We start from the raw sequence: 57,671 nt of genomic DNA on the forward strand, positions 1-57,671 counted from the left end.
CCTGCACCCCTTTTTGTCTGGCCACAGGGGGGTGTGGTGCGGTTGTTTGAATCAGAGTTTCATCGTGTTTCGGTGGTCATAGCGTGAGGGAAACGCCCGGTTACATTCCGAACCCGGAAGCTAAGCCTTACAGCGCCGATGGTACTGCAGGGGGGACCCTGTGGGAGAGTAGGACGCCGCCGAACAAATTTTAATGGGAAAGCCCCCGCACTTCGGTGCGGGGGCTTTTTCGCGTTCACGTCCCAGAGAGTTGTGGGCGGGCCGTTTCCGGCCCTGTTCCTGTATTCGGTGTAGATCAGAGTCGGCCGGCTGCCTTGAGGGCCAGGTATGCGTCCGCCAAGGCCGGCGGCAGGTTGTCCGGGGTCGCGTCGACGACCGTGACACCGTGACGAGTCAGTTGCTCCGCCGTGCGATGGCGCTCCGCCTGGGCCTGCGCTGCCGCGGCGGCCTCGTACACGGCCTCTGTGTTTCCCCGTGCCGTGGCCATGCGCTCGATGTGGGGGTCGGAGACCGAGGCGACGAGGACCGTGTGGCGCTGGGTGAGGCGGGAGAGTACGGGAAGCAGGCCCTCCTCGATGGGGGCCGCGTCCAAGGTGGTCAGGAGCACGATCAGTGAGCGGCGTGGGGCCGTGCGGAGCGCGGTGGAGGTGAGGCCGCGGGCATCCGTCTCGACGAGTTCCGGTTCCAGGTGTGCCATGGCGTTGACCAGCGAAGGAAGGACGTCGCCTGCGGCACGTCCCTGTACCAGGGCGCGTACCCGGCGGTCGTAGGCGAGGAGGTCCACCCGGTCGCCGGCGCGGGACGCGAGGGCCGCCAGAAGGAGGGCCGCGTCCATGGAGGCGTCGAGGCGGGGGGCGTCTCCGACGCGGCCCGCGGCTGTGCGGCCCGTGTCGAGGATCAGGAGGATGTGCCTGTCCCGTTCGGGGCGCCAGGTGCGTACGGCGACCCTCGACTGGCGGGCCGTGGCGCGCCAGTCGATCGAGCGGGTGTCGTCGCCCGGCACGTAGTCGCGGAGGCTGTCGAACTCGGTTCCCTCACCGCGCGTCAGCACGCTGGTGCGGCCGTCGAGTTCGCGCAGCCGGGCCAGCTTCGAGGGGAGGTGCTTGCGGCTGGTGAAGGGGGGCAGGACGCGTACCGTCCAGGGGATCTTGTGGTTTCCCTGGCGGGCGAAGAGGCCCAGGGGGCCATATGAGCGGATGGTGACGCGGTCGGACCGGCGGTCGCCGCGGCGGGTGGGGCGCAGACGGGTCGTGACGCGTCGGCGTTCGCCCGGAGGGACGGTCAGACGGTGGCGGGACGCCGCGACTTCCGTGCCGGCCTGCCAGCTGCTCGGGGGCCAGGCGTCGCGGATGCGGGCGCGCAGCGGGCGGCTCGACGGGTTCGTGACCGTGAGGGTGACGTCGGCGGTGTCGCCGAGGCGTACGGAGGTGTCGCCGGAGCGCGTCAGGCCGAGGTGGCGTACCGGGGCCGCCAGGGCGAAGTCGCAGGCGCAGGCGAGGGCCAGGGGAGCGTTGACGGCGAGGATGCCCGTCCAGCTGGGCTCCCAGATGCCTACGGGGAGGGTGCCGAGGGCCGCGAGGAGGGCGGTGCGGCCGGTGAGGGCCATCAGCGGGGGACGGGGACGTGGGAGAGGATCGCGTTGATGACCGAGTCGGCCGTCACACCCTCCATCTCGGCTTCCGGGCGGAGCTGTACGCGGTGGCGGAGGGTCGGCAGTGCGAGGGCCTTCACGTCGTCGGGGATGACGTAGTCACGGCCTGTCAGCCAGGCCCAGGCGCGGGCCGTGGCCAGGAGCGCCGTCGCGCCGCGGGGGGAGACGCCGAGGGTGAGGGACGGCGATTCGCGGGTGGCGCGGCAGATGTCCACTACGTAGCCGGTGATTTCGGGGGAGACCGCGGTCTTGGCGACGGCCGCGCGGGCGGCTTCGAGGTCGGCCGGGCCCGCTACGGGGCGTATGCCGGCGGCGCGCAGGTCACGGGGGTTGAAGCCCTCGGCGTGGCGGGTGAGGACGTTGATCTCGTCCTGGCGGGACGGGAGCGGGATCGTCAGCTTGAGGAGGAAGCGGTCCAGCTGTGCTTCCGGGAGGGGGTACGTGCCCTCGTACTCGACCGGGTTCTGGGTCGCGGCCACCAGGAACGGCTCGGGGAGGGGGCGCGGGGTGCCGTCGACCGTGACCTGGCGTTCCTCCATGGCCTCCAGGAGGGACGACTGGGTCTTCGGAGGGGTGCGGTTGATCTCATCCGCGAGGAGGAGGTTCGTGAAGACCGGGCCGGGCTGGAAGGAGAACTCCGCGGTGCGGGCGTCGTAGACGAGGGAGCCCGTGATGTCGCTCGGCATCAGGTCCGGGGTGAACTGGACGCGCTTGGTGTCGAGTTCCAGCGCGGAGGCGAGAGCGCGGACGAGGAGGGTCTTGGCCACTCCGGGGACACCCTCCAGCAGGACGTGTCCGCGGCACAGGAGAGCGACGACGAGGCCGGTCACTGCGGGGTCCTGGCCGACCACGGCTTTGGCGATCTCGGCGCGCAGGGTTTCGAGGGAGGCGCGGGCGGTGTCTGCGTCCCTGGTGGTCCCGGTGTTCCCGGCGTTGTCAGTGGTCGGGGCCATCATGGACGGCGTACCTCTCTTTCGAGGGCGTCGAGTTGGTCGGCGAGTGCGATGAGGGCCGCGTCGTCGCGGGGCGGCGGCCCGAAGAGCAGGGAGTGCAGGGCCTGTCCTTCCTGGTGGAGCTGGGCGGACAGGGCGGGGAGCAGGGCTTCGGGCGCGTGCGCCTGAGCGGGGGATACGCCGACGAGGGGGGCGAGGCGGGTGCGGGTGGTGGAGCGCAGAGCTCCCGCGGCACGGTCGCGGGCGTTGAACTTGCGGTAGAGGCGGGCGCGGCCTTCGACGGTCTCGGAGGCGCGGATCGCGACGGGGAGCCGTTCGGGGACGAGGGGGCCGAGGCGGCGGGCGCGCCAGAGGGCGGCGAGCACCGCGGCGATGAAGAGCTGCAGCGTGCCCCAGAGCCAGCCGGAGGGGACCAGGTCGAGGAAGCTGCGGTCGCCGGCGTCGGTGGCCGAGTCGTCGGAGAGGGAGGGGAGGTACCAGACCACGTGGGTGCGGGAGCCGAGGAGTTGAAGGGCGAGGGAGGCGTTGCCCTGCTGGTCGAGGTGCTCGTTCTCAAGGATGTCGGGCGCGCCGAGTACGACGGTGTCGCCGTCCCCTTCGGACGCGGGGAGGCGCAGCAGGGTGGGCAGGCCGTCGCTGGGGTAGCAGGCGTCGGCGCCGGGTGCGTCCGTCGAGTACCGGATGCCGCCCGTGTCGGCGGTGCCCGCGCGTCGGGCGGCGGGCAGGGCGCAGGCGGGGGAGAGCGTGGAGTCGTAGCTGGGCGTGGGGTCCGCGTCGACTCCGGGGGCGAGGGTGCCGACGGAGGGGGTGCCTGGGGCGACGAGGACGGTGCGGCCGCCGGAGTTCCTGTACGCGGAGTGGAGAAGGTCCTGTTGACGGTCGGTCAGCAGGTCGGGGCGGGCGACCAGGAGTGTCGTGTCGGGGCCGGCCGCCGTGCCGGCCTGGTCCAGGTTGGTGACCACGCGCGTGGACACGCCCTGGTCGGCGAGGAGTTCGGCGACGGCGCGGCTGCCGGCGGCGTCGGCGGAGCGCGGGTCGAGGCTGCCGTGCTGGGCGCCGGAGCGTACTACGGCGATGGCGACGGCCGCGACCAGGAGGATCACGAGGGCGAGCAGGAGGCCGCGCGAGCGGGTCCACACCTGGCGGACGGTGGGCGAGGCCGAGGTGGAGGGCTGGGCGGGCGGAGCCAGGGTTGCCGCAGGGGCCTCGGGTGTCATGGGGCGGCCCCCCGGCCGGCGCTGCTCGTGAGGACCGGTCTGGTGCGGTCCAGGTCCTGGTCGAGCTGCGCGAGGCGGTGGTACGTCTCCGGGGCGGCGGTTCGTCCGCCGTACGTCACGTCGTCGAAGTCCCGTGCCGCGGCGCGCAGTCGGTTCGTGTGGGCAGGCAGGGTGCGGCCCGCTTCGGCGGCGGCCTCGTCGGCGGTGCGGCCGGGGCGGGGGTCGAGCAGGGCGCGTTCCTCCAGGGAGCGGACGACGGCGCGCATGCGTTCCTGGACGGCCTGGTTCCAGTGGCCCTTGGCCGCGTGGGCCTCGGCGGAGGCGCGGTGTTCGGCGGCGCTGCGCGGCCGGTCGTCGAAGAGCGGGGCCGCCGAGGCGGGGCCCCGGCGGGGGGAGCCGAGGCGCCACCAGAGGGCACCGATGAGTGCCACGACCGCCAGGACGACGACCAGGAGGCCGAGTCCGCCTCCCGGGGTCGCCGAGGAGGCCGCGTCGAGCAGTTCGCCGACCCACTTCCAGAAGGCGTCGAGGGCCCGGCGGAGGAGGCTGGGGTCGTTCTCGTGGTACATCCGCTTCGACAGTTCACGCCGGGCGGCCTCCCGCGCGGGATCGCGCGGGACGGTCACCGGTGGTTCGCCGTCGGCACGTGGCAGCGCCGGTACCGCAGTGAGAACTCCCCCCGCCAGGCTCACTCCGTCAGCTCCCCGGGGTCGCGCCCGGGGCGCCGGAGCCGTGGTCCTGGATGCCGGCCGCGCGGGCCAGGTCAAGGTCGAGGGCCTCGCGGCGGATGCGCTGGTCGATGTAGAGCAGCACGGTGACACCTGCGGTGATCGGGAAGGTGAGCATGGAGCCGATCACCGAGCCGATGCCGCTCACGATCAGGAACGTCCAGCCGAGGTCGCCGGTGCCGCTGTCGAGCAGGCTGCCGATGCCGTCGCCGCTGAGCGCGGAGGCGAGGAAGGCGAACGGGATCACGATGATCGACGCGACGATGTTCGCGATGATCGTGGCGAGGAGCTGGATGCCGAAGACCCGCCACCAGGCGCCGCGGACCAGCTTGGCGGAGCGGTTCAGGGACTTCCAGACGCTCTGCTTCTCCAGCATCAGGGCCGGCGAGGCCAGGGAGAATCGGATCATCAGCCAGAGCACGACGACGGACGCGGCCAGGCCTCCGAGGGCGCCGAGTGCTACGGCGCCGTCGCCGCCGCCCGCGAGGCCGACGAGGACTCCGGGCAGGATGCCGACAGCGACGATCACGGCCGCGATGAGCGGCAGCAGGAAGGTCAGCCCGAAGAGCTTGAGCAGCTGGGGCCGGGCGTCGCGCCAGGCCTCGGCGGTGGTCACCGACTTGCCGAGGACGGCGCGGCTGGTCACGGTCGTGAGCAGGGCCGTCGCGACGATCGTGCCCAGCAGGGTGATCAGCAGGACGACGCCGGAGTTCAGCAGGGTGTCGCCCATGGCGCGGGACAGTTCGCCCGCGGTGGCGCTGGGGTCGTTCAGGACGTCCGTGCTGGCGCTGTCGTCCAGGACGAGGCCCTGGAGCAGGATCACCAGGATCTGGGTGAAGACCGCGACGGCGAGCGAGATTCCGAGGACCGTGCGCCAGTGCGTACGCATGGTCGACACCGCGCCGTCGAGGATCTCACCGACGCCGAGCGGGCGGAGCGGGATCACGCCGGGCTTGGCCGCGGGCGGGGGGCCGCCCCAGCCGCCGCCCCAGCCGGGGTGGCCGCCCGGGCCCGGTCCGTAGCCGCCGGGGGCTCCGTAACCTCCGGGGCCGCCGTAGCCGCCGGGGCCTGTGGGAGGTTGGCCGCCCCAGCCGGGGCCGGGCGGTGGTGGGGGCGGGGCCTGGGGCGGGGCGCCCTGCGGGGCGCCGCCGGGCGAGGGCCACTGTGCGGGCGGGGGCTGCTCCTTGGACCACTTCGGGCCCGGGCCGGACGGGGCGGGGCCGGGCTGACCGGGTTCGCCCGCGGGATCCGGGGACGCGGGCCGGTCCCCGGGCCGGGCAGGGTCGGAAGGCGTCGGCTCCTGTCCGTTCTGCCCGTCGGAGGGGGCAGATCCGGGCGATGCCCAGCCCGGAGTGTCGTTCATCGTCGCTCCTTCACGGTGCCCGCCCGCGGTCGCGGCGGCAGGTTGGCTGCCATCGTGCCACGGTGTGGCCGGGAAGTGACCGGCCGCCGTATGGGCTGCACACCTTCAATTGTCTGCCCCGTACGGGGCAGACTGAGCAGATGGCTGATCAGTACGCGCAAATCCGCGAGGACAACCGGCCCATCGAGATACCTGCGATCCGGTGGGACGAGCCGCCGGAGGGACCCGTGCTGGTCCTCCTCGACCAGACGAGGCTGCCCGCCGAGGAGGTCGAGCTGGTGTGCACGGACGCTTCCGCGCTGGTGGAGGCGATCCGCTCGCTCGCCGTGCGCGGGGCACCGCTCCTCGGGATCGCGGGGGCGTACGGAGTCGCGCTCGCTGCCGCCCGGGGGTTCGACGTGGACGGCGCCGCGGCCTCGCTCGCCAGTGCGCGGCCCACCGCGGTGAACCTCTCGTACGGAGTCCGCCGGGCTCAGGAGGCCCATCTCGCGGTGCTGCGGGCCGGGGGCGGCGAGGAGGCGGCAGCGGCTGCCGCGCTGGCCGCCGCGCGGGCGCTGCACACGGAAGACGCCGAGGCCAGCGGGCGTATGGCCGTGCACGGGTTGGCGCTGCTCGACGAGCTGCTGCCCGGGGGCAGCCACCGGATTCTCACGCACTGCAACACCGGCGCGCTGGTCTCGGGCGGTGAGGGCACGGCGTTCGCGGTGGCGCTCGCGGCGCACCGGGTGGGGCGGTTGCGCAGGCTCTGGGTGGACGAGACGCGTCCGTTGCTGCAGGGTGCTCGCCTGACCTCGTATGAGGCGGCGCGGGCCGGAATGGCGTACACCTTGCTCACGGACAACGCTGCCGGGTCATTGTTCTCGGCGGGAGAGGTGGATGCGGTGCTCATCGGAGCGGACCGGATCGCCGCCGACGGTTCGGTGGCGAACAAGGTGGGGAGCTATCCGCTCGCGGTGCTGGCCAGGTACCACCATGTGCCGTTCATCGTGGTGGCGCCGTTGACGACGGTGGACCCGGACACTCCGAACGGAGCATCGATCGAGGTCGAGCAGCGTGCCGGTCATGAAGTGACAGAGATCACAGCACCTCTGGTGCCCGTGGCGGGAGTCGAAGCGGGAGGCGGGATACCGGTGGCACCCCTGGGGACCCAGGCGTACAACCCGGCATTCGACGTGACGCCGCCCGAGTTGGTGACGGCGATCGTCACCGAGGAGGGCGTCGTGTCGCCCGTGACGGCTGAGGCGCTCGCGGAGCTGTGTGACAGGTCACGCCAGGTAACGATTTAGTTAATGGGATGATGTCGTTTATGAAGGGACGAGTCCTTGTCGTCGATGACGACACCGCACTGGCCGAGATGCTCGGCATTGTGTTGCGTGGTGAAGGTTTTGAGCCGTCTTTCGTAGCCGACGGCGACAAGGCGCTGGCCGCTTTTCGTGAGAGCAAGCCCGACCTGGTGCTCCTGGACCTGATGCTTCCCGGCCGGGACGGCATCGAGGTGTGCCGCCTGATCAGGGCGGAGTCCGGGGTACCGATCGTGATGCTCACCGCGAAGAGCGACACCGTCGATGTCGTGGTCGGCCTGGAGTCGGGTGCCGATGACTACATCGTGAAGCCGTTCAAGCCAAAGGAGCTGGTGGCCCGGATCCGGGCCAGGCTGCGCAGGTCCGAGGAGCCGGCGCCCGAACAGCTCGCGATCGGCGATCTGGTCATCGACGTGGCCGGTCACTCTGTGAAGCGGGACGGCGCCTCGATCGCGCTCACTCCGCTGGAGTTCGACCTGCTGGTGGCGCTGGCCCGCAAGCCGTGGCAGGTGTTCACGCGTGAGGTGCTCCTGGAGCAGGTGTGGGGCTACCGGCACGCGGCGGACACCCGTCTGGTGAACGTCCATGTGCAGCGGCTGCGCTCCAAGGTCGAGAAGGACCCGGAGCGGCCGGAGATCGTGGTGACCGTCCGTGGCGTCGGTTACAAGGCCGGACCGAGCTGACGTGTCCCGGGACAGTGCCGCTTCGGCGCCCGGTGAGCCGGGGGTCCGCTCGGGGCGGCCTGTCGGCCGGAAGATGACGGGCTCCCGCTGGGGCCGGTTCGTCGAGGGCGGGCTGCTCCAGGGCGGAGTCCAGGGCAGCCCGGTCCTTCGGCTGTTCATGCGCTGGGTGCGCCGTCCGCTGCTGCCGGTCATGCGGCTGTGGCGGCGCAACATCCAGCTCAAGGTCGTCGCCACGACCCTGCTGATGTCGCTGGGCGTCGTCCTGCTGCTGGGTTTCGTCGTGATCGGGCAGGTGCGCAACGGCCTGCTGGACGCCAAGGTGAAGGCTTCGCAGAGCCAGGCCACGGGCGGGTTCACGGTCGCCAAGCAGGAGGCCGACAGCGCGGCGGGCGCGGGCGGCGACGACCGCTCCGGGCCGAACGACAACCCCGTACAGAACGTCAGCGGCTGGATGAGCTCCCTCGTCGAGTCGCTCTCCAGCGGCGGCCAGGGCGCGTTCAGCGTCGTCACGCTCAGCACCACCTCCGCGGACAGCAGCAGCCGGGGCCTGGGCCCCCGTGCGTCGGGCTTCGTGGACTGGAGCCTCAGCGTGCCCCAGGACCTGCGCGAGCGGGTGGACGGCGGCACGGGCGCGGCCCAGAGCTACACCCGCATCGTCTACACCAACGGCCAGGACTCCCAGCCGGCGCTGATCATCGGCACGCAGCTCAACGACCCCAAGAGCGACCCGTACCAGCTGTACTACCTCTTCCCTCTCACCCAGGAGGAGAAGTCGCTCAGCCTGGTCAAGGGGACGCTCGCGACGGCGGGGCTGTTCGTCGTGGTGCTGCTCGGGGCGATCGCCTGGCTCGTGGTGCGCCAGGTCGTCACCCCCGTACGGATGGCCGCCGGGATCGCCGAGAGGCTGTCCGCCGGGCGCCTCCAGGAACGTATGAAGGTCACCGGTGAGGACGACATCGCGCGCCTCGGTGAGGCCTTCAACAAGATGGCGCAGAACCTCCAGCTGAAGATCCAGCAGCTGGAGGACCTGTCGCGGATGCAGCGGCGGTTCGTGTCCGACGTGTCGCACGAGCTGCGTACGCCGCTGACGACCGTGCGGATGGCGGCCGACGTCATCCACGACGCGCGCGTGGACTTCGATCCGATGACCGCCCGGTCGGCGGAACTGCTCGCCGACCAGCTGGACCGCTTCGAGACGCTGCTGGCGGATCTCCTGGAGATCAGCCGCTTCGACGCCGGAGCGGCGGCCCTGGAGGCCGAGCCGATAGACCTGCGGGAGGTCGTCCGCAGGGTCATCAGCGGGGCCGAGCCGCTCGCCGAGCGCAAGGGCACGCGGATACGGGTCGTCGGCGACCAGCAGCCCGTGGTCGCCGAGGCGGACGCCCGACGGGTGGAACGGGTGCTGCGCAACCTCGTGGTCAACGCCGTGGAGCACGGCGAGGGCAAGGACGTCGTGGTCAAGCTCGCGTCCGCGGGCGGAGCTGTCGCGGTCGCGGTGCGCGACTACGGAGTGGGGCTCAAGCCCGGGGAGGCGACCCGGGTGTTCAGCCGCTTCTGGCGGGCCGACCCGGCACGCGCGCGTACCACCGGCGGTACGGGCCTGGGCCTGTCCATCGCCCTGGAGGACGCACGGCTGCACGGCGGCTGGCTGCAGGCGTGGGGGGAACCGGGCGGCGGCTCGCAGTTCCGGCTGACGGTGCCGCGAACGGCGGACGAGCCGCTGCGGGGCTCGCCGATACCGCTGGAGCCCAAGGACTCGCGGCGCAACCGCGGTCTGAACGACGCGGGGCTGCCCCTCGGCGGTACGCAGAAGCTGGCGACGGTGCCGGCGCAGCCCGCCGAGCGTGCCGTGCCGCCGATGCCGTCGCGCGATCCCCGGGTGGCGGGCGCGGTGGATCCGGCGGCGCTGCCCGGCAGCGGGGCGCGCGTGGTGCCGCGGCCCGCCGCGGAGACCAGGGGCCCGGTCGCGGCACCGGAAGAGGCGTCGAAGGAGACGTCGGTGGAGGCGCCGTCCGAGGACGGCCCGGGAGCCGGCGGGCAGTCGGAACAGCTGAAGCATGGGGAGGGGTCTCGTGGGCGCTGACCGCGATCGGGGCGGCCGTCGGCGTCCGGCACGTGTGGTGGTGTACGCCGCCTGCGGGACCGTACTGCTGGCCGGGTGCGCGTCGATGCCGGACGAAGGGGACCTGCGCGATGTCGAGGCCTCCCAGCGGCCGGACGCGCAGGTCAGGGTCTTCGCGATGCCGCCGCGGGAGAACGCGCAGCCCGAGGAGATCGTCCAGGGTTTCCTCGAAGCGCTGACCAGCGACGACCCGAGCTTCGAGACGGCCCGCAAGTACCTGACGGAAGGCGCTTCGAAGAAGTGGCGTCCGAACGCGTCGACGACGGTGCTGGCGGACGGACCGAACACCGTGGCGGAGCACAGCGGCAGCAGGGAGGCGACCGGTGACTACGCGTACTCGCTGATCGGCACCAAGGTCGCCACCGTGGACTCGCAGTTCGCCTACAAGCCCGCCAAGGGGGCGTACGACGAGATCGTGCACCTCTCGGAGCAGAAGACGGCGGACGGCGCCAAGGAGTGGCGCATCGACGCCCTGCCGGCGGGCCTGGTGATGGGGATGTCGGACTTCCAGCGCAACTACGAGTCCGTCAACAAGTACTACTTCGCCTCGAACACGCAGGGCAGGACCGGCGATCAGCTCGGCGCGGTCGCCGACCCCGTCTACGTACGGGAGCAGGTGGACCCGGTGACACAGATGGTCCGCTCGGTCCTCAAAGGGCCCACGAGCTGGCTCAAGCCGGTGGTCAGGTCGAGTTTCCCCACCGGAACGGCGCTGAAGAAGGGCGTCAAGTCACTGACGCCCGACGACCAGAACCGACTGACGGTGCCGCTGAACTCCAAGGCCGACCGGGTCGGGCAGTCCAAGTGCACGGAGATGGCCGCCCAGATCCTGTTCACTCTCCAGGACCTGACGCCCACGGGCATCGACGAGGTGGAGCTGCAGCGTTCGGACGGCACGCAGTCGTGCGCGGTCAACGACAACCAAGCGGAGATCTATGTAGTCCACGGTCCGGCCAAGCGCGCCGAGTACGAGTACTTCATCGACGGGGAGAAGCGGCTGGTCCGGATACCGGGGGCGGGCAGCGAGCAGGAGCCCGAGCCGGTGCCCGGCGCACTCGGCGACGGGGGCAAGGAACTGCGGGCGGCCGCCGTCTCGCGGGACGAGGACACCGCCGCCGGGGTGTCGCTCGACGGGCTCTCGATGTACGTCGGGTCGCTCGCGTCGGGGGGCTCGCTCGGGGAAGCCGTGCTGCGCAGCAAGGCCACGTCGCTGGACGACGGGCTGACGACCCCCAGCTGGGACGCGAGCGGTGACCTGTGGGTGGCCGACCGCGGACCGAAGGACTCCCGGCTGCTCCTGCTGCCGAAGGGAGCGGGCGACCCCCTGGTGGTCTCGACACCCGGTCTGGAAGGGCGGATCGAGGCCGTGCGGGTGGCCGCGGACGGGGTACGGATCGCGCTCATGGTGAGCGCCGACAAGCGGACGACCCTGTTCATGGGGCGGATCGAACGGGGCCACTCCGAGGGCGCGAACGGGAAGGACGCCGTCGCGATCCATGAACTGCGCTCCGTGGCACCGCAGCTGGAGGAGGTCACGGCCATGTCCTGGGCCGGTGACAGCCGTCTGGTCGTGGTCGGGCGCGAGGCCCGCGGCGTGCAGCAGATCCAGTACGTCCAGGTCGACGGCTCCACGCCGGTCGGCCCCGCGCCCTCCGCGCTCACCGGGGTGAAGGAGATCGCCGCCTCCGAGGACGAACGGCTGCCGCTGGTGGCGCACTCGGAGGACGGGATCGTACGGCTGTCGACCGGTTCGCAGTGGCAGACGGTGGTCAAGACGGGGATGGCGCCGGTCTATCCGGGCTGAGCCCTGCGGGGCCGTTCCGGTACGGGGCGTCCCTCGTCCCTCGTGTGGGGGACAACGTGCCGACGCGTACGAGGAGTTGTCCACAGGTAGTTGTCCACAGGGCTGGCCCGGGCGCTTCGGGATTTGGCAGAGTGGTGGGCATGCGGGGGTGGTGGCAGGACCTCACCGACCTGGTGCTTCCGGCCGAGTGCGGAGGCTGTGGACGGCCTCGCACGGTGCTCTGCCCAAGGTGCCGTGCCGCACTGATGGGGGACGCACCGAGCCGTGTACGACCGGACCCGGAGCCGCCGGGGCTGCCGGTGGTGCACGCCGCGGCTCCGTACGAGGACCAGGTGCGGGCGGCGCTCCTCGCCCACAAGGAACGAGGGGCGCTGATGCTCGCCGGACCGCTGGGAGCGGCGCTGGCGGGTGCTGTACGGGCCGGACTCGGGCCCGGTGGACGGGCGGACGGGGCGGTGGACTCCGATACGCCGGTGCTGCTCGTGCCGGTGCCGTCGGCGCGGTGGGCGGTGCGGGCGCGCGGGCACGACCCGGCGCGGCGGATCGCGCTCGCCGCGGCGGCCGGGCTGCGGCGGTCCGGGACGTCGGCCCGAGTGGTGGCCGTGCTGCGCCAGCGGCGTGCCGTGGCCGACCAGGCGGGGCTCAACTCCCGGCAGCGGCTGGACAATCTCGCCGGCGCTCTGGAGGTGGCCCCGGGTGGCGGACGGCTGCTGGCCGGCGCCGGACGGGTCGTTCTCGTCGACGACCTGATGACGACGGGCGCGTCCCTGGCCGAGGCGGCGCGGGCCCTGAGGGCCGTTCTCCCGGAAAAAGACGGATTCTACGGACGGGTAACACCGGGAACGACGGGAGAAGGAGTGAGACAGGCGCAGATGGCAGGTGTAGGCCGAGCAGAAGCGGTCAGGGAAAAGAGAGGCGCACACAGCGCGGATGACAGGGTTGGCGCGGCAGTGGTCGCGGCATCTCCAGCTTCTTTCGAAATAAACCGGAACTGACAGAGAAGTTACGTCGTTGCAGGTAGTGAGAGGTTCCATTCACCTGAATGGAGGTACGCCGCAGTAGAGGGTGACGACATCCGTCCAGGCGAGATATGTTCGGTTGTGAGGGAATGGCGGACGCCGTCCCTTGCATATCGGAATGCCGCGCCGTGGGTTTTCTCATTCACCCGGGACAGTGGGGTGGAGATCTTGCCCGCGGGGGAGGAGGAGGTGGAAGTCACCGAGTCCGAGGCTCCGGGACGCGCTGGAGCCTGGTGCAAAAGGGAGATGCTCCGCCGTCGATGCGGAGCGATCCGGGAACGGAGTTCTGCGTGGACATCGTCGTCAAGGGCCGCAAGACCGAGGTGCCTGAGCGGTTCCGCAAGCACGTGGCCGAGAAGCTGAAGCTGGAGAAGATCCAGAAGCTCGATGGCAAGGTGATCAGCCTCGACGTCGAGGTGTCCAAGGAGCTGAACCCTCGGCAGGCCGACCGCTCAGACCGAGTGGAGATCACGCTCCACTCCCGCGGTCCGGTGATCCGGGCGGAGGCAGCGGCAAGCGATCCGTACGCGGCGCTGGACCTGGCGGCGGACAAGCTGGAGGCGCGGCTGCGCAAGCAGCACGACAAGCGGTACACACGCCGCGGCGCCCGCAGGATCTCGGCCTCCGAGGTCGCCGACCACGTCCCGGACGCGGCGACGCTCGACGGGAACGGCAGCGTCGTCCACGACGAAGAGCCCGAGGCCGTGCCGACCAAGAAGATCGGCTCGCTCGAGGTGAAGGGTGACGGCCCCCTCGTCGTCCGCGAGAAGACCCACGTCGCGTCCCCGATGACGCTCGACCAGGCGCTCTACGAGATGGAACTGGTCGGGCACGACTTCTACTTGTTCGTCGACTCCGAGACCAAGGAACCGAGTGTCGTCTACCGGCGGCACGCCTACGACTACGGCGTCATCCACCTCAACACGGACCCGATGGTCGCCGAGGGGCAGCAGGCCCCGCCCGGCGGGGCGCTGGGTGGCTGACCCCGTTCGGTGAGCTTCCCCGGCCTCCGGCTGGGGGAACGGCCCCGGCCGGTGCCCCTGGAGCGCTCGCGCGCCCCCAGGGGCACCGGTGTGTGACCCCTCAGTGCCCCGCTCTGTCATCCCGTTGTCGTCCGGGCATGAAATCATGGCCGTACCGGCCTCAACCGGTGTGTCATCGCGTGGGGTTGGTGATGGCACAGGAAATCAGGCCACGGCCTTCAGGGGGAGGACCCATGGCGGACAGCTTCGGACCGATGCGTGACGAAGATGCCGACGACGGCGTCGTCGGCATGGGCCCGGACGCGGGCTCGCCGGGCAAGGAGCCCATCCGGGTCCTTGTCGTGGACGACCATGCGCTCTTCCGCCGCGGCCTGGAGATCGTGCTCGCCGCCGAGGAGGACATCCAGGTCGTCGGGGAGGCCGGGGACGGGGCGGAGGCGGTCGACAAGGCCGCGGATCTGCTGCCCGACATCGTGCTGATGGATGTGCGGATGCCGAAGCGCGGCGGGATCGAGGCGTGCACCTCCATCAAGGAGGTCGCTCCCAGCGCGAAGATCATCATGCTGACGATCAGTGATGAGGAAGCGGACCTCTATGACGCGATCAAGGCGGGGGCCACGGGTTATCTCCTGAAGGAGATCTCCACGGACGAAGTGGCCACGGCGATTCGCGCGGTGGCCGATGGGCAGTCGCAGATCAGTCCTTCGATGGCGTCGAAGCTGCTGACCGAGTTCAAGTCGATGATCCAGCGCACGGATGAGCGGCGGCTCGTGCCGGCGCCTCGGCTCACCGATCGTGAGCTGGAGGTTCTGAAGCTGGTGGCCACCGGGATGAACAACCGGGATATCGCCAAGGAGTTGTTCATCTCCGAGAACACCGTGAAGAACCATGTGCGGAACATCTTGGAGAAGTTGCAGTTGCACTCGCGGATGGAAGCGGTTGTGTACGCGATGCGGGAGAAGATTCTTGAGATTCGTTAGCGGTGGGGCGGGCGGCTAGGGCTGGAGCGCGGGGTGGTGGGGGCTGGGTGCGCCGTTCCCCGCGCCCCTGAGAAGCCCCTGCGGGGCTTCTGCGCAGTTCCCCGCGCCCCTAAAAGAGTCCCTGCCGGGCTTGGCGCCGTTCCCCGCGCCCCTGGAAGGGACCTGAGCCTTGGGGCTAGTTCAGGGTTTGGGATAGTTCTGTTGTCAGGGCTTCTCTTAGTTGGGGTGTGTTTGCTCGTTCCACTCGGACGTTCGTGCAGTCCACCCAGGTGGCCGCCTCCAGAAGGGCCTGGGCCACTGCCGGGACGGATTTGGGGCTGTCCAGGGTGACCTGTTTGGCGACCAGGGTGGCGCCGTCGCGGGCCGGGTCCACGCGGCCGACCAGCCGGCCGCCGGCGAGTACCGGCATGGCGAAGTAGCCGTACACCCGCTTGGGCTTGGGGACGTAGGCCTCCAGGCGGTGGGTGAAGTCGAAGATCCGCTCCGTGCGCGCCCGGTCCCAGACCAACGAGTCGAACGGCGACAGGAGCGTGGTGCGATGACGGCCGCGCGGGGTCGTCTCCAGGGCCGCCGGATCCGCCCAGGCCGCCTTCGACCAGCCCCACACCGTCACCGGGACCAGGCCCGACTCCGCGATCACCGCGTCGACCTGCTCGCGCTTGAGGCGGTGGTAGTCGGCGATGTCCGCGACGGTGCCCACGCCCAGGGAGCGGCTCGCGAGCCGCACCAGACGGCGCAGGCACTCCATGTCGTCCAGATCGTCGTGCAGCAGCGCGTCCGGGATCGCCCGCTCGGCGAGGTCGTACACCCGCTTCCAGCCGCGGCGCTCCGTGCACACCACCTCGCCGTACATCAGCGCGCGCTCGACGGCGACCTTGGTGCCCGACCAGTCCCACCACTCGCTGGTCTTCTTCGCGCCGCCCAAGTCGGTGGCCGTGAGCGGCCCTTCGGCCTTCAGCTGCTTGATGACCTGCTCGTACGTGCCGTCCGGCAGGGCGTGGTTCCAGTGCGGGCGGGCGCGGTAGGCGCGGCGGCGGAAGGCGAAGTGCGGCCACTCCTCGACGGGCAGGATGCAGGCCGCGTGCGACCAGTACTCGAAGACGTGCGGCTGGGGCGGGGTCGTGCCGACGGGCGCCGGGGTCCAGTACGCCTCGTCGACCGTCCTGCGGCCGACGGCACCGAGCCGCGCGTACGGGATGAGTTCGTGGGAGCGGGCCAGGACCGAGATGGTGTCGAGCTGGACCGCGCCCAGGTGCCGCAGCACGCCCCGGACGCCGCCCCTGCGGTCGGGGGCGCCCAGGAAACCCTGCGCGCGCAGGGCGATCCGACGGGCCTCGTCGGCGGAGAGTTCGGCGGTCGGGCGCGGCAGACTCGTCATGGTCCGCACGATAGGCGGTGCCACTGACAATCGCGCCCGCCGGCCCGGGCGATCTCGTGCGGACGGGCGGGGAGTCAGGGGCGCGGGGGCGTGGGAAGGTACGGCGCCGTGGACGGCAGTCCGAGGTCCGACGGGAGCAGGGAACCCACCCAGCAGTCGCGGCGTACGCCCTTGTTGTTGACGCCCGCGCGAAGGGTGCCCTCCAGGACGAAACCGGCGCGTTCGGCGACCGCGAGGGAGCCCGTGTTGCCCACTTCGGCCCGCCACTCGACGCGGTCCATGGCCCGCTGGGTGAAGGCCCAGCGGCAGGCGGTGAGCGCGGCCTCGGTGATGTAGCCGTTGCCCCGGTGCTCCTTCGCCGCCCAGAAACCGATCTCCCCGACACCCAGGCCGCGCATCGTGACGGCGAGCATGCCGGCGAGTTCACCGCCGACCGGCAGGAAGACACCGAAGGTGAACATCGAGCAGTCCGCCCAGCCGTCGGGCACCATCTGCTCGGTGAAGGCCGTGGCGTGCTCGCGCAGATAGGGCGACGGGATCGTGGTCCAGCGCTGGATGTCGGGATCCTGGACGGCGTCGAACACGGCGTCGGTGTCGTGTGCTCCCACCGTGCGCAGCAGGAGTCGTTCGGAAGTCAGTGTGACGGGGTCCATCGGCCGATTCTGCTCGGGCTTCGGTAAGGAAGCCATCACTTTCGCACTGTGTGAGGTCGCCGTCACGTTTCGTGGCGTCAGTGCGGCACCTTCCGCATCCTCCGCCCGTTGTCTCTGTGGCTGTCACATGCAGACCTCCCGGCGCGGTGGGGTCCTCGCTTACGATGGCCGTTGCTCAAGCTGTGATTTGAATCTGTCATTTGAATCTGCCATTGAAACCGACAGTCCCAGGCCCGACCGGCAAGGAGACAAACCCTCGTGTCCGTCCTCTCGAAGATCATGCGTGCAGGCGAAGGAAAGATCCTGCGCAAGCTGCACCGCATCGCGGACCAGGTCAAGTCCATCGAAGAGGACTTCGTCGACCTCTCCGACGCCGAGCTGCGCGCCCTGACCGATGAGTACAAGCAGCGGTACGCGGACGGCGAGAGCCTCGACGACCTGCTGCCCGAGGCGTTCGCGACCGTGCGCGAGGCCGCCAAGCGCGCCCTCGGCCAGCGCCCCTACGACGTACAGATCATGGGCGGCGCCGCGCTGCACCTCGGCTACGTCGCCGAGATGAAGACCGGTGAGGGCAAGACCCTGGTCGGCACGCTGCCCGCGTATCTGAACGCCCTCTCCGGAGAAGGCGTCCACCTCATCACGGTCAACGACTACCTGGCCGAGCGCGACTCCGAGATGATGGGCCGCGTCCATAAGTTCCTGGGCCTGACCGTCGGCTGCATCCTCGCCAACATGACACCGGCCCAGCGCCGTGAGCAGTACGCCTGCGACATCACGTACGGGACGAACAACGAATTCGGCTTCGACTACCTGCGCGACAACATGGCGTGGTCGCAGGACGAACTGGTGCAGCGCGGCCACAACTTCGCGATCGTCGACGAGGTCGACTCGATCCTGGTCGACGAGGCCCGTACGCCGCTGATCATCTCCGGCCCCGCCGACCAGGCCACCAAGTGGTACGGCGACTTCGCGAAGCTCGTCACGCGCCTGAAGAAGGGCGAGGCGGGCAACACCCTCAAGGGCATCGAGGAGACCGGCGACTACGAGGTCGACGAGAAGAAGCGCACCGTCGCCATCCACGAGCCCGGCGTCGCCAAGGTCGAGGACTGGCTGGGCATCGACAACCTCTACGAGTCGGTGAACACGCCTCTGGTGGGCTACCTGAACAACGCCATCAAGGCCAAGGAGCTCTTCAAGAAGGACAAGGACTACGTCGTCATCGACGGCGAAGTCATGATCGTCGACGAGCACACCGGCCGTATCCTCGCCGGCCGCCGCTACAACGAGGGCATGCACCAGGCGATCGAGGCGAAGGAAGGGGTGGACATCAAGGACGAGAACCAGACCCTCGCCACGATCACCCTGCAGAACTTCTTCCGCCTCTACAAGCGCCACGACCACAACGGCAAGGAAGTACCCGGTCTCTCCGGCATGACCGGTACGGCGATGACCGAGGCGGCCGAGTTCCACCAGATCTACAAGCTCGGTGTCGTCCCGATCCCGACCAACCGGCCCATGGTCCGCAAGGACCAGTCGGACCTGATCTACCGCACCGAGGTCGCGAAGTTCGACGCGGTCGTCGACGACATCGCCGAGAAGCACGAGAAGGGCCAGCCGATCCTCGTCGGCACCACCTCGGTCGAGAAGTCCGAGTACCTCTCGCAGCAGCTCAGCAAGCGCGGTATCCAGCACGAGGTGCTGAACGCGAAGCAGCACGACCGCGAGGCGCCGATCATCGCCCAGGCCGGCCGCAGGGGCGCCGTCACCGTCGCCACGAACATGGCGGGCCGCGGTACGGACATCAAGCTCGGCGGCAACCCCGACGACCTCGCCGAGGCGGAGCTGCGTCAGCGCGGCCTCGACCCCGAGGAGCACATCGAGGAGTGGGCCGCGGCGCTGCCGGCCGCCCTGGAGCGGGCCGAGAAGGCCGTCCAGACCGAGTTCGAAGAGGTCAAGGACCTCGGCGGGCTGTACGTGCTGGGCACCGAGCGGCACGAGTCGCGCCGTATCGACAACCAGCTGCGCGGTCGCAGCGGCCGACAGGGCGACCCGGGCGAGTCCCGCTTCTACCTGTCCCTCGGCGACGACCTGATGCGGCTCTTCAAGGCGCAGATGGTCGAGCGCGTCATGTCGATGGCGAACGTGCCGGACGACGTGCCGATCGAGAACAAGATGGTCACCCGTGCCATCGCCTCCGCCCAGTCGCAGGTCGAGACGCAGAACTTCGAGACCCGTAAGAACGTCCTCAAGTACGACGAGGTCCTCAACCGGCAGCGCGAGGTCATCTACGGCGAGCGCCGCCGCGTCCTGGAGGGCGAGGACCTCCAGGAGCAGATCCAGCACTTCATGAACGACACGATCGACGCGTACATCGACGCGGAGACCGCGGAGGGCTTCGCCGAGGACTGGGACCTCGACCGGCTGTGGGGCGCCTTCAAGCAGCTCTACCCGGTGAAGGTCACCGTCGAGGAGCTTGAGGAGGCGGCCGGCGACCGGGCCGGTCTGACCGCCGAGTTCATCTCCGAGTCCATCAAGGACGACATCTACGAGCAGTACGCCTCCCGTGAGGAGCAGCTCGGCTCGGAGATCATGCGTGAGCTGGAGCGGCGGGTCGTGCTGTCGGTCCTGGACCGCAAGTGGCGCGAGCACCTCTACGAGATGGACTACCTCCAGGAGGGCATCGGGCTGCGCGCGATGGCCCAGAAGGACCCGCTGGTCGAGTACCAGCGCGAGGGCTTCGACATGTTCACCGCCATGATGGACGGCATCAAGGAGGAGTCCGTCGGCTACCTGTTCAACCTGGAGGTCCAGGTCGAGCAGCAGGTCGAGGAGGTTCCGGTCGAGGACGCGAAGCCGTCGCTCGACAAGAAGGACGCGGTTCCCGCGGGGGGCGGTGGCCGTCCGGAGATTCGGGCCAAGGGGCTCGATGCTCCGCAGCGGCCGGATCGGCTGCACTTCTCCGCTCCCACGGTGGACGGGGAGGGCGGGGTCGTCGAGGGTGACTTCGCCACGGATGGCGAGCCGGTGCGGTCGGAGTCGGATGGGCTTACTCGGGCTGAGCGGCGTAAGCAGCAGAAGAGTGGGCGTCGGCGTAAGAAGTGACGTTGCGCTTTGCGGGGTGTGAAGGGTCGGGTGCCGGTGGGCGCCCGGCCCTTTGCGTTGGGTTTTGGCCTTGGGCTGGGTCCAGGTCCAGGTCCAGGTCCAGGTCCAGGTCCAGGCCAAGCCCAAGCCCGGGGTCCCTAGGTCCCCGGCCCTTGGCCTTTGGGACGGGTCGGGGGAGTGGGCGTTGGTTGTTGGGTGCGGGTTGGTTGTGGCTGGGGTGCGCAGTTCCCCGCGCCCCTAAAGGCGTGCGCAGTTCCCCGCGCCGCTAAAGGCGTGCGCAGTTCCCCGCGCCCCTAGAAGCGTGCGCCGGTCCCCGCGTCCCTAGAAGCGGGGCGCCGTTCCAAGTGGGTGGCTTGGGGGTTATGTGTCCTGGGTGGGGGGCATTCGGGTGCCGCCCAGTTCTACTGCTGTGCAGCGCCAGCGGAGGTCCGGGCCCTGTTCCAGGCGGAATGCCATGGCGCGGAGCCGGTCGCCCGCGCCGATGCGGGCGAAGGCCTCGACGGCGCCCGGGCGGGCGACGTAGTAGCCGATGTCCCGGACGAACGGGCGTGTGCCGCGGGTGCGGAGCGGGCTGCGTTCGGCGAGCCAGGCCAGTTCGTCGTAGGCCCGGCCCGCGGTGTGCCGGAGCATGCAGTGGACCGGGCGGTGCCCGCTGAGCACCTCGACGAGCCGGTCGGCGAAGACGTCGGTGGGGCGGGGCTGCGGAGGCGGTGTGCGCAGGGGAGCGGCGGCGGGGCCCGTCCTGGCCCGTGGCGTGCCGGGGGCGCCCCTCGGCGTCGTGCGCGGTGCGGCACCGCCGGGGCGGCGCGTGTCGTGGCGGACGGGGGGTCGGGTGCCCTGGGTGCGCCTCGTCCTGGTCATCACCTTGTTCACGGCGGAGCCCCATTCGGTCGGACCGGCTTATACCGGTCGGTAACTTTCCGTTGGGGATCTTGTACGGGGGAAGGGGGAGCGGCCGCAAGCGGGGCGGACGGGCGCCGGGGCCGGCGGGATGTTCACCTATCAGGGGGACGGGAGGGGGCGGTGGGCTTGGGGGGACCGGGGCGTACCGGGTGACGGGCGGGACGGGGGTGGACGTCCGGGCAGGGGTGGGTGCGGACTCGAAAGGGGACACCCGCACGTATCCTGAAGACCTTCCGGGAGGTGCGGGACCCGCCCACGCAGCCCCCGCGGTGTCCCCCACGGAACCACGTCTACGAAAGCGGTCAGCCATGCGTGTCTACGTCCCCCTGACCCTCTCCGGTCTCGCCGAGGCGTACAAGACGGGCGAGCTCGGCTCGGCACCCTTCGTCGCGTACGCCGTCACGCCCGCGCTGCGCGAGTGGTACCTCTCCGACGACATCGAGGAACTGGAGTACGCGGCGCTGAACCGGGCCGCGCTCGCCTCCCTGCGGCTGGTCGCACTCGATCCCGGCACCCCGCGCCGGCGGGTCGTCGTCGCCGTCGACGTGCCGGACGGGGCCGCGGTCGCCGATCCCGGTCTGGGGCTCGACCCCGCGTCCCTCGGTGAGCTGCGGGTCGGTGCGACGGTGGCGCTGTCCGACGCGGCGGCCGTACACGTCGACTCGGACGACGCGGAGGCGGAGGTGACGGCTGCCGCGGACGCGCTGGGCGCGGCGGACCGGGGCGACGACGACGCGCAGTTCGTCGTGGACGGGGCCGCGGACCACGAGCTGCTGTGGTTCGCCACGCAGGAGATCCCGAACCTGGTGGGGCTCGGCGACTGACACGCGGCGTGACCGGGGCGCGTCCAGGGCGCGTCCGGAGCGCGTTTGGTGAGGTAGGGGCTCTCACAGCACGCTCGAAGCACATATGGGGCTTTGTCAGTGGTGCCGGGTACTTTTTGGATATGGGGATGCGCGGAGCGACACATATCGTCTGGGACTGGAACGGAACCCTGTTCCACGACAACCAGGCCATCATCGGCGCGACGAACGCGGCGTTCGCCGAGCTGGGCATACCGGCGATCACGCTGGAGCGGTACCGGGAGCTGTACTGCGTGCCCGTGCCGAAGTTCTACGAGCGGCTGATCGGGCGGCTGCCGACGGACGAGGAGTGGGAGGTCATGGATGCGATCTTCCACCGGTACTACCTGGAGCACCGGGTGGGGTGCGGACTCACCGACGGAGTGCCCGGGCTGCTCGCGGGGTGGGTGTCGGCCGGGCGGAGCCAGTCGATCCTGAGCATGTACGGGCACGAGGAACTGGTCCCGCTGGTGCGCGGGTTCGGGATCGAGCCCCATTTCCTGCGGGTCGACGGGCGGACCGGGCCGTCCGGCGGCAGCAAGGCCGAGCACATGGTGCGGCATCTGAGAGCCCTGACGGGAGTGGATCCCGCTCGTACGGTGGTGATCGGGGACGCGGCGGACGACGCGATCGCGGCGCGGCATGTGGGGGCGAAGGCGGTGCTGTACACCGGGGGGTCGCACAGTCGGGCCAGTCTTGAGGGGGTGGGGGTGCCGGTGGTGGACACGCTTGCCGAAGCGGTGACTCTGGCCGAGTGGTTGGCGGCGTGAGTGTTTCGGCCTCGGCCGGTGGGGTGGCTTGAGCGTTGTGGCTCTGGCCGTTGGCCGTTGGCCGGGGGTGGGAGTTGGGTGCGGGGTCCCTGTGGCTGGTTGCGCCGTTCCCCGCGCCCCTTAAGGCGAAAGACTGCGCCGTTCCCCGCGCCCCTAAAAGCCAAAGACCGCGCCGTTCCCCGCGCCCCTAGAGGGCAGGCAAAGGGTCGCGCTGTTCCCTGCGGCCCTGGAGGGCGAAAGACTGCGCCGTTCCCCGCGCCCCTAAAAGCCAAAGACCGCGCCGTTCCCCGCGCCCCTCAAAGCCAAAGACTGCGCCGTTCCCCGCGCCCCTGGGGGGGGCGGGCGAAGGGCTGTGCTGTTCCCCGCGGCTCTCAAAGACGCCGCGGCTCGCGAGGGGCATGAGTTTTGGGTGGGTGAACTGTGCAATGTGTCAAAAAGGTGATCCCTCTTTTGTACACATGCGGCTCATGACGTGGCCCCCCGCAGGGGCGATAGCCTTGGTGCGTGATCAGCGCGATACGTCGCGGGGGCATCTTTGCCCCTGCCCTGCGCCCGGACCGCACGGACGACATCCGTGACCGGGCGGTCGCTGGTCCCCACGAGCGGGCAGCCGCGGAACAGGCACCGAGATCAGGGTCACACCCTCCGGAGCCGCCAAATATGGCCGATAACGCCCCGCTCATCTCTCATCGCGGCATAGCGTCGGATCAGACCGGACACCCCGCGTCGCGGCGCTACGTCACTTCACGTTCTACGACGTCACGCAACGGCGCGCGACAGGAGCCAGAGGACAATGCAGACCAAGCTGGACGAAGCCAAGGCCGAGTTGCTCGAACGAGCCGCCCGGGTTGCTGAGAACAGCCCGGTGGGGGGGAATCTTCACCTGCCGACCGGGAAGACGGGCGCGAGCGCTCCCGACCAGGACACATTGCTCGCGTTCCTCCAGCGCTACTACCTGCACACCGCCCCGGAGGACCTCGCAGACCGCGACCCGGTCGATGTCTTCGGAGCCGCCTTCTCGCACTACCGGCTGGCCGAGAAGCGCCCCCAGGGCACGGCGAACGTCAGGGTCCACACCCCGACCGTCGAGGAGAACGGCTGGACCTGCAGCCACTCCGTCGTCGAGGTCGTCACCGACGACATGCCCTTCCTCGTCGACTCGGTGACCAACGAGCTGTCCCGGCAGGGACGCGGGATCCATGTCGTGATCCACCCGCAGTTCGTCGTGCGGCGCGACCTCACCGGCAAGCTCATCGAGGTCCTGAAGACCCGGCCCACCGGTGACCTCCCGCACGACGCCTCCATCGAGTCCTGGATCCACGTCGAGATCGACCGCGAGACCGACCGCGCCGATCTCAAGCAGATCACCACCGACCTGCTGCGGGTCCTGTCCGACGCCCGTGAGGCCGTCGAGGACTGGGAGAAGATGCGCGACTCGGCGCTGCGCATCGCCGAGGAGCTGCCCAAGGAGCCCACCGCCGACGACCTGCGCGACCAGGAGGTGGAGGAGGCCCGCGAACTGCTGCGCTGGCTCGCGGACGACCACTTCACCTTCTTGGGATACCGCGAGTACGAGCTGCACGACGACGACTCGCTGGCGGCCATCCCCGGTACCGGGCTCGGTGTCCTGCGCTCCGACCCGCAGCACGGCGAGGACGAGAGCCACCCGGTCAGCCCGTCCTTCGAGCGGCTGCCCGCCGACGCCCGCGCGAAGGCCCGTGAGCACAAGCTCCTCGTCCTGACGAAGGCGAACAGCCGCGCCACCGTGCACCGGCCGTCGTACCTGGACTACGTCGGCGTGAAGAAGTTCGACGCCGACGGGAACGTGGTCGGGGAGCGGCGCTTCCTGGGCCTGTTCTCCTCCGCCGCCTACACCGAGTCCGTGCGCCGTGTGCCCGTCATCCGCCGCAAGGTCGCCGAGGTCCTGCGGGGCGCGGGCTTCTCGCCCAACAGCCACGACGGCCGCGACCTCCTCCAGATCCTGGAGACGTACCCGCGCGACGAGCTCTTCCAGACCCCGCCCGACGAGCTGCGGGCGATCGTCACGTCCGTGCTGTACCTCCAGGAGCGGCGCCGGCTGCGGCTCTACCTGCGCCAGGACGAGTACGGGCGTTACTACTCGGCGCTCGTCTACCTCCCGCGCGACCGCTACACCACCGGCGTGCGTCTGCGGATCATCGACATCCTCAAGGAGGAACTGGGCGGCATCAGTGTCGACTTCACCGCCTGGAACACCGAATCGATCCTCTCCCGGCTGCACTTCGTGGTCCGGGTCCCGCAGGGCACCGAGCTGCCGCAGCTCAGCGACGCCGACAAGGACCGCATCGAGGCGCGGCTCGTCGAGGCCGCCCGCTCCTGGGCCGACGGGTTCGCCGAGGCGCTGAACGCCGAGTGCGGCGAGGAGCGCGCGGCCGAACTGCTGCGCCGCTACGGCAACGTCATCCCCGAGGGCTACAAGGCCGACCACAACCCGCGTACCGCGGTCGCCGACCTGGTCCGTCTGGAGGAGCTGGGCGACGGCAAGGACTTCGACCTCAGCCTGTACGAGCCGGTCGGCGCCGCCCCCGGAGAGCGCCGTTTCAAGATCTACCGCATCGGCGAGTCGGTCTCCCTCTCCGCCGTCCTGCCGGTCCTCACCCAGCTCGGCGTCGAGGTCACCGACGAGCGGCCCTACGAGCTGCGCTGCCCGGACCGCGCCTCCGCGTGGATCTACGACTTCGGTCTGCGGCTGCCCAAGTCGCTCGGCGGCAACGGCGACCACCTCGGTGACGACGCCCGCGAGCGGTTCCAGGAGGCCTTCGCGGCGACCTGGACCGGGCGCGCCGAGAACGACGGCTTCAACTCCCTCGTCCTGAGCGCCGGGCTGAACTGGCGGCAGGCGATGGTGCTGCGCGCGTACGCCAAGTACCTGCGCCAGGCCGGTTCGACGTTCAGCCAGGACTACATGGAGGACACCCTCCGCAGCAACGTCCACACCACCCGGCTGCTCGTCTCGCTCTTCGAGGCACGCATGTCGCCGGACCGGCAGCGGGCGGGCACGGAGCTGACCGACGCCCTCCTGGAGGAGCTGGACGCCGCTCTCGACCAGGTGGCCAGCCTCGACGAGGACCGGATCCTCCGCTCGTTCCTCACCGTCATCAAGGCGACCCTGCGGACGAACTTCTTCCAGGAGGCGGGCGGCGGCACACCGCACGACTACGTCTCCATGAAGTTCGACCCGCAGGCCATCCCGGACCTGCCCGCGCCGCGGCCGGCGTACGAGATCTGGGTGTACTCGCCGCGGGTCGAAGGAGTGCACCTGCGGTTCGGGAAGGTCGCGCGCGGTGGTCTGCGCTGGTCCGACCGGCGTGAGGACTTCCGCACCGAGATCCTCGGGCTCGTCAAGGCGCAGATGGTCAAGAACACCGTCATCGTGCCCGTCGGCGCCAAGGGCGGCTTCGTCGCCAAGCAGCTGCCCGACCCGGCCGTCGACCGCGACGCCTGGATGGCCGAGGGCGTCCGCAGCTACAAGACCTTCATCTCGGCACTGCTCGACATCACCGACAACATGGTGGCAGGCGAGGTCGTACCGCCCGCCGACGTCGTACGGCACGACGGCGAGGACACCTACCTGGTGGTCGCCGCCGACAAGGGCACGGCGACGTTCTCGGACATCGCCAACGGCGTGGCCGAGTCGTACAACTTCTGGCTCGGGGACGCCTTCGCCTCCGGCGGCTCCGCCGGATACGACCACAAGAAGATGGGCATCACGGCCCGCGGTGCCTGGGAGTCGGTGAAGCGGCACTTCCGGGAGCTAGGCGTCAACACCCAGACCGAGGACTTCACGGTCGTCGGCGTCGGCGACATGAGCGGTGACGTCTTCGGCAACGGCATGCTGCTCTCCGAGCACATCCGCCTGGTCGCCGCCTTCGACCACCGGCACATCGTCATCGACCCGCGCCCGGACGCGGCGACCTCGTACGCCGAGCGCCGCCGCCTCTTCGAGCTGCCGCGCTCGTCCTGGGCCGACTACGACAAGGAACTGCTGTCCCAGGGTGGCGGCATCTTCCCCCGTACGGCCAAGGCCATCCAGCTCAACAGCCACATCCGGGAAGCTCTCGGCATCGAGGGCAACATCGGCAAGATGACCCCCGCCGACCTGATGCGCGCCATCCTCGCGGCACCGGTCGACCTGCTGTGGAACGGCGGCATCGGTACGTACGTCAAGGCGTCCACCGAGACGCACGCGGACGTCGGCGACAAGGCCAACGACTCGATCCGCGTGGACGGCGCCGACCTGCGGGTCAAGGTCGTCGGCGAGGGCGGCAACCTCGGCCTCACACAGCTCGGCCGTATCGAGTTCGCGCAGGCCGGCGGCAAGGTCAACACCGACGCCATCGACAACAGCGCGGGCGTGGACACCTCCGACCACGAGGTGAACATCAAGATCCTGCTCAACGCGGTCGTCGCGGACGGCGACATGACCGTCAAGCAGCGCAACAAGCTGCTCGCCGAGATGACCGACGAGGTCGGCACGCTGGTCCTGCGCAACAACTACGCGCAGAACACGGCACTCGCCAACGCGCTCGCCCAGTCGCCGAGCATGCTCCACGCCCAGCACCGCTACCTGCGGCACCTGGTGCGAGCGGGCCACCTCAACCGCGCGCTGGAGTTCATGCCCACCGAGCGGCAGATCAAGGAGCGGCTCAACGCCGGGCACGGGCTGACCCAGCCGGAGACAGCCGTCCTCCTCGCGTATACGAAGATCACGGTGTCCGACGAGCTGCTGCGCACGTCACTGCCGGACGACGAGTACCTGCGCACCCTGCTGCACGCGTACTTCCCGAGCGCGCTCGGCCGGCAGTTCGCCGAGCAGATCGACAACCACCCGCTGCGGCGCGAGATCGTCACGACGGTCCTCGTCAACGACACGGTCAACACCGGTGGTACGAGCTTCCTGCACCGTCTGCGGGAGGAGACCGGGGCGTCCCTGGAGGAGATCGTCAGGGCGCAGACCGCGGCCCGCGCGATCTTCAACTCCAGCTCCGTGTGGGACGGCGTCGAGGCGCTCGACAACACGGTCGACGCGGGCGTCCAGACCCGGATCCGGCTGCACTCGCGCCGGCTCGTCGAGCGCGGTACGCGGTGGCTGCTCAACAACCGGCCGCAGCCGATCCAGCTCGCTGAAACGATCGGCTTCTTCCAGGAGCGGGTCACGCGGGTCTGGAGCGAGCTGCCCAACCTGCTGCGGGGCGCGGATCTGGAGTGGTACCAGCAGATCTACGACGAGCTGTCCGGGGCCGGGGTGCCCGATGAGCTGGCGCAGCACGTGGCCGGGTTCTCGTCCGCCTTCCCGACGCTCGACATCGTCGCGGTCGGTGACCGTATGGGCAAGGATCCGATGGCTGTCGCGGAGGTCTACTACGACCTCGGTGACCGGTTGCGGATCACCCAGCTGATGGACCGGATCATCGAGCTGCCTCGGGCCGACCGGTGGCAGTCGATGGCTCGGGCGTCCATTCGTGAGGACCTGTACGCGGCGCATGCGGCGCTCACGGCGGATGTGCTTGCCGTGGGGAACGGGTCCTCCACGCCTGAGCAGCGGTTCAAGGCGTGGGAGGAGAAGAACGTGGCGATTCTTGCGCGGGCGCGGACGACTCTGGAGGAGATTCAGGGGTCTGAGGCGTTTGATCTCGCGAATCTGTCCGTTGCCATGAGGACCATGCGGACGATGCTGCGGACGCACTCGTAGCGTCCGCGGCCGCGCGTGGGAAGGGCACCCCTGTGGGTTGGGGGTGCCCTTCCCTTTTTTCGCCCCCGCCGCCCCTACCCATTCCCATCCACACGCATGGGGGCTGCGCCCCCTCGCCCCCGCTGATCGCGCTTCGCGCTCGTCCTCAAACGCCGGACGGGCTGAAGATCAGCCCGTCCGGCGTTTGAGGACCGGGGGTTCGGGGGCGGAGCCCTCGAGTACGGGACGGGAAATGTCGTATGGCCGTATGGCCCCCAAGTGGCCTAGTTGTTCTACAGCTATACCTAAGGGGCACTTAGGGTAAATAGGATGAACGAGGATCAGGGTCTGTGGCAGGTGCCTGACGTGTCCGTCGTTGTGATCGTCTACAACGACGAAGCCCGGCTGACCACCGCCGTCCGCTCCGTGCTGGAGCAGACCCACCGCAGCGTCGAGGTCGTGATCGTGGACGACCACAGCACGGACCGCTCGTACGAGGTCGCCCAGGGCCTGGCCACCCGCCACCCCGGACGCGTACGCGCCTTCCGGCTGGACGAGAACAGCGGCGGGTGCGGAGCACCCCGCAACCGCGGTATCGCCGAGGCGCGCGGCACCTACGTCCTCTTCCTCGACAGCGACGACGTGCTGGAACGCAACGCCTGCCGGAACATGCTGGAGGCGGCCGAGACGACCGGCGCCGACCTCGTCTCCGGGCTCTGCGTACGCGTCCACGTCGACTCGCGGGGCGGCAAGGAGGTCAAGTGGTACCCCTGGCTGTACACCCGCACCCGCACCCTGGAGTCCGTCTCCGAGCTGCCCGATCTGCTGGTCTTCGACACTCTGTCGACGAACAAGTGCTATCGCCGGGAGTTCCTGGCCAGGGAAGGGCTTCGGTTTCCTGTCGGGATCCACTACGAGGACCTGCTCTTCTCCGCGCAGGCGTACGCCGCGGCCCGCAGGATCACCCTCATCCCGAACCGCGTCTACGACTGGCGGGTCGTCGACAAGGCCGCGGCCAAGTCCATCAGCAACCGCCGCGCCGAGATCGCCAACTTCGCGCACCGCATGGAGATCCACCGGCGCGTCGACCGGCTGCTGGCCGACCGGGGGCTGCCGGAGCTGAAGTTCTTCAAGGACGTCAAGTTCCTCAAGCACGACCTAGTACTGCATCTGCGCGACCTGCCGTTCCGGGACGCCTCCTACCGGGAGGAGTTCGCCGCCATCGCGCGCGGCTATCTGGAGTCCGTCGACCGGGCGGCCTTCGCCGAGGTCGAGCCCATCCACGCCATCTGCGCCTATCTGCTGCAGAGGAGCGACTGGGACAACCTCCTGCCGGCCGTCGACACCCTCACCAACCGCGACAAGATCTCCTCCCCCCTCGTCGAGCGCGACGGCCGCGTCTACTGGTGCGCCGAGCACCTGGACGACGGAGATGATCAAGAGAGAGCCCTTGCCCGGCGTGTTCTCGATGTCACCGAGCTCGGTTACCACACCAAGCCCGTCGAGAAGATGTTCCTGCGCAACGTCCTGACCGGGTACGAGGACGACGAGAGGGCCGGTACCGTGCGGCTGGCCGGGCGCGTCACCAATCCGCTCGGAGTCGTCCCGCCCGGCGCGCGGCTGACCGGTGAGCTGGAGTTCGGCGCCCGCCGCAAGGGTGTGCGCTTCCAGACCTTCCGCTTCCCCGTCCGCACGCTGCGGCACGAGGGCGAGGCCATCGCCTGGGAGGCGTCGGTCGACCTCGCCCGCGGACTGCGGCCCCTCGGTGTCGTGGACGCCGTGTGGGACGTACGGCTGCGGCTTTACGTCGACGGCGTGCGCACCACCACCCGTCTCACCGCCTCCGAACCCGGGCTGGCCGTCGGGCGGTCGCCCGTCCGGCCCCGGCTCACCCGGCTGGTCGCCGACCACATCGAGCCCGAGGTCTCCGCGCGCGGGCATCTCGCCTTCCGCGTCCCGACCCGGGAGAAGGTCGACGCGCTCGTCGGGCGAGGAGTGCGGGGGGCACCCGGCCGGCTCGCCAAGGCCGGGTACCGGAAGGCCAAGCGGGTGCGGCGGAAGTTCACCTCCGGGCCCACCAAGATCCGTATCTACCACGAGGTGTTCAGCCGGCTCCCGGTGAAGAGGGGCCTGGTCGTCTTCGAGAGCCATCTGGGCCGGCAGTACAGCGACAGCCCCAAGGCGCTGTACGAGGAGATGCGGCGCCAGGATCTCGACTTCGACGCCGTGTGGTCGTACGCGGGCCGCCCGGAGGGCTTCCCGGCCGACGCCACGCTCGTACGCCGCTGGTCGCTGCCCTATCTGGCGGCGCTGGCGCGGGCCGAGTTCTGGGTCGACAACCAGAGCTACCCGCTGAAGCTCACCAAGCGGCCCCGGACCACGTACCTCCAGACCTGGCACGGGTCGGCGCTCAAGCGGATGGGCTTCGACGAAGCGGAGTGGAAGCTCAGGACCCGGGGCGCGCAGCAGGAGCAGCAGCGCGTCCTCGACCGCTTCGACCGGTTCCTGATCCGCTCCGAGCACGACGTACGCACCCTCGCCCGCGCGTTCCGGCTGAAGGAGCGCACGCTGCTGCGCGTGGGCTACCCCCGCAACGACGCGCTCGTGGCGGCCAGGAGGCGGGAGGAGGAGACCGGCCGGCGCGAACGCGGGCCGCTCGCCGCCGGGCTGGGCATCCCCGACGACAGGGCCGTCCTGCTGTACGCGCCCACGTTCCGGCAGCACGGCGGCAAGCAGCGGCGGTTCGAGCTGCCCTTCGACGTGGAGCGGTTCGCCGAGGAGTTCGGCGACCGGTACGTCCTGCTGGTGCGCTCGCACTACCTCAACCACGTCGTGCTCCCGCCGTCCGTGCGCGGACGCGTCGTCGACGTGTCGGCCCACCACGACGTGACGCCGCTGCTCGCGCTCGCCGACGGCCTGATCACCGACTACTCGTCCGTGATGTTCGACTACGCGCTCCTCGGCCGGCCGATGTTCTTCTTCGCCTACGACTACGAGGAGTACGTCCACGAGGGCCGCGGCACCTACTTCGACCTCCGCGAACGGGCGCCGGGCCCGGTCGTGCGCACCGAGGAGGAGCTGTACGTGGCCCTCGCCTCCCTCGACGAGCAGGTGGTCAAGTACCGGGAGGCCCGGGAGGGCTTCGTCGCGGAGTTCGGCGAGTACGACACGGGGACCGCCGCGCGGAGCATCGTCGACCAGTTCTTCTCCCAGTGGAGGCGCGCATGACCGCCCACGACAGCCCGTTGGCCGACAGCCCTGGGGCCGACGGTCCCGTGGCCGCGGAGCCTCGGCGGGACGTCTTCTTCGTCTCCAACAGCGTCGACGAACTGGGCGGGGTGACCACCTGGTCGCATCAGATGGCCCGCCTCTTCACCGGGCGCGGCCACCGCGTCCACGTCGTCGGCATCACCCCGCCCGAGGTGCCCCAGGAACTCGGCGAGATCCCCTACCCGACGACGACCCTGTACGCCGGACAGCCGCCGCGACCCGGCCGGGCACGCGAGGCGAGCATGCGCGAGGAGGCCACGAAGCTCACCGCCCTCTTCCGGTCGGCGCGGCCCGGCGCGGTCGTGATCGTCACACAGGTGTGGGCCATGGAGTGGGTCGCCCAGGCCGACACACACGGCCTGACCGTGATCGGCATGAGCCACGAGTCGTACGCGTACTCGAAGGCGTCCTCGCGCTTCCACCGGGTGCGCCGGTACTACCGGGACGTCGACCGCATGCTGGCGCTGACCCGCGAGGACGCCGACCTGTGGATCGGGCAGGGCATGAACAACGCCTCGTACCTGCCGAATCCGCTGCCGTTCATGCCGGAGGTGCCGTCGGCGCGGACGGAGAAGGCGGTCGTCAGCATCGGGCGGCTGCACGACCAGAAGGGCATCGACATGCTCCTCGACACCTGGGCGGAGGTCGCACCGCGCCACCCCGACTGGCGGCTGCGGATCTACGGCTCCGGCGAGGACGAGGAGATCCTCAAGAAGCAGTGCACGGCTCTCGGGCTGGATGGCTCCGTGGACTGGATGGGCCGTACGAGCGATGTGCCGGGCGCGCTGCGGGGTGGCTCCGTCTTCGCCCTGTCGTCGCGGGGCGAGGGGTTTCCGCTCGCGCTGATGGAGGCCATGGCGATGGGGGTGCCGTGTGCGGCGTTCGACTGCGCGCCGGGTGTGCGCGAGATCGTCCGCGACGGCGAGGACGGGCTTCTCGCGGCTCTCGGCAACACGGGTGAACTCGCTCGGCGCCTGGACACTCTGATGTCCGACAAGGAGCTGCGGGACGGTATGGGGGAGCGGGCCCGCGCCAACATCCAGCGGTATACGACGACCGAGATCGTGAACCGGTGGGAGGGGTTGTTCGGGTTCCTCGAACGGTGAGGCCTCGAACGGTGAGGCCTCGGTCGGTTCGCCGGCTGAGGCCGGCCCCCACCGGCCCCCAGCCGACGAACCCACCGACCTACCCCTTCCCCCCACCCCCCGTGAACTTCTCGTACTCCTTCAGTACTTCCTCCGTGGGGCCGTCCAGCCGCAGTTCCCCCCGTTCGAGCCACAGCACCCGGTCGCACGTGTCCCGGATCGACTTGTTGTTGTGGCTCACGAGGAAAACCGTGCCCGCGCTCTTCCGCAGCTCCCGGATCCGCGCTTCGGACCGCTTCTGGAAGGAGCGATCCCCCGTCGCGAGGGCCTCGTCGATCATCAGCACGTCGTGGTCCTTCGCGGCGGCGATGGAGAACCGCAGCCGCGCCGCCATCCCGGAGGAGTACGTCCGCATCGGCAGGGTGATGAAGTCGCCCTTCTCGTTGATCCCGGAGAAGTCGACGATCTCCTGGTACCGCTCGCGCACCTGCTCGCGGGACATGCCCATCGCGAGCCCGCCGAGGTAGACGTTGCGCTCACCGGTGAGGTCGTTCATCAACGCGGCGTTGACGCCGAGCAGCGACGGCTGGCCGTCCGTGTAGATCCGGCCGTGCTCCACGGGCAGCAGGCCGGCGACGGCCTTGAGGAGCGTGGACTTGCCCGATCCGTTCGTACCGATCAGGCCGATCGCCTCACCCCGGTACGCGGTGAAGGACACGGACCGCACGGCGTGGACCTTGCGCACGCCCGCCGCCTGCTCGGCCTTCCTCCCGCGCAGGATGCGGTTGAGCGCGGCGGTGGCGCTGCCCCGCCCCACCCCCGTGCCGTTGACGCGGTAGACGATGTCGACGCGGTCGGCGACGACGGTGGGGATCCGGCGGGCGGCCCCGTCGGTGACTGCGCTCTGATCGGCAACTGCGCTCTGTTCGGCAACTGTGCTCTGTTCAGCCACGGCCGTAGGTCTCCTCAGCCTTCCAGAAGTAGATGAACCCGCCGACGCCGGCGAGCAGGGCCCAGCCGACCGCGAGTGCCCACACGTGGTGGGGCAGCTGGCCCGCGCGGAACGAGTCGATCAGCGCGAACCGCATGAGGTCGATGTAGACGGCGGCCGGGTTGCACTGCAGGGCGAGCAGCACCACCCGGGGCATGTCCGGGTGGCCGCTGAGCACCCGGTCGATGCTCCACATGACACCGGAGACGTACATCCAGGTCCGCAGCAGGAACGGCATCAGCTGGGCGATGTCCGGGGTCCGGGCGCCGAGCCGGGCCACGATCATCGCCACGCCCGCGTTGAAGACGAACTGAAGTGCCAGCGTCGGCACGGCCAGCAGCCAGGACACGCCGACGGGCACACCGAAGCAGAGCAGGATCACGACCAGCGCGGCCATCGAGAACAGCAACTGCTGAAGCTGCTGCAGCGCGTACGACACCGGGAGCGCCGCGCGAGGGAAGTGCAGGGCGCGCACGAGGCCGAGGCTGCCGGAGATCGCCCGGGTGCCCGCCATGATCGAACTCTGCGTGAACGTCCACACGAACACGCCCGTGACCAGGAACGGAACATAGTCCGGCACGCCCCGGCTCGTGCCCATCAGGACGCCGAAGATGAAGTAGTAGACCGCCGCGTTGAGCAGGGGTGTGGCCACCTGCCAGACCTGGCCGAGCTTCGCCTGGCTGTACTGGGCGGTGAGCTTGGCCGTGGCGAACGCGGTGATGAAGTGCCGGCGCGCCCACAACTGGCGCACGTACGCGGGCAGCGTGGGCCGTGCGCCGCTGACGGTGAGGCCGTAGCGCGCGGCGAGTGCCGCGGGGTCGTCGTGATCGGCGTGCTCGTCGTAGGGGACGGCCGGCGCCGGGGACGGTGTGTCGAGGACCTGACTCACATCCGCTGCTTTCACTCGGGGGAGGGGCGGAGAGGGAGGAAGGGACGTGCGAGGAAGGACGTGCCGGGAAGGGTCTTTTACCTGCGGTTGAGCTGCGATTGGGGACGGCTTTACGTCGGGACGGGACCGTATCGTCGTCACGTGAGCGTAGGCCGATCCGACGTCGGAACGCAACCGTTTCGTCGTCACGCCACTATGCTGGTCCGCATGTCACAGCCGCAGTCACCGACGCCACCGCCGCAGCCGCGCCGCAGGGCCCCCGCCGGGGCGGCGGTGCTCCGGGAGGACGTCACGGAGGCGATCAGGGCAGCCGTCTTCGGGGAACTCGCGGCCGTCGGATACGCGCGCATGTCCATCGAGGGGATCGCGCGCCGCGCGGGCGTCGGCAAGACCGCCGTCTACCGCCGGTGGCGCTCCAAGCTGCACCTCGTGCTCGACCTGGTCTCCGCGATCGCCGTGCAGGGGCTGCCCGCGCCCGACACGGGCACCCTGGAGGGCGATCTGCGCCTGCTGTACGAGGTCACCTCACGCGCGCTGCGTCACCCTGTCGCCTCGCAGGTCATCCCCGACCTCCAGGCCGAGGCGGCCCGCAACCCGGAGATCGCGGAGGCACTGCAGAAAGCCCTGCGCGAGGGGCAGGCGGGCGTCGCGAACGGCATCGTCGACGCCGCCCGGGCGCGCGGTGAGATCCGGGCGGACGTCGACGGCGAACTGGCTCTCGACCTGATGTCAGGACCGCTGTACTGGCGTGCGGTGGTGATCCGCGGCCCAAAGCCGCCGAAGGGATATCTGGAGAGTCTGACCCGTGCCACGGCGGCGGCCCTCAAGGCGTTGTAGAGGACCGGAGAGGGCCGCTCCACCTGCGGTTCGGCGGGGACTGCCGCCCTGCTCCGGGCACCTCTCGCGGGGCGCCCGACCCCCGTAGCGGCCGGATCGTTGTCTTCCACGCCTCACTCTCAGGCCCTCCGGGGGCGCATACTGGAAACACGATGACGAAGCCATCCGCGCCCCGGCGCCACCTGTCCACCAGTCCCTTCAAAGCTCCGGTTGTCCCGGTCGCCAAGCACTTCGCCCTCGGTGACCGTGTGACGCACGACCAGTTCGGCCTGGGCAGGATTGTCGGCGTCGAGGAGGGCATCGCGATGCTCGTCGACTTCGGCTCCCGCCAGGCCCGTATCGTCAGCCCCTACACCCGTATGGACAAGCTCTGACGGGTCCCGTCAGAGCACCCTCGCCGCGGCCCAGGACCACTTCCGGCCCGCGGCGAGTGCGTTTGGAGCCGCTGTGCGTTGCGGTGCGGTGCGGTTCCTAGCCCTGGCGTGCCTGCGGGTGGAGTCGTAGCCAGCCCTCCCAGGCCGACGTGATCATGTCGTCGAGGCCGTACTTCGCCTTCCAGCCGAGCTCCGCGGCGATGCGGTCGGCGGAGGCGACGACCCGCGCCGGGTCGCCGGCCCGGCGAGGGGCCGCCGTGGGTGCGAGCGTGTGGCCGGTGATCTCGTTGATGCGGTCGATCATCCGGCGGACCGAGACCCCCTCGCCGCGGCCGATGTCGAGGGTCAGATCGGTGCCGGGAGCCGCGGCGAGCCGTGCGGCCGCCGCCACATGGGCCTCCGCCAGATCGACGACGTGGATGTAGTCGCGTACGCAGGTGCCGTCCGGGGTCGCGTAGTCGTCGCCGAAGATCCTCGGCGGCTCGCCCGCCGTCAGCTTCTCGAAGACCATCGGGACGATGTTGAAGACGCCCACGTCGGCCAGTTCCGGTGTCGCCGCCCCCGCCACGTTGAAGTAGCGCAGACAGGCCGTCGACAGACCGTGCGCGCGGCCCGTGGCACGCACCAGCCACTCCCCGGCGAGCTTGGTCTCCCCGTACGGGTTGATCGGCGCGCAGGGCGTCTCCTCCGTCACGAGGTCGACGTCGGGAATACCGTAGACCGCCGCCGAGGACGAGAACACGAAGGACGGCACCGCGGCGGCCGTGACCGCCTGCAGCAGCACGCGCAGCCCCTCGACGTTCTCGCGGTAGTAGTGCAGCGGCAGCTCCACCGACTCGCCCACCTGCTTCTTCGCCGCCAGGTGCACGACACCGGTGATCGCGTGGTCCTTCAGCGCCCGCGCGACCCGCTCCCCGTCCAGGGTCGAGCCGACGACCAGCGGGACCCCGTCCGGGACGCGTTCGGAGATCCCGGTGGACAAGTCGTCGTACACCACGGTCCGTTCGCCCGCCTCGGTCATCGCGCGGACGACGTGCGCCCCGATGTAACCGGCGCCGCCGGTGATCAGCCAGCTCATCTACGGCCGTCCCCTCGTGTGTCCTCGTGCGTCACTCATGCTGCGTCTCTCATGCTGCGTCACTCATGGAGCGTCTCTCATGGTGCGGATACGGATCAGTGAAGCAAACGCTTCAGTCTGCGGCCCAGCACGGCCGCCGTACCCCGCAGACCCGGCGCGATCCGCACGGCGAGCGAGCCCGCGTGGGTCGCGTACGGCTGGACGAGCAGCACCCCGCGCCGGGCGCTCGGTACGACCGTCCGGCGCAGCAGACCGGGGCCGGTGCTCGCGTGCGCGGTGGTCTCGCGGGTCGTGCCGTCGTGGAAGCGCAGGCACAGCCGCAGGTCCCAGGTGCCGGAGCCGAGCGCCGCGAGGTCGGCCGGCGCCTCGGCCGTCCAGGAGTCGACGCCGGAACCGTTGCGGGTGAGGTCGGGGTCGGGGTCGTCCGGTCGGAACGTCGCGGTGAGCGTGAGGCCCGTGCGCCCGTCCCGCCGGTGCACGAACTCGGCGTCCACGGTCGCCGGCGCCGCGTCCGCCATCCGTCCGTACAGCTCGTGCAGGCGCAGCCGCAGCCGGGTGCCACGCGCGCGTGGCCGCAGTTCCGCGTCGACGGCCACAGGGAGGAGGCGTACGGGCCGGTGCAGGAGGTGTTCCAGGGTGACGTGGGGCAGGTCGGCCGACCAGACGGGCGTACCGTCCGGGGCCCGCGCGTACGGCGGCCGCAGCCGGGCCGGACGCGCCGCGACCTCCTTGACACGGGTCAGGTCGCGCGGCTTCTCGGAGGCCAGCACCACCTGGGCGATCACCCGGCCGGGCGCCGGGGCCAGCGCGAAGTCGCCCGCGTCGAACGTCGCGAGGTACGCGCGCGTGAGGGCCCACCACTCACGCCGGTACCCGGGCCCGCGCAGATCCAGCTCGCGCACGTACATCCGCAGCGCGTGGTCGAGGAACCGCGCGCGGGACGCCCGGGCCAGCCGCTTCTCACCGGCCGCGAGGAGGATGTCGTACGCCAGGGCGTGGGCGGTGATCCTGGCCCGCCAGTTGTCGACGCCCGACCTGTCCAGCGAGATCGACAGGCGTTCGGCGCTGCGGCGCACGTGCCAGACGTACACCGTGTCCGGGATCAGCGCGATCCGCGGACGGGCGGCCAGCACGCGCGCGGTGAAGACGAAGTCCTCGTAGGGGAAGCGCCCCTCGGGGAAGCGGATGCCGTGCTCGCGCAGGAAGTCGGTGCGGTACAGCTTGTTGACGCACAGCGTGTCGTGGACCAGCCGGACGCGCCGCGACGGGCGGGTCACGAGGGCGGCTCCCGCGTACAGCTCGGGCTGCCAGCGGACCTCGCGGCCGGAGGGCAGTTCGCGGCGCACGCACAGGCCGGCGGCTACCTCGGTGCCGCGCCCGGTGGCCGCGGTCAGCAGGGCGTCCACCGCGCCGGGCGGCAGTACGTCGTCGCTGTCGAGGAACATCACGTACGGAGCCGTGGCGGCGTCGATCCCGTCGTTGCGGGGGCTGCCGCAGCCGCCGCTGTTGACCTCGCGGTGGACGACCCTCAGCCGCGGCTCGTCCCGCGCGAGGCGGTCCAGGAGGGGGGCACTGCCGTCCGTCGAGCAGTCGTCCACGGCGATCACCTCGCGGACCGCGGGCCCCTGCGCCAGGGCCGAGCGCACCGCGTCCCCCACATGGGCGGCGTCCTCGTACCCGATGACGACGACGCACACCTGCGCCCGGTGCGCGAGGGAGGCGTGAGGTGCTCCGGCCTGAATGGACGGCATGGGGTGCATGGCGTGCATGGGGTGCATGGCTCGTACGGCTTCCACGAGACGCAATAGTAGTTAATGCGGGCAATTTTCCCTTAAGGGGCGTCCGCTGTCTCGTGGGGGCGGTGTCGATCGGGTGCGGGGAGTGTCCCGGTGGGCCGGGGCCCGGCCGGCGGGCGCGCCGCCGTCCACAGGCGGTGGAAGGAGAGCCCGGCGGCCGTCACCAGGAGGCCGTTGCGGACGAACATCAGCAGGGTGCCCGTCCAGGTGCAGGCCACGACGTCGTCGTACAGGACGGGGTACGCCAGGGCGCTGACCGCGGCGGCCGTCACGACCAGCGTCGCGACCGGGCGCTGCGTGGTGTGCCGCGAGGTCAGACACACGGCGGCCAGCCCGATCAGCCACACCAGGTACTGGGGACTGATGACCCGGCTCGTCACCGTGAACAGGAGGACGGCGCTCAGCGCGGCGTCGTACGGGGTCGCCGGCGTCCAGTGCCGCGCGCGCAGCCGCCACAGCAGCAGGGCGCCGAAGGCCGTGACGGTGAGCGCCAGCGACACCGCGGCGATCGAGGTGACGTACGGGCCGGTGAACTCCATCGCGCCGTACCGGTAGCCCACGCGCCCCGGCCAGCCCGCGTGGTGCGCGAAGGACAGGGCCGTGCCGCCGAGCGACTCGATCTGCACGCCCCGGCCGCTCTGCTGGTGCAGGAAGCCGAACGGGTCGCGGAAGAGGGCGGCGAGCGTCAGCAGCAGCACGCCCGCGGTGACCGCCGCCGAGGTCCACGCCTCCCTCGTCGTACGGCCCCGGGGCGTGCCGATCAGCGTCAGCGCGGGCCAGACCTTCACCAGGGCGCCCAGTGCGGCGAACGCGCCGCACGCACGCGTGGAGCGCGACAACGTCAACAGGGAGATGACGGCGAAGGCGGTGACCTGCACGTCGTAGCGGGCGAGGGGGATGTGCAGGAGGAGGGGCAGGGCGGCCGTCCAGAGCGCGGCGCCGCGCAGGCTGCGGCCGGGACGGGTGCGGCCCGGACGGGTGCCCGCGCGCGTGAGGACGACGGTGACCAGGAGGTCGGTGGCCAGCGTGAGGGTCACGAACGCCTGGAAGTACGTCAGCCCCGGCAGCAGTCCGGGGGACAGCAGGACGGGGCCCGCGCCCGGTGGGTACTGCCACAGGCGGTCGCCCGAGGGGAACGTGCCGGTGGTGAGGACGCCGTACCAGCGGGCGTACAGCTCGTGCACCTCGCGTGCGACGCCGCCGACGCCGAGGGGGGTGCGGCCGTCCTGGAAGAGCAGCCAGAGCATCAGGGCGCGGGTGGCCGACCAGGTCGCGGCGAGCATCAGGAGCTTCTTCCGGAGAATCATCCGGGGGATCGTAAGCCGCAAGGTGGCTTATACCGTCTGATGACGAGTCAATCACCGACAAAGGTCAGCTAGTAGCACAAGATTCGGCACATGACCGTCAAGTGTTCGAGGGGCGCCTTCGCCTTCACCGGTGCCGGTGCCGGTGCCGTCGCTGTGGGCGTGCCCGGGGTCGTCATGTTCGCGGTCGGTCTGTGGGGGATCGACCGGGGCGGGATGTGGCGCGACGAGGCGGTCACCTTCCAGGTGGCACGGCGTTCGCTGCCGCAGATCTGGCATCTGCTGCACTCCGTGGACGCGGTGCACGGGCTCTACTACCTCCTCATGCACCCCGTCCTCGCCGTCCACTCCGGCGAGGTCGCGCTGCGCCTGCCCTCACTCTGCGCGGCCGCCGTGACGGCGAGTCTCGTCGCGGCCCTCGGGGTACGGCTCGCGCGTCCGCGCGTCGGGCTGTGGGCGGGGCTGCTGTACGCGGTGACGCCGATGGTGGGGCACTTCGCGCAGGAGGGGCGGTCTTACGCGCTGGTCGCCGCGGGGGGTGCGGGGGGCACGCTTCTGTTCGTGCGGGCCGTTGGGGGGTGGTCTCCCGGTCGGGGGGTGAGTGTCGGGTGCGGGTCGATGAGGGCTGGGTGCGCAGTCCCCCGCGCCCCTGAGGGCGCCCCGGTGGGGGTGAGTACCCAGTTCCCCGCGCCCCTCGAAGCGACCGGGTGGGGGGTTTATGGGGGTGTTGTCGGTTGCACCGTGTTGTTGCATGAGATGGCCGTGTTCGTGTTGCTCGCGCATGGCTGCGCGTTGGTGCTTGCGCGGGTGCCCCGGCGGGTGTGGTGGGGGTGGGGGCGGGCCGCCGGGGGCGTGATGCTCGTGGTCGTTCCGCTCGGTCTGGTCTCCAGTGGCCAGGCGGGTCAGGTGGCGTGGCTCGAACCTCCCGGCGGTGGCGCGGTCGAAGGGCTGCTGCGGGGGTTCGCGGGTCCGACCCTGCCGGTCCTCGGCCCGTATCTGCTGCTGATCGTTCTCGCCCTGTGCGCCCCGCTCGCGCGCCGGGGCGAGCTCTCCCTCCCCGCGGTCGCCCTCCCGCTGCTGCTCGTGCCGCCCGCGACCCTCCTCGCGGTCTCGCGCCACTGGCCGCTCTTCGACGACCGCTATGTGCTGTACGCGCTCGCGGGGGCGCCCCTGCTGGCGGCGGCGGGCGCGGACCGGCTGGCGGGGGCGGCGGCCCGCCTGTGGGGCCGCCGGACGCGGCACGTCGACGCGTACGCCGTCCCGTGTCTCGGAGTGGTCGGCGTCGCTCTCGTCTTCGTCGCGCAGCTTCCCGTCCTGCGCGCGGACCGGGATCCCGAGCGGCGGCCCGACAACCTCGCCGCCGTCTCGGCCGCGGCGGCCCGGCGGATGGACCACGGCGACCCCGTGCTCTTCCTCCCGGCGCTGGCCAGGCGCGCGGCGGTGGCGTACCCGAAGGGCTTCCGTGGCGCGGCGGACATCGCGCTGCGCGAGCCCGGGCCCGTCTCCGGAACCCTCTACGGACGCGAGACCGGTCCCGGCGAACTGCGGCGCCGGCTCGCCGGGCTCGACCGCGTCTGGGTGGTCGCCGAGCCGTACGCGCTGCGGCCCGGCTGGTATCCGCCGGCCCCCGCCGAACAGGTCAAACTCGCCCTCGTGCGGGAGCAGTTCGTGCCCCGGGCGGAGTTCGTGCGCAAGGGGTCGGTCATACGGCTCTATGTGCGCAAGACGTCGGCGGAAGCCGAAGCCGAAGCCGGAGCGGGAGCGGCGGGGGTGCGGTCGGTTGGGGGTAGGCGAACGTGCCGCCCGGTCACTCGCTGCCGGGGCCGGGGCCGGGGGGCTCCTCCAGTGCCGCCGCGTCCAGCGCGCCCGTGAGCCGGTCGAGCCGGGTCCGCAGGTCGTCGATCTCGGCCAGTTCGAAGCCCGTCGCGGCGGCGATCCGGCGCGGTACGCGCAGCGCCCGCTCGCGCAGGGCCGTGCCCTCGCCGGTGAGCCCGACCACCACGGACCGCTCGTCCAGGGCGCTGCGCTCACGGCGTACGAGACCGGCCGTCTCCAGTCGCTTCAGCAGGGGCGACAGCGTCCCGGAGTCGAGTCGCAGGTGCTCGCCGACCTTCTTCACGGGCAGGTCGCCGTGCTCCCACAGGACCAGCATGACCAGGTACTGGGGGTAGGTGAGGCCCAGTTCCTTCAGGACGACGCGGTACAGACCGTTGAAGGCGCGCGAGGCCGCGTTCAGGGAGAAGCAGATCTGCTGGTCCAGGCGGAGGAAGTCGTCGTCGCGTACGGGCGTCGTGGTCATGTCTCCAGGATACCTCGGCGCGTCATTTAGTTGTGCGCAATTTAATTGTGTGCTCTACTTGTATCCGTCAGCGGCCGGGACCACGAAGGCCGCCGACACGATGTGGACCTTTGAGTTGGACCTTTGAGAGGGATGGTTTCCATGGACGCGATCTACACCGCCGTAGCCACCGCCACCCACGGCCGTGACGGCCGCGCCTACAGCTCCGACGGGCAGCTCGATCTGCAGCTCGGGATTCCGACGGAGATGGGTGGCAACGGGCAGGGCACGAACCCGGAGCAGCTGTTCGCCGCCGGGTACTCGGCCTGTTTCGCGAGTGCGCTCGCGTTGGTGGGGCGGGCGGCGAAGGTCGACGTCAGTGATGCCGCTGTGACCGCTGAGGTGGGGATCGGCAAGCAGGGGGAAGGGTTTGCCCTGAAGGTCACCCTTCGGGTGGAGCTGCCTGAGTCCGTGGACGCGGAGACCGGGCGGAAGCTTGTCGAGCAGGCTCACCAGGTGTGCCCGTACTCGAACGCGACGCGGGGGAACGTGCCGGTCGAGCTCGTCGTCGAGTAGGTTTTCTCGCCCCCGCCGCCCCTACCCTTCCCGTCACTGCATGGGGGCTGCGCCCCCTCGCCCCCGTTGTCCTCAAACGCCGGACGGGCTGAGAACCAGCCCGTCCGGCGCTTGAGGACGAGCGCGCTCAGCGCGATGCGGGGGTTCGGGGGCGGAGACCCCGGGGTCGGGGCGGGAAGGGGCGGCGGGGGCGGAACCCCTCCTCCGCGAACAGCAACGGCACCCCCAGCACCGGCACCAGCCACACCATCACCATCAGCCGCCCGATGGCGATGTCGGGGTGCGCCGCGATACTCAGCACCCCGGTCCCCGCGGCACCGAGCAGCACCACCCCGAACGCGGGCCGCGCCCGGAGCGCCCCCCACGCCCCCACCCCGACCAGCGCCAGGAACAGCGGTTCGACGAGTTGCCGGCGCAGCCACTCCGTCCAGAAGTTGACCGACAGGCGGAGGAACTCCCGCCAGGGCCGCTCGCGGTCGGGCCGCAGGAAGTGGTCGGTGAGCAGGTCCTGGAGGCTGTCCGACTCCGAGGGGTAGTGGAGCAGCCTGGCGAGCAGGACCGTTCCCGCCGCCGCCCCCACCGCCACCTTCAGCAGCGTCTTCACGGCGTCCCCGACCGGCCGCCCCGACCTCCTCCGGTGGACGCCGATCACGCAGCACGCCCCGGCGAGACACACCGCGAGGAACAGCGCCTGCGAGTGCTTCACGGTGAAGAGCAGGGCCAGCGACAGTGCGACCGGGGGAGCGGCCCGCCGCCCGCGCAGCACCAGCGCGCACCCCCACAGCGCGGCCAGGGTGAGGGCCATCATGGTGCCCTCGGTCATGGGCCGCATCGCGGTCGCGCCCGTCGGCAGCACGTAGTACAGCGCCTGCCCCGTCAGCGCGGCGCCCACCGGTACGTCCAGCGTCCGCAGGATCAGGAACACCAGCACGCCCCCGGCCGCCGCGACGCACACCCCCGCCGCCCACAGCCCCCACGTCACGCCGAACACCGTCACGAACGGCAGGAGCAGCAGCGGATAACCGGGCCGCACCTCGAAGATCCGCATGAACCGCTCGCTCATGAACGGTGCCGTCCAGCCGGACGTCTGCCCCGCGTCGAGCCGCTTGCCGACGCTCCCGTCGTAGTAGCGGTCGCACTCCGCCCGCACCCCCGGCCCCGGGTCGGGGGCACGGAAGCGGCGGACGTCCACGCTGTGGTTGCGGGAGGCCGTCTCGCCCCGGCTCGCGCACACGTACGCGATGCTGCGCCCCGCCGCCTCCGTCTTGTCGGCGCCGCCCAGACTGAGCGCGTACGACAGGTAGTTGCGGCTGTCGGGGGTGTCCCGGCCGGTGACGTTGGCGAGCTGGAGGCAGCCGAACAGGGCGGCGAGGAACAGCACCCACGCGGCGGGGCGAGCACTCATGAGCGGGTCAGGGCGTCGCTCGGGGCACCGGACGCGGACGCGGGCGCGGGAACCATGGGTACCGCCAGGTCCTCGCCGAGCATCAGCGTCCGTACGACGCGTTCCGCGGCCCGGCCGTCGTCGTACCCGCGGAACCGGGACCGGAAGGCGGTCCGCAGCCGCGTCGACTCCTCGTCCCGCCAGGCGCCCGACGCGAAGAGGCGGGCCAGCTCGTCCTCGTCGCGGGTGACATGGCCCGGTGGGCGCTCGGTGACGTCGAAGTACGTGCCCCGCGCGGCGAGATACGTGTCCAGGTCGTAGGTGTGCAGGACGATCGGCCGGTCCAGGAGCGCGTAGTCGAACATCAGGGACGAGTAGTCGGTGATCAGCGCGTCGGAGGCGAGCAGCAGGTCCTCGACCCGCGGTTCGTCGGTGACGTCCAGGAGGAGGCCGCGCGCGGCCAGGTCCCGCAGGCCGAGGCCGCGTTCGTGGTGCTGGGTGAGGGAGGGATGCAGGCGGACCGCGAGGACGTGGTCGCCGGGCAGCCCCGCGACCAGGCGTTCCAGGTCGCAGGTGGGCGCGTAACCGCCCTGCCGGTGGTCCCGGTTGGTCGGCGCGTACAGGATCAGGGTGCTGTCGTCCCCGACGCCCAGGCGCTGCCGTACGGACTCCCGGCGGCCCTCCTCCGGGTGGATCAGGCAGTCGTTGCGCGGGCTGCCCGAGCGCAGGGACGTGAAGCCGCAGGGGTAGGCGCGGTCCCAGACCAGCTCGGAGTGCGGGTTCGCGACCAGGCTGTAGTCCCAGCGGTCGGCCCGCAGCAGCATCTTCGGGACGCTGAAGCCGCGCCTCGCGCCGGGGTACTTGAGCAGGTCCGCGCCCATCGACTTCACCGGGGTGCCCTGGTGGGTGTGGATGTGGACGGCGCCCTTGCGCTTGACGAGGTCGTTCGCCCAGTTGACGTTGTTGATCAGGTAGGTGGCGCGGGCCGTGACCCGGCGGTAGGCCCGGCTGCCCGGCAGGACGTGCTCGACGCCCGCCGGCAGCGTGGCCACATGGTCCTTGCCGACCACCCACACCGACCGGATGTGCGGGGCGAGTTCGCGGGCCTTGTGGTGGATCGCGGCCGGGTCGCCGAGGACACCCCGGTGCGAGAAGGCCGAGTACACCGCGAGGTTCGGGTCGAGCGCGCGCCGCAGGACCAGCCGCCGGTGCAGCGCGAGCAGCACCCTGCGCAGCCGGCGCCGCCACACCAGCCGCCGCCTGCGCAGCCCGGCACGCTTCACGGCGGCGATGCGATGCAGGGCGTAGAGGGTGTACGGGGCCCGGGCCAGCAGCGTGAACGACGTCCGCGGGATGTGCGCGCCGGGCCGGTGCCCGGCCGGCCGGTACGCGCGCAGGTCCCGGGCCGCCCGCCGGTGGAACTCGGGACGCGACGACGGCGGTACCCGGTCGGCCTGGCGCAGGATGAACAGGTAGTGGTCCGCCATGTGGTCGTAGAGGAAGCCGCGCCACCGCTCCAGCTCCGGCCGCTCCCCGATGAACCGGAACAGCCGCTCGTACTGGGCGAACACCTCGAAGTGCTCCCGGCTCGGCGTGCGCATCGCGTTGCCCTGGCGGCGCTGGCGGTAGGCCACGCAGATCCGGTCGACGAGGGTGATCGTGCGGGCCGTCCACAGCGTCTGATAGACGATCACCGCGTCCTCGTAGAAGCCGGTGGGGAAGGTGAAGCCGCCCTCGCGGAAGAAGTCGAGGCGGTACGCCTTGTTCCACACGACCGTGAACAGGTCGAGCAGTTCGGGGCGTTCGGCGACGGTGAAGACCTCCGGGCCGGGCGCGCCGAACACCTCCGCGTCCCGGTTGCGCTTCACCGCGCCGTACCAGTGGGTGCGCGCGTAGTCGAACAGCACGATGTCGGGGCGGTCGGTGGCGTCGATGCGCTCGGCGATCGCCCGCAGCGTGCCCGGTGTGTAGCTGTCGTCGCTGTCCAGGAAGAGCAGGTACTCGCCCCGCGCCAGCCGCGCGCCGTGGTTGCGGGCCGGGCCGATACCGCCGTTGACCGGCAGATGCACCGCCACCACCCGCTCGTCGCGGGCCGCGAACTCGTCGATGATCGCCGGACTCCCGTCCGGGGAGCGGTCGTCGACGACGATCACCTCGAAGTCGCCGTACGACTGGTCGAGGACCGACTCCAGACAGGTGCGCAGGTAACCCTGCACGTTGTGGACGGGCACGACGATGCTGAAGCGGGGCATGGCACTTCCAGGTCCGGGAACTTGCTGGGTCGCGGGAGCACGTGAGCTCGCGGGAGCACGTGAGGGCATCAGTGCGCCGGGGTGCGGGGGCGTGCCACGGCGGCGGCCGGGGCGGGCAGGCGCTCCCGCAGGGGGATCGGCGCCGGCAGCTCCTCCTCGGGCTGGCCGAGCAGCACCCGCCGTACGACCCGTTCGGCGGCCTGTCCGTCGTCGAACTCGCAGAACCGCGCACGGAAGGCGGACCGCAGTGCGGCGGACCGCCCGTCCGCCCACTCGCCCGACGTGAGGACGCGGATCAACTCGTCCTGCGTACGGGCGACATGGCCCGGCGGTTCGGCGAGCAGGTCGAAGTAGACGCCCCGGGTGTCGCGGTAGACGCCCCAGTCGTCGGCGTACGTGACGATCGGGCGGTCGAGGTTGGCGTAGTCGAACATGATCGACGAGTAGTCCGTGATCAGCGCGTCCGAGGCCAGACAGACGTCCTCTGTGTCGCGCAGGGACGTCACGTCGATCAGCCGGCCGTCCGCCACCGCCCGCCGCAGTCCGGCGTCGCCGTCGAGGAAGTAGTGCGCCCGCAGCAGCACCACGAACTCGTCCCCCAGCTCCGCGCAGAACCGCGCCAGGTCGAACTGCGCCGACACGTCACGCGGATAGTCCCGGTAGGTCGGCGCGTACAGCAGTGCCACCTTGTCCTCGGGGATACCGAGCCGCTCGCGGATCGCGGCGACCTCGCCGGGCGCGGCCGTGTAGAAGCGGTCGTTGCGCGGATAGCCGTACTCCAGGTGTGTGAAGGCGCTCGGGTAGGCGCCCGACCAGACCTCCGTGGAGTGGGCGTTGGAGGACAGGGAGAAGTCCCAGCGGTCCACGCGCCGCATCAGCTTGCCGAAGCTCCCGGTGGCCGCCGCGACGGCCCGGTACTCGATCTGGTCGACGCCCATCCGCTTCAGCGGGGTCCCGTGGTGCGTCTGGACGTGCACGGAGCCGGGGCGCTTGACCACGGAGTGCTCGAAGTTGACGTTGTTGAAGGTGTACTTCGCCCGCGCCATCACCTCCCAGTACCGCCTGCTGCCGATCACCACGCTCTCCACGTCCCCGGGCATGTGCGGCAGTTCCTTCTCCTTCACCAGGAACACCGACCGGATGTGCGGGGCGAGTTCACGTGCCTTGCGGTGGATCGCCGCCGGGTTGCAGGCGTAACCGCGTCCCCAGTAGGCGGCGAACACGGCGAGGTTCTCGTCCAGCGGCCTGCGCAGGTACCACGCGTAGAGGAGGGCACGGCGCCTGCGCAGCGCCGAGCGGCCCGCGTACGCCCTCGCCCGCGCCGCCTGCCGACCGAGCGCCGGCAGCGCCCGGAACGCCGTGTACGCGCCCCGCCGGAGCAGCCGGGCCCGCACGGTGGTGGCGCGGTGGCCCGCCGGGCGGAAGCGGCGGTAGAGCCTGCCCGCGCGACGGAAGAAGGCCCTGTCGCGGGGGGCGGTGGCCGCCAGGTCGAGGACCTCGGCGAAGAGCTGCGTGAAGAGGGCGCGCGCCCGGTCCTCGGGGAGCTCTTGGCCCGCGGCCCGGTCCAGCACCAGCTCGACCTGGTCGAGGAGTCCGGCGCCGAGGGACCCGGCGCCGAGGGGTCCGGCGCCGAGGGGTCCGGCGTCGGCCTGGGGGCGGAGTCCGGTGCCGGGGAGGCCGGTCCGCGTGCCCGCCGTCGGCCCGCCGCCGATCTGCCTGCGCTCGGGACGCCGTACGCACACCGTGTCCAGTACGGCGGTCTCCCCGTCGGCCAGCGCCACCAGACCGGCCCAGCCGAGGTCCGCGCACCGGCCCTCGGGGAAGGCGAGCCCGTGATCGCGGAGGAAGGCACGGCGGTAGACGGTGGCCCACACGGGGAGCCGTACGTCGGTGGGGTCCCTGTCCTCGAACAGTTCCGGGACCGGCTCGCCCTCCCACCACGGCACACGCTCATGGCCCAGGCGCAGGATGTCGATTTCGACCTCGTCCTCGCTCCCGGACCCGGCCCCGCCAAACGCCCGCAGCCGCGCGTCGATCCCGGCCAGCGCTCCCGGCGTCAGCACGTCACCCGCGTCCAGGAACAGCACGTACGTCCCGGTGGCCGCCCGCAGTCCGGCCTCGCGGGCACCGGTGACCCGTACGACTCTGGGGTCCCGCTCGGCGTACTCGGCGACGAGCGCGCCCGCGGGCGAGTCCGGGGCCGCGCAGGCCGCGATCAGCTCGAAGTCGGCGAAGGACTGGGCGAGCACCGGGTCGAGGGTCGTGGGGAGCCGCCCCGCGACGTCGTGGACGGTGACGATGATGCTGAAGCGGGGCAAGGAGACATCCATGGGTCGGCTCGGGTGTACTGCCGGGAAACGGCCAAAGGGGTGACGCGGTTACGCCGGATGCTGCATTCGGGGGATGCGCGGGAGAACGGTTCGATGACTTCCTGCCCCTCGTCGGATGCGCTCCGCGGGAGTCCCGTGAATGAGGGTGTGGAATTCCGTTCGTTCCCCTCGGCCCTCCCAGTGGAATGCTGCAGAACACGCGGATTTTATCCAGTACGCCTTTTCGGTCGGATTGGACATCCTTTTTGTGTGCTTTTCGAGGTGCGGTGCGCTGCGACTTGAGTGGGCGCTTCACATGCGGTGATACGGGTTCCGCGCCATTGGTCCGTATTGCGCGTCGAGGGTGCGGCGGGCGGGTGGCCGGGGAGTGAATTCCGTTGATCGCCCCGCGTGTGTGCGTTTATTCGGACCGCCCGGACCGCGGTACTGAAACCGATCTTGTATGAGGCATCGGTGTCTCCTTAGCGTGTGATTCCGAGCGAGCCAGTAATCGAGGCCCGAGCAAAGGAGATGCAGTGAATTCTCGTTTCCGTACGGCGATGGCTACTGCCGCGGTGTCCCTGTCGGCGATCGGCGTCATGGCGGTTTCCGCCTCGCCCGCTTCCGCGGGGCAGACGGGGCAGACGGGGTCGGCCACGTGCTTCGGCTACACCGGGAACTTCAACTCGGGCGGCGCGTACTTCGTCGACTGGGTCTACGGACCGGACGAGTGTTTCGGGGTGGCCCCCTCCGGCACCATCTGGCACACCTGGTCGGGTGCGGGCAGCTGGAAGGAGATGCCCGGTGACGGCAGAGCCGCCAATGTCGTCGCGGCCTTCGAGAGCTCCGCGGGCAAGTCCGTCAAGGTCGTGACGGAGTCCGGGAACTACTACTGCAACTACGACGACTACGCGACCAACACGTGGGGCGGCTGGTACCAGACGTCCACGAACCACTGCTGAGTCCGTTCCGGCCGGTGCACGACCGGTTCGCACCCTGATCCCGACCGGCTTCCGGGGGGCTTCCGGGTGGCTGTCCACGCCGCCCGGAAGCCGGTCGCGGGATCAGGGTGTGTCGGCGAAGGGGATTGGGGCGCCGGGTGCCGGGACCGGGGCGAGCGAGGTGACGGGGTTCCGGGACGCCGCCGACGGTACCGGCCGGCGCTCGTCCGGCGGCACCACCGCGGGCAGCCCGGCGCTCTCGCCCAGCACCACCCGGCGTACGACGCGCTCGGCGGCCCGCCCGTCGTCGTACGGGCAGAAACGCTCCCGGAAGGCGGCCCGCAGCTGCGCGGAGCGCGAACCGCGCCAGTGGCCGGTGGCGAAGATGTCGATCAGCTCGTCCTCGGTGCGGGCGATCGCCCCGGGTGGGAAGGCCCGCAGGTCGAAGTAGGTCCCGCGGGCGGCCTCGTACGCCTCGTGGTCGTCCGACAGGAGCACGATCGGGCGGTCGAGGCCCGCGTAGTCGAACATCAGCGACGAGTAGTCCGTGACCAGCGCGTCCGAGGCGAGGCAGAGCGACTCGACGCTCGGATGGTCACTCACGTCGATCAGCCGGCCGCCGCTGCGGGCCAGCGGGGCCCCGTACGAGGGGTGGGCGCGGGTCAGCAGGACGAAGCGCGGGCCGAGCCGGCGCAGCACGCGCTCCAGGTCGAGCGCGGTGCGCTGGGTGCGGCGGTAGTCGCGGTGCGTCGGCGCGTACAGGACCGCCACCGTGCCCTCGGGGATGCCGAGCGACTCGCGCAGCCGGGCCACCTCCGCCGAAGTGGCCTTCTGGAAGACGTCGTTACGGGGCTGGCCGTACTCCAGCATCGTGTACGCGGCCGGGAAGACGCGCTCCCAGACGAGGGTGGAGTGCCGGTTGCCGGACAGGCAGTAGTCCCAGCGGTCGGCGTCGCGCAGCACCTCGGCGAAGTCGGTGTCCCGCGCCGCCGCCGGGCGGTCCTGGAGGTCCAGGCCCATGTGCTTGAGGGGCGTGCCCGCCTGCGTCTGGACCAGGATCTGGCCGCGCCGCTTGACGAGGCGGCGGTCGAAACCGGTGTTGCCGACGACGTACTTGGACCGGGCCAGGGCCGTCCAGTACGCGGCGGAACCCGGCGTCAGCCTGCGCGTGCCCGTCGGGACCGTGTGGTGGAAGCCGGGAGCCGCGACCCACGCGGTGCGCATCCCCGGGGCGTGCGTGCGGAACGCGGCCTCCAGCGCACCCGGGTTGCAGCCGTGACCGCGTCCTGCGTGGCCCGCGAACACGGCGCGGTCGGCCCGCACGGGCAGCAGCCGCTGGACGCCGTAGTGCAGCCGCAGCCCGGCCGTCCGGACCCGGCGGGCCAGCGCCCCGGCGAGCCGCGCGGCCCGTCGCTTCAGCCGCGTCGCCGTCCACAGGGCGCGGTAGGTGCGATGGCTGCCGAAGCGCACGAGGGCGTGCCGCAGCCGGTTGCGGGACGGGACACCGGCATCGAGGACGCGGTAACGGGCGTAGTGGGCACGGGCCTTGCGCAGGAACGCGGCGCGGGAGCCCCGCGGCAGCCGGTCGCGCTTGAGGAACACGGCCGAAAGATGGTCGACCATGCGCTGGAACAGGACCGGCCGCCAGCGCGCCAGCTCGGGGTGCGCGTCGAGATGGGCGAAGACCCGGTCGTACTGGTCGAAGATGTCGAAGTGCTTGCCGCTGGTCGTGCCGAGGATGTTCCCCTGCCGCCGCTGCCGGTAGTGCACACAGACCCGGTCGAGCGTCGCGATGGTCTCGGCGGCCATCAGGACCGGGTACGTCCAGGGCGTGTCCTCGTAGTACCCGGGCGGGAACGCGAACTCCTCCCGCTCGACGAACTCCCGGCGGTACGCCTTGTTCCACACGACCATGAGGACGTCCAGCAGCCCCGGCCGGTCGTCCAGGCGGAACGGCGCCGGACCCTCCTCGTGGAGCTGCCCGGCCCGGACGTTGCGGACCGTCTCGCCCGACCAGAAGGTGCGCGCGTAGTCGTAGACCAGGACGTCCGGGTCGCCGGTCTCCTTGATGCGGTCGGCGATGTCCCGCAGCGCGTGCGGGGTGAGGCTGTCGTCGCCGTCCAGGAAGATCAGGTAGTCGCCGGTCGCGGCCCGCATACCCGCGTTGCGGGCCCGGCCGAGGCCCACGTTCTCCTTCAGGTGGACGGCCCTGACCCGTGGATCACGGGCCGCGAACTCGTCGGCGATCGCACCGCAGGCATCCGGCGAGCAGTCGTCGACGACGATCAACTCCAGGTCGCTGAACGACTGTTCCAGGACCGACGCCATGCACTCGTGCAGATACGCCTGGACCTGGTACGCGGGGACAATGACACTGAACCGGGGCAAGGTACATCCATGGGTCGGCGCGGCCATATTGCCCCGCAACGGCCAAAGGGGGTACGGGGTTACGCCGAATGCGGCATGTGGGGGACCCCCGGGCGACGCGAAAGGGGCGGACCGACACCGGCCCGCCCCTCAACTCGCTTGCTGTGACGGCTACTTCACCGCGCCCGCCATCACGCCGGACACGAACTGCCGCTGGAACGCGAAGAACACGGCCAGCGGGATCACCATCGAGATGAACGCGCCCGGCGCGAGCGTCTCGATGTTGCCGGAGAACTGCCGGGTCTGCTCGGTCAGCGCGACCGTCAGCGGCCGGGAACCGGAGTCCGAGAAGATCAGCGCCACCAGCATGTCGTTCCACACCCACAGGAACTGGAAGATGCCGAGCGAGGCGATCGCGGGCGCGCCCAGCGGCATGATGACCGTCGCGAACAGCCGGACCTCGCCCGCCCCGTCGAGCCGTGCCGCCTCCAGGAGTTCACGGGGGATCTCCGCGAAGAAGTTGCGCAGCAGGAAGATCGCGAACGGCAGGCCGAAGCCCACGTGGAAGAGGACCACGCCGATGACGCTGCCGAAGATCCCCAGGTCGCCGAAGAGGTCGGCCAGCGGGATCAGGGCGATCTGGATGGGCACCACCAGCAGCGCCACCACGGCCACGAACCACCAGTCGCGGCCCTTGAAGTCCATCCAGGCGAAGGCGTACCCGGCCATCGCGCCGATCACGACGACCAGGACGGTGGCCGGCACCGTGATGTACACGGTGTTGAGCAGGGAGTCGGTGATCTCCTCCTTGCCGAGCAGCGTCGAATAGCTCTCGGTGGTCAGCTGGGACGGCTTGCTGAAGACGTCCCACCAGCCGGAGGCGGCGATGTCCGTCGGGTCCCGGAACGACGAGGCGAGCAGCCCGATCGTCGGCGTCACCCAGAGCAGCGCGACCAGGATCAGGAAGACCCGCATCGCGCCGCCTCCCGCGACGCTCGCGATCCGGGAGCCGAGCGAGCGCTGCGGCGGACCGGAGGAGTTCGCGGCCACGGGCGGTTCCCCGGACTCCCCGGGGCCCTTCACAGGTACGGCGGATGTGGTCACCGTCGACGCTCCTTCCGCAGTCGGCGGATGTTGACGATCATCACCGGCATCACCAGTAGCAGCAGGACGATGCCGATCGCACTGCCGAGCCCCTGGTTGTTGCCGCCGCCGAAGGAGGCGTTGACCAGTTGCAGGGCCAGCACGTTCGCCTCGTCCTTGCTGGGCTGCGGAGCGATGATGAAGACCAGGTCGAAGATCTTCATCACGTTGATCATCAGGGTGATGAGGACGACGACGAGGACCGGCGCGAGCAGCGGCACCGTGACCCGGCGGAACACCTGCCACTCGTTGGCCCCGTCGACCCGGGCCGCCTCCAGGAGGTTGCGGTCCACGCCCGCGAGGCCCGCCGCGATGAGCACCATCGCGAAACCCGCCCACATCCAGGCGTACGAGCCGATGATGGCCGGGGTCACCAGGCTCGGGCCCAGCCAGTCGACGCCGTTGTAGGGCTCGGCGAAGTTCGACGACGGCAGCCGCAGCTGCGCGCCCTCGGCGGACGCCGGCAGCGTGAACGTACCGTCGTCGCCGGCCTTCGCGGAGGCCACCACCTTGCCGTCCTTGACCGCCTCCACCTTGATGCCGGGCAGTGCCTTCTCGCCCGCGTCGATGGCGCCCTTCTCACCGCCGCCGCCCAGCTTGAAGTCCAGCCAGACCGTGCCGGACACGCCGTCGCCCGAGGCCTCGGCGGCCTTGGCGTCCCCGGGGTCGCCGGGCACCTTGTTCGGGGCGATACCGACCAGCGGGATCAGCGCCGGAGAACCCGCGCCCACCGTGGCCGTCGAGGTGAACGCACCCCCACCGGACGCCTTGAGGTCGCTCTCGCCGGACGGGCGCGCCTTCGGATACACCGACGACTCGGCGAACGTGTCGTGCACGCCCACCAGCACGGCGTTCGCCACGCCCTGGTCGGGGTCCGCCTCGTACACGAGCCGGAAGATGATGCCCGCGGCGAGCATGGAGATCGCCATCGGCATGAAGATGACCAGCTTGAACGCCGTGGACCAGCGCACCCGTTCGGTCAGCACGGCGAAGATCAGACCGAGCCCGGTGACCAGCGCCGGGGCGACCGCGACCCAGATCGCGGTGTTCTTCACCGCGGTGAAGGTCGCGTCGTCGCTGAACAGGTCCCCGTAGTTCCCGAGACCCACGAAGCCGGAACCGTCGGCGTCGAACAGAGAGCGCCAGATCGAGTACCCGATGGGGTAGACCACGAGCGCGCCGAGCAGCACGATCGCCGGCAGCAGGAAAAGCCCCGCCACCCACCACCGCGTACCGATCACACTCTTGCGTTTGCCGACGGGGGGCACCGGGTTCGCCGGGCCCCCCGCCGTCGCCACCTGCGACGACATCGGCGGCCGTCAGCCCTTGTACGCCTTGGCGGCGGACGTCTCCAGCGCTTGCTGCGCGCCCTCCACGTCCGAAGGGGTCTTCAGGAAGTCCTGCAGCGCCTTCCACTCACCCGTGCCCTCGGTACCGCCGAAGGCGGCCGGGGCCTGGTCGGACATGTCGAAGCGGAAGTCGTCGCCCGCCGCGAGCAGCGCCTTGGAGATGTCCCGGGCCACGTCGTCCTTGTACTTCTCCTGGTCCATCTCCTTGTTGGGGGAGATGAAGCCGCCCTGTGCCGCCCAGATCTCGGCCGCGTCCGTCGACGCCAGGAAGGTCAGCAGGGCCTGCGAGCCCTTGTCGTCCTTCAACGCCACCGCCACGTCACCGGCGCTGACCACCGGCGACTCGTCGCCGACCGCCGGGAAGGGGAACACCTTCGCGTCCGTGCCGATCTCGGCCTTCGTGTCGGCGTTGATGTTCGCCGCGACGAAGTCGCCCTCGAAGACCATGCCCGCCGGGGTGTCACCGGAGAAGGTGTTCGTCACCGACTTCGGGAACTCGGTGCGCAGCGCGCCGGCGCTGCCGCCCGCGATCAGGTCGTTCTTGCCCCACAGCTGCGCCAGCGTGGTCAGGGCCTCCTTCACGGACGGATCCGTCCACTTGATCTCGTGCTTGGCCAGCTGGTCGTACTTCTCCGGGCCCGCCTGCGACAGATAGACGTTCTCGAACCAGTCCGTGAGCGTCCAGCCGTCCTGCCCGCCGATGGAGACCGCGGGCGAACCCGCGTCCGACAGGGTCTGCGCGGTCTGCACGAACTCGTCCCAGGTCTTGGGCTCCGCGGTGATACCCGCCGCCTCGAACGCCGCCGTGTTGTACCAGACCAGCGACTTGTTGGCGGCCTTCGCGTAGACGCCGTACTGCTTGCCCTCGTACGCGCCCAGGTCCTGCCAGCCCTTCGAGAAGTTCTTGTCGAGCTGCGCCTGCGCCTCGGTGCCCATCGGCTTGACCCAGCCCTTCTGGGCGAACTGGTGCAGCACACCGACCTGCGGGAGGAACGCCACGTTCGGCGGCTTGCCGCCCTCGATCTTCGTGCCGAGGAACGTGGAGGTGTTGTTGCCGGTCGGCACGTAGGCGACCTCCGCGCCCGTCCGCTTCTCGAACTCGTCCAGGACCGCGGTGAAGTTGTCCTGCTCGGGCCCGGTCCACACGGCCGCGACCTCGAGCTTCTGGCCGTCCAGCTTGGGGAGTTGGACGCTGGCGGCGTCTTTGCTCCCGCTCTCGCCGCCGTCGTCCTTCTTGTCGTCGTCACCGCCGCATGCCGTGAGCGTGAGCGCCATCGCCCCCGCGACGACGGCGGCCGCGGCCCTCGCGGCTCCGCTCCTCCTGTGCGACCTGCTGATACGAAGAGTGCTGCTGCGCATGGTGTGCCCCGTTCTCCGTCGAACGTCCGAGGTCCTGTCGTCAGCTCCCCGTCGTACGCCCGGAGTGAGGGGCGGGCCGGGCGACGGGCGGGGGTTGACGGCAGGGGCTGGCGCTGTCCCGTGCGCTCTTGGTCTACGCCCGTCCGCTCGGCGTCGGCAAGGGCGCCTGCGCTGTCAAGGGCGTGATCGTAACCGCGTCGTGACGTGGGGAGTTCTGTCCGGGGCGACCCCCCACCACGGGGCTCCGCCCCGGACCCCCGGGGGTACGTCGCCGGGCGCGGCCCGATGGAGTGCTGGTCGCGCAGTTCCCCGCGCCCCTGGGGGGTGGGGCTGCGTTGTCGGGTGTGGGTCGGTGGAGTGCTGGTTGCGCAGTTCCCCGCGCCCCTGGGGGTTTTAGCCTGTCCGGCGTTTGAGGACGAGGCCGGTGGGGGGTCTGGGGGCGGAGCCCCCGGGTGGTTACGGGATGGGTAGGGGCGGCGGGGGCGAGGAAGGTCGTGGTCAGAGGAGCGAGGGGACCTCCGCGGCCGAGACCGAGCGGGCCGCTCGGTCCAGGGCGCTGGCCAGCAGGGCCAGGTCCGTCGGCCCGTTGCCGAGCTCACGCACGGGCCGCCGCGCAGGCGGATCCCCCATCCGAGCCCACTCCAACGGCACAACCGTCGGCCGCAACGTCGCCGTACGGGGAATGCGCCCCGTGACCCGCCCACCCTGGAACGGCACGGACCGCCCCCCAGGCCCAGGCGCACTCAGCCTGCCCCGCCCCGGCGACGGCTCCTCCGCCCCGACTCCCGGCGCTTCGAGCACCACCCGGAGCCCGGCCCGCCGCGCCAGCTCCGTCTCCTCCGTACGGACCCCGCCACCGGTGGCCGCCACCAGATGCACCCCGAGCCGCTCACCGTCCCGGGCGACCCCTTCCAGGGCCCGTACGACGGACCCGGCGGCCGGGCGCCCGGGGGACCCCAGCGCGGGGGACAGCAGCGCGTCCAGGTCGTCGACGACCACGACGAGCCGGGGCAGCGGAGGCCCGGCGTCCGGACGGGGCCGAGCCGCGGCGGGACGCAGCCGCAGCGTCGAACTGGACATCGTGTCGATGTCCCCGGCCCCGGCCGCACCGGATGCACCGGACGACCCGGACACCCCGGACGACCCGGACGAGGAACCCGCCGCCGAGCCCGAGCCCGCCCCCGACCCCGCCGACCGCTGGGCGACGACCCGGCGCGGCCCCTCCCGCCCCGCGTGCCACTCGGTGAAGTCGAGCCGCCCGAGCAGTTCGGCCCGCCGCTTCAGCTCGGCGGACAGGGACTGCGCGAACTCCCGCATACGTACGGGATCGTGGGCGCCCAGATGCGTCGTGACATGGGGCAGGTCCGTACAGACCTGCAGCCCGTCCCCGCGCGCCGCCGACCCACCGGTACCCGTACCGTCCCGCCCGTCGACCAGCACGATCCCGAGCCGGTCGGGCCGCTCCGCGGCGGCGAGCGACGCGGCGACGGAACGCAGCAGCTCGGTGCGCCCGCTGCCCGGAGGGCCCTCGATCAGCAGGTGCGGGCCCTCGCCCGCGAGATCCACGCCGACGGGGCCGCGCGGCCCGGCGCCGAGCACGGCCGTGGCCCGGCCGCCGACGGCCTCCGGGTCGTCGGCCGCGTCCGCCCAACGCGCCATCAGGGACGCCGGGGTCGCCCGCGCCAGACCCAACTCGTCCAGCAGCCGCGCGGCTTGCGGCAGGGGCGCGGACACACGGGTGTGCCGCTCACCGGCCCCGCCCTCCGCGCGCAGCGGCGCCAGGGCCCGTGCGAAGCGCTCGGCCCACGCCATGGACACGGCGTCCACCGCGGCGACCGTGCCATGCCCGACGGGTCCGCCCGAGGAAGAGCTCGAAGAAGTACCCGCAGAAGCCGACGAGCCGTGGGGCTGTGTCGCGGGTGCCACG

40 protein-coding genes and 1 rRNA gene (1 of these 41 running past the window's edge) are annotated in these 57,671 nt (G+C 70.9%); 19 read left to right on the plus strand and 22 right to left on the minus strand.

Features of this window, described 5'->3' with window-relative positions; translation table 11 throughout:
* The first annotated feature begins 68 nt into the window (after window positions 1-68).
* A 5S ribosomal RNA gene (rrf, locus tag IE278_RS37215) occupies window positions 69-185 on the plus strand.
* Between the two features lie 110 nt (window positions 186-295).
* Here the strand turns inward: rrf and IE278_RS37220 are convergent.
* From IE278_RS37220 to IE278_RS37240, 5 genes are read right to left on the minus strand one after another with little or no spacing between them, the layout of a single operon-like run.
* Complete coding sequence (locus IE278_RS37220; protein WP_189779393.1) at window positions 296-1,606, minus strand: DUF58 domain-containing protein; 1,311 nt, start codon at window positions 1,604-1,606, stop codon at window positions 296-298.
* Window positions 1,606-2,607 (minus strand): AAA family ATPase, encoded by a 1,002-nt coding sequence (locus tag IE278_RS37225; RefSeq protein WP_189779395.1) that lies wholly within the window; start codon window positions 2,605-2,607, stop codon window positions 1,606-1,608. The genes IE278_RS37220 and IE278_RS37225 overlap by 1 nt, the downstream gene beginning before the upstream one ends.
* Window positions 2,604-3,821, minus strand: coding sequence for a DUF4350 domain-containing protein (locus IE278_RS37230; protein ID WP_189779397.1), 1,218 nt, complete (start codon window positions 3,819-3,821; stop codon window positions 2,604-2,606). Before IE278_RS37230 ends, IE278_RS37225 begins: the two co-directional genes overlap by 4 nt.
* Window positions 3,818-4,513 (minus strand): DUF4129 domain-containing protein, encoded by a 696-nt coding sequence (locus IE278_RS37235; RefSeq protein WP_189779399.1) that lies wholly within the window; start codon window positions 4,511-4,513, stop codon window positions 3,818-3,820. The genes IE278_RS37230 and IE278_RS37235 overlap by 4 nt, the downstream gene beginning before the upstream one ends.
* 4 nt (window positions 4,514-4,517) lie before the next feature.
* A complete protein-coding gene (locus IE278_RS37240) occupies window positions 4,518-5,912 on the minus strand; it encodes a DUF7847 domain-containing protein (protein WP_189779401.1) in 1,395 nt (464 codons plus the stop codon).
* Window positions 5,913-6,052: 140 nt separating this feature from the next.
* On the opposite strand from IE278_RS37240, the gene mtnA reads away from it, so the two are divergent.
* The 7 genes from mtnA (at window position 6,053) to IE278_RS37275 (ending at window position 14,804) form a co-directional block, all read left to right on the plus strand.
* Entirely contained in the window at window positions 6,053-7,198 is a 1,146-nt protein-coding gene (mtnA, locus tag IE278_RS37245) for an S-methyl-5-thioribose-1-phosphate isomerase (RefSeq protein WP_189779403.1), read from the plus strand.
* A gap of 8 nt (window positions 7,199-7,206) precedes the next feature.
* Window positions 7,207-7,896 (plus strand): two-component system response regulator MtrA, encoded by a 690-nt coding sequence (gene mtrA, locus IE278_RS37250; protein ID WP_188114266.1) that lies wholly within the window; start codon window positions 7,207-7,209, stop codon window positions 7,894-7,896.
* A 1-nt stretch (window position 7,897) separates the two neighbouring features.
* Window positions 7,898-9,979, plus strand: a complete 2,082-nt coding sequence (mtrB, locus tag IE278_RS37255) for an MtrAB system histidine kinase MtrB (protein ID WP_189779405.1) — start codon at window positions 7,898-7,900, stop codon at window positions 9,977-9,979.
* Complete coding sequence (locus tag IE278_RS37260) at window positions 9,969-11,822, plus strand: LpqB family beta-propeller domain-containing protein (RefSeq protein ID WP_189779407.1); 1,854 nt, start codon at window positions 9,969-9,971, stop codon at window positions 11,820-11,822. Before mtrB ends, IE278_RS37260 begins: the two co-directional genes overlap by 11 nt.
* Before the next feature lie 140 nt (window positions 11,823-11,962).
* Window positions 11,963-12,817: a ComF family protein gene (locus IE278_RS37265; protein WP_189779409.1), complete on the plus strand. Its 855-nt coding sequence runs from the start codon at window positions 11,963-11,965 to the stop codon at window positions 12,815-12,817.
* A gap of 314 nt (window positions 12,818-13,131) precedes the next feature.
* Window positions 13,132-13,824, plus strand: a complete 693-nt coding sequence (gene hpf, locus IE278_RS37270) for a ribosome hibernation-promoting factor, HPF/YfiA family (protein ID WP_373312200.1) — start codon at window positions 13,132-13,134, stop codon at window positions 13,822-13,824.
* A 233-nt stretch (window positions 13,825-14,057) separates the two neighbouring features.
* Complete coding sequence (locus IE278_RS37275) at window positions 14,058-14,804, plus strand: response regulator (RefSeq protein ID WP_107015873.1); 747 nt, start codon at window positions 14,058-14,060, stop codon at window positions 14,802-14,804.
* A gap of 175 nt (window positions 14,805-14,979) precedes the next feature.
* Here the strand turns inward: IE278_RS37275 and IE278_RS37280 are convergent, their stop codons facing one another.
* Complete coding sequence (locus IE278_RS37280; protein ID WP_189779413.1) at window positions 14,980-16,182, minus strand: winged helix-turn-helix domain-containing protein; 1,203 nt, start codon at window positions 16,180-16,182, stop codon at window positions 14,980-14,982.
* A gap of 74 nt (window positions 16,183-16,256) precedes the next feature.
* A complete protein-coding gene (locus IE278_RS37285; protein WP_189779415.1) occupies window positions 16,257-16,835 on the minus strand; it encodes a GNAT family N-acetyltransferase in 579 nt (192 codons plus the stop codon).
* Window positions 16,836-17,093: 258 nt separating this feature from the next.
* Here IE278_RS37285 and secA point away from each other — a divergent pair, with 258 nt between their 5' ends.
* Window positions 17,094-19,937: a preprotein translocase subunit SecA gene (secA, locus tag IE278_RS37290; protein ID WP_189779422.1), complete on the plus strand. Its 2,844-nt coding sequence runs from the start codon at window positions 17,094-17,096 to the stop codon at window positions 19,935-19,937.
* Between the two features lie 360 nt (window positions 19,938-20,297).
* Here the strand turns inward: secA and IE278_RS37295 are convergent, their stop codons facing one another.
* The gene (locus IE278_RS37295) at window positions 20,298-20,810 is read right to left on the minus strand and encodes an Rv3235 family protein (RefSeq protein ID WP_189779424.1); all 513 of its coding nucleotides are present in this window, start codon (window positions 20,808-20,810) and stop codon (window positions 20,298-20,300) included.
* A gap of 338 nt (window positions 20,811-21,148) precedes the next feature.
* Between IE278_RS37295 and IE278_RS37300 the strand changes: the two genes are divergently transcribed.
* The 5 genes from IE278_RS37300 (at window position 21,149) to IE278_RS37320 (ending at window position 32,538) form a co-directional block, all read left to right on the plus strand.
* Window positions 21,149-21,664, plus strand: a complete 516-nt coding sequence (locus IE278_RS37300; RefSeq protein ID WP_189779426.1) for a DUF6912 family protein — start codon at window positions 21,149-21,151, stop codon at window positions 21,662-21,664.
* 122 nt (window positions 21,665-21,786) lie between these two features.
* Window positions 21,787-22,452 carry an HAD family hydrolase gene (locus IE278_RS37305; RefSeq protein ID WP_189779428.1) on the plus strand — a complete coding sequence of 222 codons (666 nt, stop codon included), beginning with the start codon at window positions 21,787-21,789 and terminating at the stop codon, window positions 22,450-22,452.
* A 793-nt stretch (window positions 22,453-23,245) separates the two neighbouring features.
* Entirely contained in the window at window positions 23,246-28,183 is a 4,938-nt protein-coding gene (locus IE278_RS37310) for an NAD-glutamate dehydrogenase (protein ID WP_189779430.1), read from the plus strand.
* Between the two features lie 309 nt (window positions 28,184-28,492).
* Window positions 28,493-31,390, plus strand: coding sequence for a bifunctional glycosyltransferase/CDP-glycerol:glycerophosphate glycerophosphotransferase (locus tag IE278_RS37315; protein WP_189779432.1), 2,898 nt, complete (start codon window positions 28,493-28,495; stop codon window positions 31,388-31,390).
* Window positions 31,387-32,538, plus strand: coding sequence for a glycosyltransferase (locus IE278_RS37320; protein ID WP_189779434.1), 1,152 nt, complete (start codon window positions 31,387-31,389; stop codon window positions 32,536-32,538). Before IE278_RS37315 ends, IE278_RS37320 begins: the two co-directional genes overlap by 4 nt.
* Window positions 32,539-32,617: 79 nt before the next feature.
* On the opposite strand, the gene IE278_RS37325 is transcribed toward IE278_RS37320, so the two are convergent.
* Complete coding sequence (locus tag IE278_RS37325; RefSeq protein ID WP_189779467.1) at window positions 32,618-33,391, minus strand: ABC transporter ATP-binding protein; 774 nt, start codon at window positions 33,389-33,391, stop codon at window positions 32,618-32,620.
* A 70-nt stretch (window positions 33,392-33,461) separates the two neighbouring features.
* Window positions 33,462-34,397, minus strand: coding sequence for an ABC transporter permease (locus IE278_RS37330; RefSeq protein ID WP_189779436.1), 936 nt, complete (start codon window positions 34,395-34,397; stop codon window positions 33,462-33,464).
* A 195-nt stretch (window positions 34,398-34,592) separates the two neighbouring features.
* Here IE278_RS37330 and IE278_RS37335 point away from each other — a divergent pair, with 195 nt between their 5' ends.
* Both IE278_RS37335 and IE278_RS37340 read left to right on the plus strand, forming a co-directional pair.
* Window positions 34,593-35,234 carry a TetR/AcrR family transcriptional regulator gene (locus IE278_RS37335; RefSeq protein WP_189779438.1) on the plus strand — a complete coding sequence of 214 codons (642 nt, stop codon included), beginning with the start codon at window positions 34,593-34,595 and terminating at the stop codon, window positions 35,232-35,234.
* Window positions 35,235-35,386: 152 nt separating this feature from the next.
* Window positions 35,387-35,608: a hypothetical protein gene (locus IE278_RS37340; protein ID WP_055517933.1), complete on the plus strand. Its 222-nt coding sequence runs from the start codon at window positions 35,387-35,389 to the stop codon at window positions 35,606-35,608.
* A 97-nt stretch (window positions 35,609-35,705) separates the two neighbouring features.
* On the opposite strand, the gene galE is transcribed toward IE278_RS37340, so the two are convergent.
* From galE to IE278_RS37355, 3 genes are all read right to left on the minus strand, one after another.
* The gene (galE, locus tag IE278_RS37345) at window positions 35,706-36,686 is read right to left on the minus strand and encodes a UDP-glucose 4-epimerase GalE (RefSeq protein ID WP_189779440.1); all 981 of its coding nucleotides are present in this window, start codon (window positions 36,684-36,686) and stop codon (window positions 35,706-35,708) included.
* 95 nt (window positions 36,687-36,781) lie between these two features.
* Window positions 36,782-38,437 (minus strand): glycosyltransferase family 2 protein, encoded by a 1,656-nt coding sequence (locus tag IE278_RS37350; RefSeq protein WP_189779469.1) that lies wholly within the window; start codon window positions 38,435-38,437, stop codon window positions 36,782-36,784.
* Window positions 38,438-38,517: 80 nt separating this feature from the next.
* Window positions 38,518-39,789, minus strand: a complete 1,272-nt coding sequence (locus IE278_RS37355; protein WP_189779442.1) for a glycosyltransferase 87 family protein — start codon at window positions 39,787-39,789, stop codon at window positions 38,518-38,520.
* A gap of 90 nt (window positions 39,790-39,879) precedes the next feature.
* Here IE278_RS37355 and IE278_RS42620 point away from each other — a divergent pair, with 90 nt between their 5' ends.
* Window positions 39,880-41,658 (plus strand): glycosyltransferase family protein, encoded by a 1,779-nt coding sequence (locus IE278_RS42620; RefSeq protein ID WP_308434962.1) that lies wholly within the window; start codon window positions 39,880-39,882, stop codon window positions 41,656-41,658.
* On the opposite strand, the gene IE278_RS37365 is transcribed toward IE278_RS42620, so the two are convergent.
* Window positions 41,594-42,085, minus strand: a complete 492-nt coding sequence (locus IE278_RS37365) for a MarR family winged helix-turn-helix transcriptional regulator (RefSeq protein WP_189779444.1) — start codon at window positions 42,083-42,085, stop codon at window positions 41,594-41,596. The genes IE278_RS42620 and IE278_RS37365 overlap by 65 nt on opposite strands.
* A 141-nt stretch (window positions 42,086-42,226) precedes the next feature.
* Here IE278_RS37365 and IE278_RS37370 point away from each other — a divergent pair, with 141 nt between their 5' ends.
* Window positions 42,227-42,640 carry an organic hydroperoxide resistance protein gene (locus tag IE278_RS37370; RefSeq protein WP_189779446.1) on the plus strand — a complete coding sequence of 138 codons (414 nt, stop codon included), beginning with the start codon at window positions 42,227-42,229 and terminating at the stop codon, window positions 42,638-42,640.
* A gap of 127 nt (window positions 42,641-42,767) precedes the next feature.
* On the opposite strand, the gene IE278_RS37375 is transcribed toward IE278_RS37370, so the two are convergent.
* From IE278_RS37375 to IE278_RS37385, 3 genes are all read right to left on the minus strand, one after another.
* Window positions 42,768-44,045, minus strand: a complete 1,278-nt coding sequence (locus tag IE278_RS37375; RefSeq protein WP_189779448.1) for a hypothetical protein — start codon at window positions 44,043-44,045, stop codon at window positions 42,768-42,770.
* On the minus strand, window positions 44,042-46,276 hold the full coding sequence (locus tag IE278_RS37380; RefSeq protein ID WP_189779450.1) for a bifunctional glycosyltransferase/CDP-glycerol:glycerophosphate glycerophosphotransferase: 2,235 nt from the start codon (window positions 46,274-46,276) through the stop codon (window positions 44,042-44,044). Before IE278_RS37380 ends, IE278_RS37375 begins: the two co-directional genes overlap by 4 nt.
* A 68-nt stretch (window positions 46,277-46,344) precedes the next feature.
* The gene (locus IE278_RS37385) at window positions 46,345-48,594 is read right to left on the minus strand and encodes a bifunctional glycosyltransferase/CDP-glycerol:glycerophosphate glycerophosphotransferase (RefSeq protein WP_189779451.1); all 2,250 of its coding nucleotides are present in this window, start codon (window positions 48,592-48,594) and stop codon (window positions 46,345-46,347) included.
* A gap of 551 nt (window positions 48,595-49,145) precedes the next feature.
* On the opposite strand from IE278_RS37385, the gene IE278_RS37390 reads away from it, so the two are divergent.
* Window positions 49,146-49,547 (plus strand): hypothetical protein, encoded by a 402-nt coding sequence (locus IE278_RS37390; protein ID WP_189779453.1) that lies wholly within the window; start codon window positions 49,146-49,148, stop codon window positions 49,545-49,547.
* Window positions 49,548-49,649: 102 nt separating this feature from the next.
* On the opposite strand, the gene IE278_RS37395 is transcribed toward IE278_RS37390, so the two are convergent.
* From IE278_RS37395 to IE278_RS37415, 5 genes are all read right to left on the minus strand, one after another.
* On the minus strand, window positions 49,650-51,914 hold the full coding sequence (locus IE278_RS37395; protein ID WP_189779455.1) for a bifunctional glycosyltransferase/CDP-glycerol:glycerophosphate glycerophosphotransferase: 2,265 nt from the start codon (window positions 51,912-51,914) through the stop codon (window positions 49,650-49,652).
* Between the two features lie 150 nt (window positions 51,915-52,064).
* A complete protein-coding gene (locus IE278_RS37400) occupies window positions 52,065-52,868 on the minus strand; it encodes a carbohydrate ABC transporter permease (RefSeq protein ID WP_189779471.1) in 804 nt (267 codons plus the stop codon).
* A 125-nt stretch (window positions 52,869-52,993) separates the two neighbouring features.
* Window positions 52,994-54,346: a carbohydrate ABC transporter permease gene (locus IE278_RS37405; protein ID WP_189779457.1), complete on the minus strand. Its 1,353-nt coding sequence runs from the start codon at window positions 54,344-54,346 to the stop codon at window positions 52,994-52,996.
* A gap of 9 nt (window positions 54,347-54,355) precedes the next feature.
* Window positions 54,356-55,744 carry an ABC transporter substrate-binding protein gene (locus IE278_RS37410; protein ID WP_189779459.1) on the minus strand — a complete coding sequence of 463 codons (1,389 nt, stop codon included), beginning with the start codon at window positions 55,742-55,744 and terminating at the stop codon, window positions 54,356-54,358.
* A gap of 498 nt (window positions 55,745-56,242) precedes the next feature.
* A protein-coding gene (locus IE278_RS37415; RefSeq protein ID WP_189779461.1) for an FHA domain-containing protein crosses the window boundary here: on the minus strand, window positions 56,243-57,671 show its 3' end. The gene runs 2,549 nt beyond the window's last position; only the last 1,429 of its 3,978 coding nucleotides appear in the window; the start codon falls outside the window, past its right edge; it ends in the stop codon at window positions 56,243-56,245.

Origin of the sequence: Streptomyces tauricus, from assembly GCF_014650955.1 — a bacterium.
Lineage (GTDB): Bacteria > Actinomycetota > Actinomycetes > Streptomycetales > Streptomycetaceae > Streptomyces > Streptomyces tauricus.

Excerpts from the sequence above, each read along its gene's own strand:
- IE278_RS37365 (WP_189779444.1), bottom strand. The coding sequence starts at position 42,085 with ATGACCACGACGCCCGTACGCGACGACGACTTCCTCCGCCTGGACCAG.
- IE278_RS37335 (WP_189779438.1), top strand. The coding sequence starts at position 34,593 with ATGCTGGTCCGCATGTCACAGCCGCAGTCACCGACGCCACCGCCGCAG.
- IE278_RS37390 (WP_189779453.1), top strand. The coding sequence starts at position 49,146 with ATGGCTACTGCCGCGGTGTCCCTGTCGGCGATCGGCGTCATGGCGGTT.
- IE278_RS37410 (WP_189779459.1), bottom strand. The coding sequence starts at position 55,744 with ATGCGCAGCAGCACTCTTCGTATCAGCAGGTCGCACAGGAGGAGCGGA.
- IE278_RS37300 (WP_189779426.1), top strand. The coding sequence starts at position 21,149 with ATGCGTGTCTACGTCCCCCTGACCCTCTCCGGTCTCGCCGAGGCGTAC.
- IE278_RS37405 (WP_189779457.1), bottom strand. The coding sequence starts at position 54,346 with ATGTCGTCGCAGGTGGCGACGGCGGGGGGCCCGGCGAACCCGGTGCCC.
- IE278_RS42620 (WP_308434962.1), top strand. The coding sequence starts at position 39,880 with ATGACCGTCAAGTGTTCGAGGGGCGCCTTCGCCTTCACCGGTGCCGGT.
- IE278_RS37315 (WP_189779432.1), top strand. The coding sequence starts at position 28,493 with ATGAACGAGGATCAGGGTCTGTGGCAGGTGCCTGACGTGTCCGTCGTT.
- IE278_RS37285 (WP_189779415.1), bottom strand. The coding sequence starts at position 16,835 with ATGGACCCCGTCACACTGACTTCCGAACGACTCCTGCTGCGCACGGTG.
- mtnA (WP_189779403.1), top strand. The coding sequence starts at position 6,053 with ATGGCTGATCAGTACGCGCAAATCCGCGAGGACAACCGGCCCATCGAG.
- IE278_RS37320 (WP_189779434.1), top strand. The coding sequence starts at position 31,387 with ATGACCGCCCACGACAGCCCGTTGGCCGACAGCCCTGGGGCCGACGGT.
- IE278_RS37310 (WP_189779430.1), top strand. The coding sequence starts at position 23,246 with ATGCAGACCAAGCTGGACGAAGCCAAGGCCGAGTTGCTCGAACGAGCC.
- IE278_RS37380 (WP_189779450.1), bottom strand. The coding sequence starts at position 46,276 with ATGCCCCGCTTCAGCATCGTCGTGCCCGTCCACAACGTGCAGGGTTAC.
- IE278_RS37240 (WP_189779401.1), bottom strand. The coding sequence starts at position 5,912 with ATGAACGACACTCCGGGCTGGGCATCGCCCGGATCTGCCCCCTCCGAC.
- galE (WP_189779440.1), bottom strand. The coding sequence starts at position 36,686 with ATGAGCTGGCTGATCACCGGCGGCGCCGGTTACATCGGGGCGCACGTC.
- IE278_RS37280 (WP_189779413.1), bottom strand. The coding sequence starts at position 16,182 with ATGACGAGTCTGCCGCGCCCGACCGCCGAACTCTCCGCCGACGAGGCC.
- IE278_RS37355 (WP_189779442.1), bottom strand. The coding sequence starts at position 39,789 with ATGATTCTCCGGAAGAAGCTCCTGATGCTCGCCGCGACCTGGTCGGCC.
- IE278_RS37305 (WP_189779428.1), top strand. The coding sequence starts at position 21,787 with ATGGGGATGCGCGGAGCGACACATATCGTCTGGGACTGGAACGGAACC.
- IE278_RS37370 (WP_189779446.1), top strand. The coding sequence starts at position 42,227 with ATGGACGCGATCTACACCGCCGTAGCCACCGCCACCCACGGCCGTGAC.
- IE278_RS37265 (WP_189779409.1), top strand. The coding sequence starts at position 11,963 with ATGCGGGGGTGGTGGCAGGACCTCACCGACCTGGTGCTTCCGGCCGAG.
- IE278_RS37275 (WP_107015873.1), top strand. The coding sequence starts at position 14,058 with ATGGCGGACAGCTTCGGACCGATGCGTGACGAAGATGCCGACGACGGC.
- IE278_RS37220 (WP_189779393.1), bottom strand. The coding sequence starts at position 1,606 with ATGGCCCTCACCGGCCGCACCGCCCTCCTCGCGGCCCTCGGCACCCTC.
- IE278_RS37375 (WP_189779448.1), bottom strand. The coding sequence starts at position 44,045 with ATGAGTGCTCGCCCCGCCGCGTGGGTGCTGTTCCTCGCCGCCCTGTTC.
- mtrA (WP_188114266.1), top strand. The coding sequence starts at position 7,207 with ATGATGTCGTTTATGAAGGGACGAGTCCTTGTCGTCGATGACGACACC.
- IE278_RS37225 (WP_189779395.1), bottom strand. The coding sequence starts at position 2,607 with ATGATGGCCCCGACCACTGACAACGCCGGGAACACCGGGACCACCAGG.
- IE278_RS37400 (WP_189779471.1), bottom strand. The coding sequence starts at position 52,868 with ATGCGGGTCTTCCTGATCCTGGTCGCGCTGCTCTGGGTGACGCCGACG.
- IE278_RS37340 (WP_055517933.1), top strand. The coding sequence starts at position 35,387 with ATGACGAAGCCATCCGCGCCCCGGCGCCACCTGTCCACCAGTCCCTTC.
- IE278_RS37350 (WP_189779469.1), bottom strand. The coding sequence starts at position 38,437 with ATGCCGTCCATTCAGGCCGGAGCACCTCACGCCTCCCTCGCGCACCGG.
- IE278_RS37230 (WP_189779397.1), bottom strand. The coding sequence starts at position 3,821 with ATGACACCCGAGGCCCCTGCGGCAACCCTGGCTCCGCCCGCCCAGCCC.